Here is a 57,671-nt window from a genome sequence, read left to right as displayed (position 1 = left end):
GCTCATGACGATGCGTGACGACGTGGAGCAGGTGGTGCACCAGCAGATCGCCGAGATCCTGCCCTCGGCCCGGATTTCCGGCCACCTTCACCTGAAGGACCTCGGCGCCGACTCGGTGGACCGCGTGGAGATCCTCCTCGGCGTGCTCGACCGGCTCGGCCTGCGGGCGCCGTTGTCCGACTTCCGCGACGTCCCCAACGTGGACGCGCTGGTCGACGTCCTGGCGGAGCGTGTGTCGTGAACGCGGGCATCGAGGCGCTGAACGTCTACTGCGGGGTCGCGCAGATCCCGGTGCGGACCCTGTTCGAGGGCAGGGGCCTGGACGTGGACCGCATGGGCAACCTGATGATGCGCAACCGCTCGGTCGGCCTGCCGTTCGAGGACCCGGTGACCAACGCGGTGAACGCGGCCAGGCCCGTCGTCGACCGGCTGGACCCGGCGGAGCGGGACCGCATCGAACTGCTGATCACCTCGACCGAGTCGGGCCTGGACTACAGCAAGTCCGTGGCGTCCTACGTGCACGAGTACCTCGGGCTGCCGTCCACCTGCCGGGTGGTGGAGGTCAAGCAGGCGTGCTACGCGGCGACGGCCGCCGTGCAGATGGCGGTGGCCTACGTCGCGTCCGGCATATCGCCGGGCGCCAAGGCGCTGGTGATCGCCACCGACGTGGCGCTGGTCGACGAGCGGGGCCAGTACGCCGAGCCCGCCACGGGCGCGGGGGCCGCCGCCGTCCTGGTGAGCGACGACCCCCGGGTGCTCGCGGTCGACCTCGGCGCCTTCGGCAACCACAGCTACGAGACGATGGACTCGGCCCGGCCCACGCCGACCTTCGACATCGCCGACTCCGACCGCTCGCTGTTCGCCTACCTGGACTGCCTGAGCAACTGCTTCGAGGACTACCGCACCCGGGTCGAGGGCGTCGACTTCGCGACCACCTTCGACTACCTGGCCATGCACACCCCGTTCGCGGGCATGGTCAAGGCCGCGCACCGCAAGCTCATGCGCGAGTTCGCCGGCACGGCCCCGGCGCAGGCCGAGGAGGACTTCACCCGGCGGGTGCTGCCCTCGCTGACCTATCCGAGCGCCGTGGGCAACCTGTGCTCGGGGTCGGTGTACCTGGCCCTGTGCAGCCTCATCGACCACGCGCCGCTGGACGGCGGGGCCCGCGTCGGCCTGTACTCCTACGGCTCCGGCTGCTCCTCGGAGTTCTTCAGCGGCCTGGTCGACCAGGGGTCGAAGCGGGAGCTGGCCGAGATGCGCGTCGGCGACCACCTCGCCGGCCGCTGCGAGCTGGCGTTCGAGGAGTACGCCGCCCTGCTGCCGGAGAACCTGAAGTGCCTGGTCCCCGAGCAGGACAGGCGGATCGACGTCGAGGCGTACGAGGGCATCCTCGACCGGGCGCGGATCGACCGGGACCTTCTGGTCAACACCGGGACCAAGGACTACCACCGAACCTACGAATGGTTGTCATATGAATGAGGACGTCATCTTCGAGGCCGTCAAGCGCAACGTGCTGGAGGTGCTCCCCGACCTGGACCCCTCGCAGGTCGTCATGGGGGGCACGCTGACCGACCTCGGCGCCAACAGCGTCGACCGCGCCGACGTGGTCACCATGACCATGGAGGACCTGGGGCTGACCATCCCCATCGCCGAGTTCCAGGAAGTGCACGACATCGCCTCACTGGTGGCGCTGTTGAAGCGGCACTCGTGAGAGTCGTCGTCACGGGCATGGGTGTGATCTGCTCGATCGCCCAGACCGTGCCCGCGTTCACCCGCGCGCTGCGCGAGGGCCGCTGCGGGATCGAGCCCGTGCCCGACATCGGCGACGGCGGGCCCCGCCTGGCGGCGCTGGTGAAGGACTTCTGCTTCGCCGACGCGGTGAGCGCCCAGCACGCTCTGCCCGAGGAGATGCGCCAGGGCGCGATGCGCGCCGCCAACCGCTCGCCGGAGGCGGCGCAGATGGACCTGGTCGCGGCGATGCAGGCGTTCGCCGACGCGGGGCTGCACCTCAGCTCACCGCCCGCCGACCGGCTCGGCCTGGTCGTCGCGGGAAACAACCTCAGCTCCGGCTACGTCCAGGACCTTTTCCCCAAGTACGAGAACAACCCCGAGTACCTGCCGGCGAGGTTCGCCCTGCACTTCATGGACACCGACCGCGTCGGCACGCTGAGCCAGGTGCTCGGCATCAAGGGCGAGGGGTACACCGTGGGCGGCGCCTCGGCCAGCGGCAACGTGGGCATCGTCAACGGCAGCCGTCTCGTGGAGACCGGCGCCGTGGACGTCTGCCTGGTCGTCGGCGCCACCACCGACCTGTCGCCGATGGAGAAGCGGGGCCTGGCGACGCTCGGCGCCGTGGCGGCCGCGGGCACCGACGAGCCCGAACTGGCCCGGTGCCGCCCCTTCGACGTGCGGCACGAAGGCTTCGTACCCGGCCAGGGCTCGGCCTGCGTCGTGCTGGAGAGCGAGCGATCCGCGCGGGCGAGGGGCGCGGACGTGCTCGCCGAACTGGCCGGGTACGACCTCAAACTGGACGCCAACAGCCTGCCCGACCCGCACGAGGACGGCGAGGCCAAGGTGATGGCGGGTGCCATGGCCAAGGCCGGCGTGCGGCCCGACCAGATCGACTACGTCAACGCGCACGCCACCGCGACGCCGCTGGGGGACGAGATCGAGGTGCGGGCCCTGCTCCGGGTCTTCGGCGATGACTTCGGCCGGCCGTGGGTGAACGCCACCAAGGGGCTCATCGGCCACTGCATGTGCGCGGCGGGCGTGGTGGAGGCGGTCGCCTCGGTGATCCAGATCCGCGACGGATTCGTCCATCCCAACCTGAACCTGCGGCGGCCGATCGACGACGGCTGCCGTTTCGTCCACGGGGCAGCCGTGCCCGCGGACATCGAGTACGCCCTGTCCAACAGCTTCGGCTTCGGCGGCTTCAACACGAGCATCGTGCTCAAGCGGTCGCCGCATGCGTCCGGGGCTCACGGGTAGGGCGGAAGACCAACGGAAGGAGAGAGATGACCGACAGCAAGGGTACCTACCAGATCACTGGCTGGGACGAGAAGCCATACTCGGAGGAGAAGGGGCAGGCCACGCTCGCCAAGGCCCGCGTCACCAACACCTTCGAAGGTGACATCAAGGGCGAGGGCGTCGCCGAGTACCTCCTCGTCTACCCCAAGGGCGAGGGCGACGCCAGCTTCGTCGGCCTCCAGGAGGTCAACGGCGTCGTCAACGGCCGCAAGGGCTCGTTCGTGCTGGACATCAAAGGCTCGTTCGCGAACGGCCAGGCCAAGGGCGACTGGACGGTGGTCGACGGCTCGGGCAAGGGCGAGCTGGAGGGCCTCAAGGGCACGGGCGGCTTCGTCTCCACCTCGGGCGGCGCGGTCGACCTGCACCTCGGCTGGACCATCCTCTGACCTGATCACACGGGTATGCGGGTACGCGGGGCCGTGCGGCCCCGCGTACCCGCATGTAGGGGTCCGTTCGCCTGGTTGCTCAGTGTTGAGCAGACCCCTCGGCGGCACCGGGTGACGATGGCACCACGACCGTACGAAGGGAATCCTTGACCATGGCTGAGCGCACAGAGGTCATCATCGTCGGTGGCGGACAGAGCGGGCTCGTCGCCGGGTACTTCCTGAAGAAAGCCGGCATCCCGTTCCTCGTCCTCGACGAGGAAGCCCGCGTCGGCGAGGCCTGGCGACGGCGCTGGGACTCGCTGGAGCTGTTCACCATCGCCGAGTACTGCGAGCTGCCCGGCATGCGCTTCCCCGGCAACAAGAACCACTTCCCGGGCAAGGACGAGATGGCCGACTACATCCAGGCCTACGCTCGCGAGTTCGACCTCCCGATCCGGCTCGACACCAAGGTCACCTCCCTGGAGGGGCTCGACGGCGGCGGCTACCGCGTGCGCACCTCCAAGGGCGACTACGAGGCCTCCCAGGTGATCATCGCCACCGGCGCCTACCGGCTGACCAAGACCCCGGAGATGGCCGCGGGGCTCAGCGACGACGTCTTCCAGATCCACACGGGCGACTACCACAACCCGTCCGAGGTCCCCGGCCAGACCGTCGTCGTGGTCGGCGCCGCCAACTCCGGCGCGCAGATCGCCCCCGAGCTCACCCGCACGCACCGCGTGCTGCTGTCCCAGGGCTCGCACCTGCCCGCGTTCGGCCGCAAGTTCCTCGGCAAGGGCCTGCACTGGTGGGGCGACAAGTTCGGCCTGATCTCCAAGCCGCTCGTCGGCGAGCGCGACCGGCTGCACAAGAAGACCATCCTGGTCGGCCCGAGCCTGAAGAAGATCTCCCGCAAGTACGGCGTCGAGCTGGTCGGCCGCACGATCGCCTGCGAGGGCCGCACCGTCCGCTTCGAGGACGGCCGCTCGGTCGAGACCGACGCCGTCGTGTGGGCCACCGGGTTCCGCTACGACTACTCGTGGGTGCACCTCCCCGTGCTCGACGACGACGGCGCGCCCGTGCAGGAGCGCGGCGTCACCTCGTCCCCGGGCCTGTACGTCCTCGGCATGCAGTGCCAGTACTCCTACGGTTCGGCGCTGGTCTGGTGGGTAAAGGACGACGCGTCCTATCTGGTCGACCGGATCGAGGAGTTCCGCCGCCGCGGCCCCGCACGGCACGCAGCGACGGCGGGGGCACCCGTCCGAGAGGGGTGAACCCGCTATGTCCACGTCCCGGCAAGTGGCACTGCTGCGCGGCATCAACGTCGGCAAGAACAAGCAGGTCCCCATGGCCCCTCTCCGCGAGCTGATCGAGTCGCTCGGCTTCGAGGACGTCAAGACCCACCTGCGCAGCGGCAACGTCGCCTACACCGCGAACACGACCCCCGCCGCGGCGGCCAAGAAGATCGAGGCCGCCCTGGAGAAGGAGATGGGCGTCAAGGCCGCGGTCCTGACCCGGAGCCACGACGACCTGGCCGCCATCGTGAAATCCGATCCCCTTGGCGACGTCGCCAAGAACCCGTCCCTCTACCTGGTGACGTTCCTCTCGGAGAAGCCCAAGACCGGGCCCCTGAAGAACCTGGACCCCGACGAGTTCGCCCCCGAGGCCTTCAAGCACGAGGGCCGGGAGATCTACACCTGGTCCCCCGACGGAGTCCGCAACGCCAAGCTCACCTACCAGTACTGGGAAAAGCTCCTGGGCGTGACCGCCACCGCCCGCAACTGGCGCACCGTGACCAAACTCCTCGACATGACCTCCACCTGACCCCACCCCGCGATCGAACGACCCGTCGAACCGGCGTCGCCGCCTGAGCCGGCGTCCGCCTCCGAAACGGCGCTTTCGGCGTGGTTTGCTCCTTATGCGGAGTACGAAGGCTTTCTAAGATCGGTGCGACGACGTCGTTCCCTTTTGGGAGGCCGCGTGGAGTTCCGGCTGCTCGGTCCGATCGAAGTGTGGCACGAGGGGCGCCGGCTTGCCCTCGGCGGTCCCAAACCGCGTGCGCTGCTGGCGGCGCTGCTGCTGGAGCCCAACCGCGTGGTCCCGGCCGACAGGCTGATCGACCTGCTCTGGGACGACCGGCCACCCGGGTCGGCCCGCGCGCTGGTGCAGACCTACGTGCACGGGCTGCGCCGAGCGCTGGCCGGGGCAGGTGACCTGATCGAGACGCGGCCGCCGGGCTATCTGGCACGCGTGCCGGGGGAGTGGATCGACCGGACGCGCTTCGACGCTCTCGTCGAGGCGGCGCGCCAGGCCGGGGCGGAGGACGCGGCCCGCGCGTACGGGGAGGCGGTCGCGCTCTGGCGCGGGAACGCGCTCGGCGGGATCGGCGACCTGCTGCGCGCCGAGGCGGTCGCGCTGGACACCCGGCGGATCGACGTGATCGAGGAGCGCGTCGCCGCCGAGCTGTCCCTCGGCCGGTACGGCGGGACGGTGGGCGAGCTGACCGACCTGGTCGAGGCCCACCCGCTGCGGGAACGCGCCCGCGCGCAGCTCATGACGGCCCTCTACGCACTCGGCCGGCAGAGCGAGGCGCTGGCCGTCTACCAGGACGGCAGGCGGCTGCTCGCCGACGAGCTGGGCCTGGACCCGGGCGCCGAGCTGCGTGAACTGCACGACACCATCCTGCGCGGCGACCCGCCGCCCGGCGAGGCCGAACCCCGCCCCGTGACGTCCGGCGTGACCCCCGCGCAGTCGCCACCCGGCGTGACCCCCGCGCAGTTGCCGCCCGGCGTGCCCGACTTCACCGGCAGAGACGGACCGGCCGCCGAGCTCATCGGCCGGCTGGCCGCGGGCGCGCCGCACGTGTCGGTCATCTGCGGCAAGGGCGGCGTCGGTAAGTCGGCGCTGGCCGTGCACGTCGCGCACGCGGCGCAGGCGCACTACCCCGACGGCCAGCTCTACGCCGACATGCGCGGCTGCAGCGACCTGCCCGCGGGACCCGAGGAGGTGCTGCCGCGGTTCCTGCGCGCGCTCGGCGTGCCGCCCGCCTCGCTGCCCGAGTCGTTCGAGGAACGGCGCGACCTGTACCGCAGCGTCCTGTCGCGGCGGCGGGTGCTCGTCGTGCTCGACGACGCGCGATCCGAACGCCACGTACGCCCCCTGCTGCCCGCCGGACGCGGCTGCGGCGTGCTCGTCACCTCGCGGCGGCGGCTGGCCGGGCTCGACGGAGCCCACCTGTGCGACCTCGACGTGCTGGCCGAACCGGCCGCCGTCGACCTGCTCGCGGCCATCGCCGGCCGCGCCCGCGTGGCGGCCGAACCCAAGGCGGCGCTGGAGATCGTCCGATTATGCGGAGGGCTCCCGCTCGCCGTCCGCACGGCGGGGGGCCGGCTCAGCACGCGGCGGCACTGGAGCCTCGGCACCCTGGTGGAGCGGCTCGGCGACGAACGCTGGCGGCTGGACGAGCTGGCGGCCGGCGACCTGGAGGTGCGCTCCAGCGTCGCCTTCAGCTACGGGCTGCTCGACGAGGAGGCCAAGACCGCCTTCCGGAGGCTCGGCCTGATGGGGCTGCCCGACTTCCCCTCCTGGGTGGCCGCGCCGCTGCTGGACCTGCCGCTGCGCGAGGCCGAGGACGTGGTGGAACGCCTGGTGGACGCCAACCTGCTCGACTTCGTCGCCACCGACGCCGTCGGCCAGACCCGCTACCGTCTGCACGATCTGCTGCGGGTCTTCGCCAAGGAGCGGGCACTGCGGGAGGACGACGCCGACGCGGCCCGGACCGCGGTGGAACGGCTGATCGGCGCCTGGGTGCACCTGGTCGCGCAGGCGGCCGCGGGGAGACCACCCGGTGAGATCGCGCTGAGCGTCACCTACTCCAGCGCGCGGCCCCTGGACGGTCGCCTGGACAGGCGGCTCGCCGACAACCCTGCCGGCTGGCTGGAGTCCGAGACGCCGGCGTTGATCGCGGCCGTGGAGCGGGCCACCGCGATGGACCTGGACGTGGCCGCGTGCGACCTGACCATCGCGCTGTCGTTCTCGGTGTTCTTCGTCGGCACCCGGCTGAGCGAGTGGAGCCGCAGCCAGGAGGCCGCGCTGGCGTCGGCACGCCGGGCCGGCAACCGGGTCGGCGAGGCGATGCTGCTGGCGGCCCGCGGCCACATCTACTACGAGATGGACAAGTTCCCGGAGGCGCACGAGTGCTTCGCGCAGGCCCACACGCTGTACGAGGCCGCCGGCGACGTCCGCGGCCGGGGCGTCGTGCTGACCGGGATCGGCAACGCGCGCCGCGAGCAGAGCCTGCTGCGCGGGGCTGCCGACGCCCTGGACGAGGCACTGGCGATCTTCCGGGGACTCGGCGACGCCGCCGCCACCGCGCACGCCGCGCGCCTGGCCGCCACCGTCCACCTGGAACTCGGCGACTTCGGCCGGTTGCCCGAGCTGCTGACCGAGGCGCTGCGCACCTACCGGGCCATCGGCAGCGTGCGCGGCGAGGCGCTCACGCTGCGCACCATCGGCCTGGCGCACCGGGCCGCCGGCGACCTGACCCGCGCGGAGGCGCTCTGCGAACGCGCGCTCGCCCTGTTCCAGAAGATCGGCGACCCTTTCATGGGCGCGTACGCCGTACAGGCGCTGGCCAAGACGCGCCTGCGGCAGGGGCGCGGCGAACCGATGCTGGCGCCGCTGCGGGAGGCCATGGAGGTGTGCCGGGTTCACTTCGACCGGTGGGGCCAGGCGTTCGTCCGCCGCACGATCGGCGAACTGCACCTGGCCGCCGGCCATCTGGACCAGGCCGCGGCCGACCTGGCGGAGGCGGCCGCGCAGGCCGAGGCACTGGACAGCCCCCTGCTGGCCGCCCGTGCCCGGCGCGACCTGGCCAGGACCCTCGACCGGCTGGGACGGCCGGCCGAGGCCCGTGACATACGCGAACGGGCCCTGGCCGTCTTCGCCGCTCACGGCGCCAGGGAGCACGCCGAGGAGGCCGGGCTGCCGCTGCCGGAGCTGCCGGAACTGCCCTCCTGAGGTTCAGCCGAACTCGGCGGCGCCGTACAAGGCCGCCGGGGCTCCGCTGCTGAAGGCCCAGTAGCGGTCACCGTACGACCAATGCCACCACTCGGTCGGGTAGTTGACGAAGCCGGCCGCCGTCATGGCGTCGGCCAGAGTCCGCCGGTTCGCGGCGACGTCCGGGGGCAACCCGGGCCAGTCGAGGTAGCAGGGCCCCTCCCCGCCCACCGGCGTCTCGTTCACCTCCGTGCCCATCGGCAGCTCCGCGCCGGACACGGTGCAGAGCGTGACGTCGACCGCCGCGCCCGCGACGTGCGGGGCCACCTCGGGCGGCGAGATGTAGCGCGCCGTCTCCGCGCGCAGCCGATCCTCCTCCCAGCCGGAGCGTACGGCGCGGAGTTCGGCGAGCGACTCCTCGAAGTAGCGGTGCTGCAGGGACGTCGGCCGGAAGCCCTCGACCACGAGGAGCCGTATACCGCCGGGCAGCAGATCCTGCGCGGCCAGCAGGCGCTCGGCCGCGCCGCTCCGCAGGTGGGCGTACGCGCCTCGCGGGTCGGCCAGCCGGGCGTCCACTCGTACGGCGCCCGTGGCGCGCAGGTCGACGAGCGGCTCGCCGGATTCCCGTACGGGCAGGTCGCTGATCCGGCGGTCGGACAGCAGGACGGGTGGTGGTGACATCTGGTGTTCCTCTCTGGCAATGCCTGACGGCCGGCCCCAGCCCTGGGGCCGGCCGTCCGGCGAAGCTCACAGATCGATGGCGGTGAGGACGAGGGCGTTGGTCTGCCAGGTGAACAGGGGGTTGGTGCCGTTGTTCCAGAAGGCGACGACGTCGCCGTTGGGTCGGACTTGGATGAGGTCGTCGCGGCCGTCGTTGTTGACGTCGCCGGTTTTGAGCTGGGCTTTGTCGGTGATGGCGGTGAGGATGAGTGCGTTGGTCTGCCAGGTGAACAGGGGGTTGGTGCCGTTGTTCCAGAAGACGACGACGTCGCCGTTGGGGCGGACCTGGATGAGGTCGTCGCGGCCGTCGTTGTTGATGTCGCCGGGCTTGAGCTGGAGTTTGTCGCCGATGGCGGTGAGGATGAGTGCGTTGGTCTGCCAGGTGAACAGCGGGTTGGTGCGGTTGTTCCAGAAGGCGACGACGTCGCCGTTGGGGCGGACCTGGATGATGTCGTCGTATCCGTCGCCGTTGATGTCGCCGACGGTGATCTGCTGTTTGTCGGTGATGCCGGTGAGGACCAGGGCGTTGTTCTGCCAGGTGAAGTTGGGGTTGGCGCCGCTGTTCCAGAACACGACGACGTCGCCGTTGGGGCGGACCTGCAGCAGGTCGTCGCGTCCGTCGCCGTTGAAGTCGCCGGCGCGGATCTGTGAGACGTCGGTGATGCCGGTCAGTACCTTGCGGTTGTGGGACCAGGAGTAGATGGGGTTGGCGCCGATGTTGATGAAGGCCACGACGTCGCCGTTGTCGCGCATCTGGATCACGTCGTCCAGGCCGTCGCCGTCGATGTCACCCATCTGGATGCGATGACCGTCCGTGCCGCCTGTGGGCGGGGCCGAACCGCCGCCGACCGGCTCGGAGTAGCCGACGATGGAGCCGGACGACCTGCTGTAGCTGTTGGCCTTGACCCGGTCCCCGCTGTTGCCCTCGATCGTGCGCACCGTGCTCCCGTCGGCCGAGGTGACGATGCCGACGTGGTCGATGGTCCCGTCGCCTTCCCAGTCGAACACCAGGGAGTCGCCCGCCTGCGGGGTGTACCCGCTGGAGCGGGTGTGCCAGGTGTTGTTCCCGGTCCCGTAGTCCTTGAACGAGCTGGCCCATCCGGTCAGCACGCCACCCGAGGTCTCCGGGGTGGCGGCGTACGGCACGCCGGCGGTCTTCCACACGTACTTGGAGAAGTCGGCGCACCAGTCGGAGTCGCGGAACTGGACGCCGTCGCCGGAGCCGCAGCCGCTGGACGACTTCCACGTGCGGAACACGCCGGTGTAGTAGTTGCAGTTGCTGCCCGCGGGCTTCTCCACGTTGCGGGCGGAGTCGGCCAGCTGGGCCTGCGCGACCGAGACGATCTGCTGGCGCAGCGTGGCCGCGTTCGCCGGGGCGGCGGTGCCGGCGGTGACGGCGGTGACGGCGACGGTCATGGCGAAGGCGGCGAGGGCGGCTGTCAGACGGTTCACAAGGACTCCTCAGAGGGTGATGGCGGTGAGGACGAGGGCGTTGGTCTGCCAGGTGAACAGGGGGTTGGTGCCGTTGTTCCAGAAGGCGACGACGTCGCCGTTGGGTCGGACCTGGATGAGGTCGTCGCGGCCGTCGTTGTTGACGTCGCCGGTTTTGAGCTGGGCTTTGTCGGTGATGGCGGTGAGGATGAGTGCGTTGGTCTGCCAGGTGAACAGGGGGTTGGTGCCGTTGTTCCAGAAGACGACGACGTCGCCGTTGGGGCGGACCTGGATGAGGTCGTCGCGGCCGTCGTTGTTGATGTCGCCGGGCTTGAGCTGGAGTTTGTCGCCGATGGCGGTGAGGATGAGTGCGTTGGTCTGCCAGGTGAACAGCGGGTTGGTGCGGTTGTTCCAGAAGGCGACGACGTCGCCGTTGGGGCGGACCTGGATGATGTCGTCGTATCCGTCGCCGTTGATGTCGCCGACGGTGATCTGCTGTTTGTCGGTGATGCCGGTGAGGACGAGAGCGTTGTTCTGCCAGGTGAAGTTGGGGTTGGCGCCGGAGTTCCAGAACACGACCACGTCGCCGTTGGGGCGGATCTGCAGTAGGTCGTCGCGTCCGTCGCCGTTGAAGTCCCCGGCGCGGATCTGTGAGACGTCGGTGATGCCGGTCAGTACCTTGCGGTTGTGGGACCAGGAGTAGATGGGGTTGGCGCCGATGTTGATGAAGGCCACGACGTCGCCGTTGTCGCGCATCTGGATCACGTCGTCCAGGCCGTCGCCGTCGATGTCACCCATCTGGATGCGATGACCGTCCCTGGCGGCCCACAGCGCGTCCACGATGATCTGCGCGTCCGCCGCCTGCGGCTGGTAGCGCTCCGGATAAGCCGACACCTGGACCGCCTGGCAGACCGCGCCGATCGACGCCGTGAGCCACGCGTTGCCCGGATACTTCGACAACATCTTGCTGAGGAAGGCGTTGGTCGCCCAGATCGGGTCCAGGCGCTGAGCCGCCGTGCCCCAGGAAGCGCGCTGCTGGAACAGCCCCAGGCTGTCGTGGTCGAGCTCCTCGGCCACGTTGTCCAGGCTGGCCTCCACGATCGCGGTCGTGACCGCGATGACGGCGGCCCGCGGGTCGAGGCCACGGTCACGCGTCGCCTTGACGATCATGCGCGCGCACGAGACGCGGTACCCGGACATGTAGCCGCGCATCTTGGCGGTCAGCCGGGAGTTGAGCTGAGTGGCCAGCGACCCGTCCGCTGACGTGGCCCCGGCCGGATCACACGCCGCCAGCGCACGAGCCACAGCCACATCGGCGGCATGCCGCAAGGGAGAGGGACTGGGCTGAGCATGCGCCGTCCCAGCCATCACAGCCAGCACTAGCACACCGGCCAAGCCCCCCGGCAGGGCCCGGCGCAAGAACAGAAAACACGGTCTCATCGAGGTCTCCATCGTGTCGGGATGACACGCGAAGCCTCCGCCCAGCCGCTATAGATCCCCTTCAAAGCCCCTTCAGACCGCCCTATAAGGTCCCCACCCCACCCAGCCGAGCAACCCCCACCACCGACCCCGACGCCGACCAATACCGCGACAAACCCACCCACCGAACCAGCACCACTGTCTGAACCACCACCACTGTCTGAACCAGCGGCGTTGCCTGAACCACCGGCGTCGTCTGAACCAGCGCGTTTGTCTGAACCGCTGGCCGCCCCCGAAATGGTGCCTTCGGCGCAGCCTTTCCTAGGCGACCCTCGCCGACCTGGTACTCACCGTCGCGCAGCAATAGGGGAGAACCTCCTGCAACCCGACTTCGGCTTGCCAAAGCCACGGGGCGGGCAGTGGCGAGCTGGAAACAGGTTGACGAGCGGTTGCAGGTAGGTGCGCTCCAGATCGTGCAAGCCGGCTGAGGCGAAGACGGTCAAACAGATCGGCGCCGACCTCGGCACGTTCACCAAGCGCATCGTGAACCCTATGGTGCTCTTCACCGACTTCACGAGCTTGGAGCCGACCGCGATGAGGCAGAGTCCATGAGGACGGGTCAGACGTCGAGTGTGCCGTTCTTGATGCTACTCATGAATGCCGACCACTCGGCAGGTGTGGATACCAGTACTGGGCCGTCGGGGTTCTTGCTGTCGCGCACGGCTACAACACTGGGCAGGTTGCTGGCGACTTCGACGCATTTAAAGGGTGTGCTAATCGGTGGAGATGGGGCGTGCTAGTCGGCGGAGAGTTGTTGGCGGAGTTCTCGTTTGAGGGTCTTGCCGATTGGGCCGCGGGGGAGGGAGTCGAGCACGGTGATTTTGGTGGGGCGTTCGCGGTCGTCCAGGTGGTCGGCTGTGGCGGCGGTCAGGTCCTTTTCGGGGACGGGGGAGCGTAGGACCACGGCGGCGGTTACGCCGTGGGGGGTGGGGAAGGCGGCTGCTTCCAGGACTTCGGGGTGCCATAGGAGGGCGTGTTCGACTCTTAGGGAGGAGATGGGGGGGCCGTCTGGGGTGGGGATGACGTCGGAGGCGCGGTCGAAGAAGTGGAGGCGGCCCTCTTCGTCGACGTGGCCTAGGTCGCCCATGCGGGTCCAGCCGTCCTGGAAGACCCGTGCGGTGGCTTCGGGGTCGCGGTAGTACGAACGTTGGGGGGCGTCGGAGCGTAGGCGGATCTCGCCTACTTCGCCTGCGGGGAGGGTTTCTCCGCCGGGGCCGGTGATCACCAGGGCGGTGCCGGCGCTGGGGCGGCCCAGGTGGTCCTCCAGGGGCTCGGCCGGGTCGATCGGGCGGCTGACGAAGGCGGGGGCCGATTCCGTGGAGCCGTAGCCGAGGACGATCCTGGTGCCGGGGAGTGCCTTCATCAGGCTGCTCACGGTGGACATCGGGACCGGCGCGGAGCCGAGCATGAGCACCTTGAGGCCGGTCAGGTCGTGGCGTTCGTGCAGGGCGAGCGCGACGATGCGGGTGGCGGTGGAGGGAGCGACGATGGCCATCGAGACCCGCAGCTTCTCGATCATGCGGGCGACGGTCTCGGCGTCGTGGCGGCTCAGCACGTGGACGGTGGTGGGGGCCGTCATCGCGGTCATGATGGCGCTGTGCCCGGCGTTGGTGCCGATGGGTACGGCCGCCAGGACGCCGTCCACGCCGGTGAACAGGCGTCCCCGGCCCTCGTGGCCGAAGTTCAGGTTGCCGTGGCCGACGGCCACCGGCTTGGGGGAGCCCGTGGTGCCGGAGGTGTAGATGATCTCGGCGAGGTCGTCGTCCTCGGACGCGCCGCCGGTGCCCGAGGTGTCCAGCGTCTCCAGGGACGCGGGCGTCGCGGCCCATCCGGCGAAGGAGGGCGGCGTGACGGCGTCGCCGTGCAGCACGCCGGCGACCTCGCACCGCTCCAGGCGGGCGCGCAGCTCGGCGTCCGGCAGGCTCGGGGAAAGGCCGACGACCGTGCCTCCCGCCATGCGCACGGCGAGGCCCGCGATGGCGTGGCCGATCCAGTCGGCGTCGTCGTGGAGCAGTGCGATCCGCGCCGCGGGCAGGTGCCCGGCCGCGGCCTCCGACGCGCGGACCCACTGGCCGGACGTCAGCGAGCGGTCCCCGTCCACGGTGAGCGCCACCAGGTCGTCGTCCCGGGCTCTTACCACTTCAGGCAGGGTCGTCATGCCGCCGATGCTAGGAACCGGAGGTACCTTCCGGATGCTCACTGTTGAGCAGACTCCGCGGGGCCCAAGTTGTTGGCTGGACGTTGTGTAGCCCCGCGTACGCCGGGCAGACGGGCACATCAAGTGCTCGGATCACAACGAAAGACGGCTCGACAAGAGGTTCGGAAATCGTTGAGGAGGCGATGGCCGGTGAGCCAATCCGATATGAGAACAGGTCCACAGGAACTGTCCTCCCGCAACCAGCTCATCGCGACGATCGGCGCCATCCTGGCACTCGCCCTAGCGTCGATCGACGTGTCCGTGGTGGGTGCCGCCATGCCGCGCATCGCCGACGACCTGAACGGACTCGGGCTGTACGCCTGGGTGGGTGTCTCCTACGCGGTCGCCGCCGCGGTGGTCGTGCCGATCGCCGGCAAGCTCGGCGACATGTTCGGCCGCAAACCGGTGCTGCTCGTGGGCCTCGGCGGCTTCATGATCGCGTCCTGGCTGTGCGGCGCCGCCCAGACGATGCCGCAGCTGGTCGGCTTCCGCGGCCTCGCCGGTCTGTTCGGCGGAATCCTGATGGCCAACATCTTCACGATGCTCGCCGACATCTACACCCCAGAGCGCCGCACCCAGATGCAGGGTTTGTTCTTCGGTGTCGCCGGTCTGAGCATGGTGATCGGGCCGCCCCTCGGCGGGCTCATCACCGACGCGTGGAGCTGGCGCTGGGTCTTCTACGTCAACGTGCCGCTGGGCCTGCTGGCCATCCTCGCGGTCGCCGTCGGGGTGCCGTTCGTGCGCACCGGCGCGAGCTGGCGTGACATCGACTTCGCCGGCGTCGTCACGCTGGTGGCGGGCGTGGTGCCGATCCTGATCGGTCTCACCCTCACCGGCGACGGGCACGCCTGGACGTCCCCCGAGGTGCTGTCGCTGATCATCGGTGGCGCGCTGCTGCTGGTGGTGTTCTTCCTGGTGGAGACGCGCCGGGCGAGCAACCCGCTCGTGCCGTTCCCGCTGTTCCGCACCAACGCGTTCGCGGTCATGGTCGTGGTGGCGTTCTTCTCCGCCTTCGCCATGATGGGCGTCACGTTCTACGTGCCGCTGCTCTACCAGGGTGTGCTCGGCGTCTCCGCTGCCCACTCCGGCACCCTGCTCATCCCGATGACGCTCGGCCTGATGCTGGTCGGCCCGGTGGCGGGCAAGGCGCTGACGGCGATGGCGCACTACCGGTTCCTGGCGGTCTTCGCGATGGCGTCCATCGTGGCGGGCCTGTACATGTTGTCCACGGTCGGCACCCACACCGGCCAGGTGATCCCCATCATCGCGATGGTGCTCATCGGCATCGGCATCGGTGTCGCCTTCCCGATGGCGACGGCGGTCGTGCAGAGCGCGATCCCGATGAGCCAGATGGGCGTGGGCACCAGCCAGATCCAGTTCTGGCGGATGTTCGCCGGGCCGGTGTCGCTGGCGATCCTGGGCTCCATCCTCACCTCGCAGATCGGGGTGAAGGGGCAGTCCGGCGTCCTCGGTGGCGGCGGCGTGCCCCCGGAGCAGCTGGCCGCCGCGCTGCACGACCTGTTCCTCACCTCGGCGATCGCGGTGGCGATCGGCCTGGTGGCGACCTTCTTCCTGAAGGTGGTCCCGCTGCGCGACATGTCGATGGCGAGGAAGCCGGCCGGTGGCGCCAAGGGCAAGACGGTCACAGCCTGACCTTGTGAGGGGAGACGCGGCGGGACGACCCGGTCGTCCCGCCGCGTTTCGCGTGCGCGGGGGTGCGCGTGCGGTGCGCCGTCGTGCTCAGTGTTGAGCAGACCGCGCGCCGTGCCCGGCACAAGCTGGTGTCATGGACGCTGCCGACACCGACGCCGCGAGGTTCCCCGACACCTATCCCATGCCCAGGACGTGCCCGCTCGACCCGCCCACCGAGTACCGGCTGCTGCGCGCCGAGCGTCCCATCACCCGTATCAGGCTCGAGTTCGACGACAGCGTCGTTTGGCTGGTGACGCGGTACGCGGACGCGCAGACGATCCTGGGCGACCCCCGGTTCAGCTCCGACTTCTCCACCCCTGGGTTCCCCGCGCGGCTCACCGCGCAGCCTCCGGGACCGGGCACGTTCATCCGGATGGACCCGCCCGACCACTCCCGGCTGCGCCGCCTGCTGCTGCCCGAGCTCACCCGCCGCCGCGTCGAGGCGATGCGCCCGGCCATCCAGGAGATCGCGGAGAAGCTGGTCGGCGACATGGCCGCCGCGACCCCGCCGGTCGACCTGGTGCAGACCCTCGCCCTGCCGCTGCCCTCGATGGTGATCACCGAGCTGCTGGGTGTGCCGTACGAGGACCGCGAGTACTTCCACGACACGACCAAGGTCATCGGGGACCAGAGCGTCGACCCCAAGCGGCGCATCCAGGTGCGCAACGACCTCAAGGAGTACCTGGACAAGCTCGTGGCGATGAAGGAGGCCGAGCCCGCCGACGACGTGCTGAGCCGCATGTGCGCGCGCCGGGAGGAGGCCGGGGTGAGCCGCGAGGAGGTCGTGGGCATCGCGACCCTGCTCATGGTCGCCGGCTACGAGACCATCGCCAACCAGATCGGCTCGGGGACCGTCGCCCTGCTGGAGAACCCCGACCGGGTGGCGGAGCTGCGCGCCGACCCCGCGAAGCTGCCCGACGCCGTCGAGGAGATCATCCGGCACCAGACCGTCATCGACTACGGCCTGCGCCGCGCCGCCACCGAGGACGTCGAGGTGGGCGGGCAGCTCATCAAGGCGGGCGAGGGCGTCGTGGTGGTGGTCGCCTCCGCCAACCGCGACGAGGACGTCTTCGAGTGCCCCGACCGGCTGGACTTCGACCGGGAACGGCACGACCACTTCTCCTTCGGGTACGGCGTCCACCAGTGCATGGGCCAGATCCTCGCCCGCGTCCAGCTGGAGATCGCCTGGGCCGAGCTGTTCGGCCGCATCCCCGGCCTGCGGCTCGCGGTGCCGGTGGAGCAGGTGCCGTTCCGCTTCGACATGTTCGTGTACGGCGTGCACGAGCTGCCCGTGACCTGGTGATGTCCGCGATGGACGACGACCGGGACCCCATGGCCAGGCTGCGCGCCCTGTTCGACGACGGCGCCGCGACCCCGCTGCCCGGTGACGACGACTGCGGCGTCACGGGCGCACGGGGCCTCGTCGAGGGCTGCCCGGTGGTCGCCTTCGCCACCGACCCCGCCCGGATGGGCGGCGCCATGGGCCCGGAGGGCTGCACCCGCATCGTCGACACCATCGACCTCGCCGTACGGGAGAAGGTGCCGGTCGTCGGGATCTGGCACTCCGGCGGCGCCCGGCTCGGCGACGGCGTCGCCGCGCTGCACGGGGTCGGGCGGATGTTCGCCGCCATGGTGCACGCCTCCGGCGTGGTGCCGCAGATATCCCTGGTGCTCGGCCCGGCCGCCGGGGGCGCCGCCTACGGGCCGGCGCTCACCGACATCGTGATCATGAGCGAGGGTGGCCGCATCTTCGTCACCGGCCCCGACGTGGTCAGGCAGGTCACCGGCGAGGACGTCGACATGAAGAGCCTCGGCGGCCCCGACACCCACAGCCGCCGCAGCGGCGTGGCCCATGTCGTCGCCCCCGACGACGCCCAGGCCGTCGCCGAGACCCGGCGCGTCACCGCGCTGCTCGGCGACCCCGGCACCATCCGGCCGGAGCAGGCCATGGACGAGACCGACCTCAGCGAGCTGCTGCCGAGGAGGGCCCGCCGCGCCTACGACGTCAAGCCGCTGGTGCACGCGCTCACCGACGGCCCGGGTGTCGAGCTGCACCCCCGGTGGGCCCCCAACATGGTCACCGTCCTGGCGCGCCTGGCGACCCGGACGGTCGGCGTGCTCGCCAACAACCCGCTGCGCAAGGGCGGCTGCCTCGACGCCGCGAGCGCGGAGAAGGCCGCCCGCTTCGTGCGCATGTGCGACTCGCTGGGCATCCCCCTGGTCGTCATCGTGGACGTGCCCGGCTACCTGCCCGGCGTCAGGCAGGAGTGGGACGGCGTGGTGCGGCGCGGCGCCAAGCTGCTGCACGCGTTCGCCGAGGCCGTGGTGCCCCGCGTCACCCTGGTCACCCGCAAGTCCTACGGCGGCGCCTACGTCGCCATGAACTCCCGGGCGCTCGGCGCGTCGGCCGTGTTCGCGTGGCCGTCCGCCGAGGTCGCCGTCATGGGCGCCGCCGCGGCGGTGGACATCCTGCACCGCAGGAAGCTGAGATCCGAGACCGACGGGCGGCGCGAGGCGCTGCGCCGCAGGCTGATCGTCGAGCACGAGCGCGACGTCGGCGGCGTCGGCAGGGCCGTCGAGATCGGTGTGGTCGACGCGGTGATCGACCCCAAGGAGACGCGCCGCAGGATCGCCGGGGCCCTGCTGAACGCCCTGCCCTCGCGCGGCCACCACACCAACATCCCCTTGTGAGAGCCCTGCTCAGTATTGAGCAGGCGCCCGTCACGGTCCTGATTAGCGTGACGAATAGCCGATAAAAGACGGAGTCCAGCGATGACAAATCCGAGTCCGGTCATACCGCCCGCGCAGCAGCAGACCTCGGTCCCCGCCGCGGACCTGCTGAACTCAGGGAACGCAGGAGTGATCGTCGAGCGTACGGCCCAGCTGAAGAACGGCTTCCACGCCGAGGGGCGCAAGTTCGCCCGCATGATGGCCGAGGTCGTCACCGCCAAGCAGGTGGGGGTCGCCAGCGCGTACGTCTACGAGGAGACGTTCGGCACCAAGGACAAACTGCACTGGCTCATCCACCTCAGCTCCCTGGACGCCTACGAGGCGATGGTCCACATGGGCACCTCCGACGAGGAGTACCGGGACAACGTCGCCAAGCAGCAGGCCGAGGAAGGCGCCGGCTGGGACAAGATGTTCGTCGACGGGAGCATGCAGGAGACCGTGCTGATGCCGCAGTTCTGGGGCATGTACGGCACCAAGGTCGACGGCGAGCGGGAGCGGGCGACCGCCCAGTACACCCAGACCGGTCCCATCACCTCGCTCCCCGGAGCCCGCGAGCAGGTGCCGCTGCCCGCCGAGCAGGTCCTGCACTCGGGCACCTGCGGCCTGCTGCTGCACCGCACCGCCCAGCTCGACTACGACTTCAGGTCCGAGGGCCGCACGTTCGCCCGCGAGGCCGCCGAGTCCATCAACGAGAACCTCCCGGGTGAGGCGACGGTGTTCGTCTACGAGGAGGCGTTCGGCAGCGCCGACCGGATCCACTGGCTGATCCACCTGAAGTCGCTGGCCACCTACTACAAGGTGCTCTCGCTGCACGTGAAGGACGAGCGCGTCCGCGACTTGTACTTCCAGGAGCGGATCGCCCCCGAGCGCGGCGGCGGCACCTGGGCCAGGATGTTCGTCCCCGGCAGCATGGCCGACGTCGCCCTGACCCCGCACCACTGGGGGATGTACGCCACATGACCGGGAAATGCCTGCATCAGATCTTCGCTGAGCACGCCAGGTCGCAGCCCGGCCGGATCGCCGTGTCCGCCCCCGACGGCGAGATCTCCTACGGAGAGCTCGACGAGCGCGCCGAACGGCTCGTGCCGCGGCTGCGCGCGCGGGGAGTGGGTCCGGGCGTCCTGGTGGGGCTGTGCGCCGACCGGAGCGTCGAGATGATCGTCGGGCTGCTCGGCATCCTGAAGGCCGGGGGCGCCTACGTCCCCATCGACCCCACCTATCCGGCCAAGCGGATCGAGTACCTGCTCGACGACAGCGGCGTCTCGACGGTCGTCGCGGTGTCGCGGGTCGCCGACGCGCTGAGCGGCCGCCCGGTCCAGGTCCTGTGGATCGACCGGGACGACCCGGCGCCCGGCGCCGGCCTCGGCGGGCCCGAGGTGGGCGACCGCGACCTCGCGTACGTCATCTACACCTCGGGGTCGACCGGCGCGCCGAAGGGCGTGCTGGTGGAGCACCGCAACGCCGTGCGGCTTTTCGAGCGGACCGGGCAGTGGTTCGGGTTCGACGAGAACGACGTCGTCACGCTGTTCCACTCGGTGAGCTTCGACTTCTCCGTCTGGGAGATCTGGAGCGCCCTGCTGTACGGGGGCCGCCTGGTCGTCGTGCCGGCGCAGGTCGCGAGGTCCCCCGAGGCGTTCCGCGAGCTGCTGCTCGACGAGGGCGTCACCGTGCTCGCCCAGACCCCGTCGGCGTTCCGGCACCTCGCCGCCGCCGACGCCCGCAGGGACGAGCCGTCGCCGTTCCGCCTGCGCCGTGTCGTGTTCGGCGGCGAGCGGCTCGACGTCGAGGTGCTGAAGCCCTGGATCGACCGCTACGGCGACGAGAAGCCCGAACTGATCAACATGTACGGCATCACCGAGACCACCGTCCACGTGACCTACCGCCGGATCCTCGGCGACGACCTGGAGCACCCCGAGACCAGCCCGATCGGCGTGCCGATCCCCGACCTCGGCCTCCACCTGCTCGACGCGGACGGACGCCGCGTGCCGGACGGCGTGGCCGCGGAGCTGTACGTCTCCGGGGAGGGCCTCGCGCGCGGCTACCTGGGCCGTCCCCGGCTCACCGCCGAGCGCTTCGCCGAGAGCGCGGACGGCACCCGGCTCTACCGCACGGGCGACCTGGCGGTACGCCTGCCCGGCGGCGAGCACGCCTACATCGGGCGCGCCGACGACCAGATCAAGGTCCGCGGCTTCCGGGTGGAGCCCCGCGAGATCGAGGTGTGCCTGCTCGGGGAGCCGGGGGTCGCGGGCGCGGTGGTCGCGGCCCGGGACTACGGCGAAGGAGACGTGCGCCTGCTGGCGTTCGTGGTGCCCGCCCCGGGCACCGAGCCGGACGCGGACCTGACCCGCCGGCTCACCGCGCGGGCGGCGGAGGAGCTCCCCGTCCACGCGCGTCCGTCCCAATATCACATCGTTGCGGAGATACCCATGACCGTACAGGGAAAGGCGGACCGTGGCGCCCTGGTCGACCAGGCGAAGCGGCCCGCCGCCGAATCCACCCAGAGCGTTCCGCCCATCAGGGTCGTGCAGCGCATCGCCGCGAACGTGCTGGACCGCGAGGAGGTGCCGCCGGACGCGGACCTGTTCGACCTCGGAGCCACCTCGCTCGCGCTGACCCGCATCATCGCCCAGGTGAACGAGCACTACGGGCTCGCGCTCACCGGCGGCGAACTGGAGGAGGCGTCGGTGCAGAGCCTGGCCTCCTGCGTCGGGGAACGACTGAACGCCTAGGAAGGAACATCATGCAGGAAACCCGTACGCAGGCCGGATTCGGGATGAGTCAGGAGGAACTGCGGAGCTTCCACACCCGCGGCTACTTCGGACCGTTCAAGGTGTACGAGATCGACGAGATGCGGGCCACGTGGCGGCGCGAGCGGCTGCGGCTGATGGACCGCAGCAACGCCGTGTACCAGGAGGAGGCCGCGACCTCCGGCAACACCAACATCTCCAACTACGACCGGCACCTGGACTCCTCGTTCCTGGCCGACCACATCAGCCGGCCGCAGATCGTGGACAGGGTCAGGAGCGTGCTCGGCCCCGACGTGCTGTGCTGGCGCACCGAGTTCTTCCCCAAGTACCCCGGCGACGAGGGCACCGACTGGCACCAGGCGGACACCTTCGCCAACGCGTCGGGGCAGCCGCAGATCGTCTGGCCCGAGGCCGAGGAGTTCGGCGGCACCATCACCGTCTGGACGGCGTTCACCGAGGCCAACGAGGAGACCGGCTGCCTGCAGTTCATCCCCGGCACGCACCAGACGATGTTCTACGACGAGACCAAGAAGATGCACTACGACCCGGACAAGATCAACGCCGAGGAGAAGGACGGCGTCCGGCGGGGCTTCTTCGGCTACGACTACCGCGAGCTGCAGGTCGACCCCGACTGGAAGCCGGACGAGTCGAAGGCCGTCTCGATGGTCATGCGGCCCGGTGAGGCCATCCTGTTCTGGTCCACGCTCATGCACGCCTCCCTGCCGCACGCCGGGCGCACCGACGAGATGCGGCTCGGCTTCGCGTCCCGGTACGTGCCGACCAAGGTGGAGGTGTACCCGGGCACCGACGAGATCGAGGAGTACGGCGGCAAGGTCAGCCTGGACCGCTACGGTGCCGTCCTGGTCGCGGGGCACAACGACAACCCGCGCAACCGCATGGCGTCGGCGACGACGACCGGGCACCCGTTCACGACGCGGTGACGCCCGTGACCACCGAGACGACGGAACTGAGACGCCTGGCGGAGGCCGTGCTGTCCGCGCGGCCCCTCGCGGGTGTCCTCGAACATCCGGTGCGCGTGGCCGGCCCGGCCGAATCCTCCTCCCTGCTCAACAGGTTGGCGGGGCAGCTGGGCGCACCGGACTTCCACCTCACCGAGGACCGCGACGGCCTGGGGGTGTTCGAGCGGGTGCTCAGCGAGCACCTCGCCCTCCGGCCGGGCGGCCTGAACCCGGACGTGCCGCTGGAGGTGATCGAGCACACGGCGGGCGACGTCGCGGCACAGGGCTTCGAGGGGTTGTGCGTCCGCGAGGAGGTGCCGGACGCGGGCGGCGGCCCCCCGCTGGTCGTCTACGCGGCGGGCAGGCGCGAGGACCCCGCCGTGGTGGTGATCATGCCCTGCGGCATGCCCGCGCGGCTCGCCGAGCAGTGGATGCGTTACCTGGCCCGTGACCACTACGTGCTCACCTGGGAGACCCGGGGCCTGTTCGGCGACGCCGCGGCGGCCCCCGCGGAGATCGAGGCGCAGGCCGGCGACGTGACGGCCGTCATGGACCACTTCGGGGTGGGCCAGGCCCACCTGATGTGCCTGTGCGGCGGCGCGGTCATCGGGCTGGCCGCCGCCCACCGCGACGTGCGGGAGGGCGGCGACGGCGAATCGGCCCGGGTCGGCTCCCTGAGCCTGTGGCACGGGGACTTCGCCGGTACCCAGGCGGCGCAGAAGACCTCCCACCAGCAGAACCTGGTGGGACTCATGGAGATGGCCGCCGCCGGGCCCGAAAAGGCCGCCGCGATCCATCCCGTGCTGTGCCAGACCATGTTGTCGGCGATCCCGCCGGACCTGGCGCATCTGGTCGTCTATCCGTACGCCACACCCGAGATGTTGTTCAGGTACTGCCGCCTGAACGGCACGATCATGGAGACGGACGTTATGCCGTGGCTGGCGGACATTCGCCGGCCGGTGCTCGTGGTCACCAGCACCGACGACCAGACGGCGCACCCCGACGGCTCGAAGGTCGTAGCGAAGGCCCTGCCCGACGCGATCTTGCACGTCCGGCCGCACGGTGATCATATTTCGCTCTTCAAGGGCGAACCCGATTTGATGTCCCTGCTAGGAGACTTTATCGACTCCCTTCCCACCCTCTGCCGTACAAGCGGCCACTAACATCTTTGACCATTCCCGTTTTTTCTCAGATGTATGGGTATGTGGTTCTGAGCACACGGAACCTAGGTCGAAGGTGCGGGCATGACTTCTGTAGAGGTGTCGCAGTTCAAGGACGAACTAAGAACGCTCGCTGCGAGCGACTCACTCGGCGCATCTTCGATCAGATATGCGAAAAGAACACATATCTACAACTGTGGTGAACACGACGGGAACATCTATCTTGTCGAGAGCGGGCAGGTCAAGACTCTGACCTACGCCCGCTGCGGCAAGGAGTGCCTATTATCGATCTACACGTCGGGTGACATCTTCGGCGAGTCCTCGCTGCTCGGCGCGGTGCGCGCCGAGACCGCGACGGTGATGCGCACCTCCTGGATCAGGAGGATCCCCGCGGACGGCTTCCGCTCCGCGCTGGCGGACCGCAAACTGCTCAACGGCTTCATCGACCACATGGCCGAGCGCCTCACCGAGCAGCAGCAGGTCATCACGTCGATGGTGACGATGGACAGCGAGCAGCGCCTCGCCGAGGTCCTGCTCCGGCTCTCCAGGAAGCTCGGCAAGCAGCGCTCCGGCCATCTGCTGGCCATCGAGGAGCGCATCACCCAGGAGGAGCTCTCGGGCATGGTGGGCACCACCCGCTCCCGCGTCGGCTACTTCCTGAAGAGGTTCAAGGACGCGGGCCTGGTGCTCCCGGTGTCGGAGGCCTTCTTGCTGGTCAACGAGAAGAGGCTCGCCGAGTACGTCAACGGCGTCCCATGGTTCTGACCCCTGACCGCCCGGTCCCCCCGGACACGAGAAACGCCCCGCAGTCCCGGACTGCGGGGCGTCGCCGCGTGTAGGAGCAGGTCAGAAGCGCAGGAGCTCGAAGGGGATCGCCGGACGGCCACCGAACCGCTCACCCGTGCTGCGGACGAACCCTTCCAGCGGCCCGCGCGCCGCGCCGGGCGGGAGCCCGAGCCCTGTCAGATAGGCCTCGTGGGCCTCGACGGAGGCCACCGCCACGTCCAGCGAGTCGGTGACGTCCACCGCGTGCGTCGGCCTGGTGGAGCCCGCGATGGCCGCGTACTTGACGCCGCCCCACGGCTCGGCCTCGACGTCGGGGAAGATCCACCGGTTGCCCGCGTCCAGCACCGCGTCCAGCGCGGCACGGCCGGTGTTGCGGTGGTCCGGCGAGTTCCACTTGCCGGTGTAGGTGAAGTCGTGGTGGGTGAAGGTGATCAGCAGCTCAGGGCGGTGCCGCCGGATCGCCGCCACCAGGTCGCGCCGCAGCGCCAGCGAGGGCTCGATGGTCCCGTCGGCGTAGTCCAGGAACTCCACCGACTCCACCCCGCAGATGGCCGCGCTGGCCCGCTGCTCCTCCTCGCGCACCTTGACGGCCTCCGCGGGAGCCATTCCGTCGATGCCGGCCTCGCCTCGGGTGAGGAGCAGATAGCCGACGTGCTTGCCGCTCGCGGTCCACGCCGCGACGGCCCCGGCGCATCCGAACTCCATGTCGTCGGGATGCGCCACAATGGCCAGCGCCGTTGTCCAGTCGTCGGGAACAGGTTGCAGGTTTTCGGTCATGAAGGCTCCCCTGACCGCACGAAACATTGGCAAACCTGGAAATAGGCGCGGCCGGCATGAGGCTGCTATGGCTCTGTGTTCCCGTCCGCTATCCGGCTCGCACCCGGGATTCTCTAGCCCGGGTGTCGGGAATATCCGTCGCTCCCGCCGAACCCCAGGAAAACCCTCGATTCCTCGCTCCCGCGGCTTTATGCCGGCGCCGCCGGAGGCGCTAATTGATGGAATGTCAATAGTCAATTCCCGCGCTGTGCCCCGCGCCGGACGGCACCGCCGTCCGGGCAGGTCCCTCGCCGTACCTCCTGGGGCGCGGAGGCCCGCTGGGCCCGCCGTCCCTCAAGGGCGTGCGCGAGATCGCGGCGGGTGGTGACGCCCAGCTTCGTGTAGATCTTCTGGAGGTGGTTGTCGACGGTGCGCACCGACAGGACCAGGGTCCGCGCGATGTCCTTGCTCGGGGTGCCGCCGGCGGCCAGCAGGGCGATGTCGCGCTCGCGGGCCGTGAGAGGGACGGTCTCGTGGCCGGTGGCCAGCAGGGGAGTGCCCGCGCCCTCGCAGCGGGCCAGGAGCTCCGCGGCGCGTGCCGCCGCCGCGGCGGCCTGGCGGGGGGAGCCGTCGCGGCGCCAGGCCGCGGCGGCGGTGGTGGCGGCCTCGGCGGCGAGGAGGTCCGCGCCGATGTCCCCGAGCGTGCCCGCGACCTCGGCGAGCCGTTCCGGGTCGTTCGCCGCCAGGGCCGCGGCCAGCCGTGCCCTGGCCGCCGTCAGGCCCCCCTCGCCCGCCGCGGCCAGCTCCGCGAGACGCCCGGCCACCTGCCGGGCCCCGCCGAGGCGGGCCACGTCGGTGAGCAGCAGTGCCTCGCCGTCGGGCCGCCCCGCCTCCCGTGCGGCCGCCGCGGCGCCGGTGAGGATGCCGCGCGCCTCGGCCAGACGGCCCCGGGCCGCCGCCAGCCAGGCCTCCCCGAGGAGGTCCTCGCCCGCGAACAGCGGCGTGGCCGGGTACGCGCCGAGTTCGTCCAGTGCCGCCTGCGCGGCCTCGGTGTCGCCGAGCACCGCCGCGGACGCGCACAACCCGGACAGGACCAGCCGCATCGGACGGACATGGCCGCGGGTCCGCGCCAGCGCCGCCGCCTCGGCGTACCAGCGCCGCGCCCCGGCCACCCGCCCGGCCAGCCACTCCACCCGCGCACGCACCACCGCGGCCCACATCGCGGTGCCCGTGCCGATGCGTTCCCCGAGGTCCGCCAGGGGACCCGCGCCGAGGCTCGCGGTGCCGCGCGCCGCGATGGCGCGGGCCTCGGCCAGCCGGCCGTCCTCGGCCGCCGCGAGGGCGAGCGGGATAAGGGGGGTGACGGCCGCGGCGGCCGGGTGCCGCGCGCGCGTCCGGCGGGCCCGTTCCGCCGTCTCGCCGGGGGACGCGGTCTCGGTCGCGGACACCGTCTCGGCCAGGGTCCACGCCTCACGGGTGCGGCCGGTCAGCGCCAGGCCGGTCGCCTTCGCCGTCGCCGCCCACAGCCACCCGGTCACGTCGCCGTCGCGCGGCGCCTCCGGCGGGAGGGCGTCCAGCAGCGCCACCGCCTCGGCGGGCCGGCCGGACATGGTGAGGATGGAGGCCCGGTCGGCGAGCAGGAGGTCGCGCCCGGCTCCCTGCGGGGCGCCGGTGAGGGCCTCGTCGTTGAGGCCCAGCGCCTCCTCCGTCCGGGTGCCCGCGCGGAACAGATTGCGGGCACGCAGCCTCAGCGCGATCCGCCGTTCCCCCTCCGTGGCCCCTCCGCACAGGCCCGCCAGCGCCGCCTCGGCCTCGTCGCGGCGGCCCGACTCCAGCAGCGCCTCGCCGTACAGGAGCCGGAACGCGTTGGTGTGCTCCGCGGCGGGCACCTCGGCCAGCAGGGCGAGGGCCTCGGCGTGGTCACCGGCGCGGCAGCACTCCTCCGCGGCCCGCAGGAGCAGGTCCGTGCCCGCCGTGCCGGTGGCCGCGAGCCGCCACGCCGCCACGCGCCGCGCGTCCCCGGCACGCCGGGCGCCGCACGCCTCGATCCGCTCCGCCTGGCGCAGCAGCGTCGCCCGGCGCCGGATCAGCGGTGTCCGTGCGCGCAGCACCGTGCCGTACAGCGGGTGGGCCAGGGTCAGGGATACCCGGCGGCCCTCGCCGGAGGCGCGGATCAGACCGGCCTGCTCCAGGTCGATGAGGGTCTGCGGGGCGGCGGCGAGATCCAGCGGCCCGAGCGTCCCGCACAGCGCCAGCGCCTCCAGCAGCGGGCGGGCCGCGTCGCCCGCCGCCGCGAGCCGGGCGCCGACCAGTTCGGACAGCCTCGGCGTGACCGGCCACGCCTCCCCGGCGTGCTCCCATGACGCTGGCATGGCTTGCCCCGTGCCACCGGCGTGCTCCCACGACGCGGGTGTGGCTTGCCCCCTGCCACCGGCGTGCTCCCACGACGCGGGCGCCACCTGACCCGCGGTGAGCTCCCACAACGTGCCATCGCTCGCGAGAGCCCCCGAGCGCAACGCGCCGAGCACCAGTTCGCGCAGGTAGAGCGCGTTGCCGCCGGACAGGCCGGACAGCTCGTGCAGCGTGCGCCGTCCCACGGGTCCGCCGAGCACGGCGCGCAGCAGGTCCTCCACCGCCTCCCCGCCGAGTTCGGCGAGGTCGGCCCGATGGACGCCGTCGTCCCAGCGGATCGTCTCCGTGGCGGGGCCTCCCGACCGGATCGCCCCGATGACGAAGATCAGGCCCACGTCCATGAGCTGCCGCATCAGCACCACGGACGCCTGGTCCAGCAGGTTCAGGTCGTCGACCAGAACCACCAGCCGGTCCCGGGTCCCGGCCAGCGCCCGGGACACCGAGACGAACCCCGTCACCGGGTTGGCCGGGTGCACGTCGGGCGGGAGCAGATGGGCCACCGCCCCGAACGGCACCGTGGACGCCGCCTCGCTCGTCGTCGCCCGCACCGTCTCGTAGCCCTCGGCCACCGCCGCGGCCAGGCACTCCTCCACCAGCCGGGACTTGCCCACCCCCGGCGGCCCGCAGACCACGAAGCCCCGGCTCCACCGGTCCGCGAGCACCTCGGCGAACCGCGCCATCTCGGCGTCGCGGCCGACGAGCGGCCAGCGGCCCGTCAACGGGTACGGACCGGGCTCACGGGTGGCGCCGCCGGCCTTCCGGCTCGTCGTCCCCCGGCCCGGTCCCCGGCCCGCCGGCGGGCCGGCGGGACGCGGGTACGCGACCTTGCTCATCACGTTCGCCTTTCCGTGGGCAACCTTCCCAAGATTGCGGAAGCCGGATTGGCGAACAGTTGTCGTTCGCTTGGCGCTCACTGATGACAGCGGGCCCCCCGAGAAACCTCGGGGGGCCCGCGGTCTATCTGGACTGCTCAGAGACCTTCCGGACCCTGGCCCGCCATCCAGGACAGCCCCCAGTAGGAGCGCACGGTCCTGAAGTCGGTGAAGAACAGCCGGGTGGAGCAACGGCTGGACACGTAGGTGCAGGTCGCCGGCTTCTTGCTGTCCCCGCCGATGATCACTCCGGCCGCGAGGACGCTGCTGAAGTCACCGGTGAGGGTGAACACCGGGCCGCCGCTGTCGCCGCCGCCGGCGGCGAGCTGGCCCTGCAACTGGTCGCCGATCGACACCGCCCGGGACGTGTGCGTCCCCCAGTCCAGCGTCGAGTCCGTCTTGGTGATCTTGATGTCACAGTGGACCCCGCTCCACGCCCCCGAGGCGCACACCAGCGAGCCCTTGCGCGCCTGGGACGTCCCCACGACCGGCTTGCCGAACTCCGACCCGTCCTGCACGCCGCCGTCCCACATCCAGCCGGTGACGAACTTGCCCGGGTCCACCGCGATGAGCGCGGTGTCCAGCTGCGGGTTGACCGCCTCGACATGCCCGATGACCACCGTCCCCGTGGTGGAGTTCCCGGTACGCACCTCGTCCCCCACCGAGAAGCAGTGCGCCGCCGTGATGAGCTTCGCCGGGTACACCCAGTCCTCCCTGGCCGGCGACATCAGCCCGCCGAACGAGGCGCTGCACGCGTTGATCTGGATTCCCCCCTCGAACGGCGAGTTACCCCCCCACCGCCCGTCATAAGGAGTCACCGACTCCACCTCGGCCCCGACCACCATCCGCTCACCCGCGACCTTGGCCATCCCCGCCTGGCTGGTCACCCCCAGCTCCAGCCCGCTGCCGTCCGCCATCGGCGTCACCCGATGAACATCCCCACCGGCACTCAGCCCCCGAGTCCGGATGATCTCCTCCGCCCGCTCCCGCAACTCGGCCGCCGAGTACTCCGCCGGATGCACCTGGACCCGGATCCCCCCCGGCGCCTTGGCCGCCAGCGTCCCGACCCCCTTGGGCGCGCCCCCCTTGGCGTAGAGATGAACGACACCCCCCGGCACGTCCAGCTCCACCCCCGCGAACCCACCTCCGCTGGCGGCCTCCAGCTCATCGGCCAGCACGAGCATCGGCGCCTGCCGCCGAGCCAGCTCCGCGTCTCCCGCCGCCCCGCCGTTCCCGGGATCCGCGCTCGCCTGCGTCAGCGGGAACACCAGAACACCGGCCACGACCAGCGCTCCCGTGACGACCCTCACGCCCCGCCCCCGCAGGGAAGTACGACTGAACATCTTTCTCGCCCCGTCTGATCCTGCGACACCCGTTCGGTGTCGGCGACATCGAGAATCATCGCCACCGGCGCACGGCCGCCGGATGAGCAGTCGGTACTCATCTCTCGTCACGCCGCTACGCATGCGGCCGTCCGCCGGGCACAGGACCGGCACCCGCCCAGGGTCACGGGCGGGTGCCGGTTCGGGTCGATCCGGGGCTATGCCCGGGTCCACCTCTGGTTGGCCGAGCCGTTGCAGGTGGCGACGGTGACGCCGGATCCGTTGCCGGTGCCGGCGGCGTTCAGGCACAGGTTGTTGGCGGGGGTGGTGACGGTGCCGTTGGAGTTGAAGGTCCAGCGCTGGTTGGCGTTGGTGTGGCAGTCGTAGAGCTGGACTCTGGTGCCGGAGCCGGCGTTGGTGGGGGAGTCCAGGCACTTGCCGAGCGTCTGCAGCTGGCTGGCGGAGGTGTAGGTGAACCTCTGGTTCGGGTTGGTGTGGCAGTCGTAGACCTGCAGCTGGGTGCCGTTGGCGGTGGCGCTGTTGGGCGAGTCGACACACCGGCCCGCCGCCTCGTTACGCAGGCGGAACGTGGTGCCGCCGGAGGTGGGGGTCACGGTGGGCGTCGGGGTCGCGGTCGGGGTGCCGCCTTCGAGGCTGGCGGGGACCGAGCGCAGGGCGCTGTACCAGGCGGCGGCCATCTTGTTGTAGCCGCCCGCGTTGGGGTGGATGCCGTCGGCGAGGTCGGAGCTGGTGAGCTTGCTGTACATGTCGACCAGGTAGATGTGGCGTCCGGCGTTGGCGCGGCTCTGGACCAGGCCCGGGATCTGGGAGTTGAAGCCGCGGACCTCGTTGTCCCTGCCGTTCATCGGGATGATCGTCGCGACGAACACGTAGGTGTCCGGCGCGGTGCTGAAGATCCGGTCCAGCAGGGTGGCGAGCCGGCCGGGAGCGCCACTGGCGTTGTACATGTCGTTGGTGCCGATGTGCAGCAGCACGGTGCGCGGGGTGTAGGTCCGCAGCCAGTTCACGATCTGCGCGTCGATCTGGTCGATCCGCCAGCCCGAGTGCCCCTCGTGGTCGTGGTCGCCCAGGCTGCTCGGCCCGTTGAACCCCGACCCGACGAAGTCGACCCGGTAGCCGCCCGACACCAGGCTCTGCCACAGGTTGATCCGGTACCCGCCCGGCACGTTGAAGCCGTCGGTGATCGAGTCACCGAGCGGCATCACCCGCACTCCGCCGTTGGATTCGGCACCGGCCGCGCCGGGGGCGAACACCATCGCCACGACCAGCGCCAATCCCGCTGCCAGGCCACTGAACAGGCGCGTCAATCTCGCCATGGAGTTACCCGTTCCCTTCTCCGCGCCCGGAGCGCGGCGATCGATGTGCTGCGCATGATCAGAAATCGAGTCGACGGCAGCAGGAGGCGGAGCGATTGTTCGCGCTAACATCTGCAGCGACCTCGAACATCGCTCGTTCACGGTTGATGATGGCTATACGTGAGGCGGAGCAAAACCGACATGGCCGGGTCACGTCAAGACACGCCCGCGCCTCCGTCGGGACCTCCGCGCCGACGCCACCTCTCAACTGCGACGGCGTCACCGGGCCTACGCCGTGCGGCTGCCGGGCCGTGAAAAGTTCACGGCAACCAACCGGGCGAAATCCAGAAACGTTTCAGTCCGGCTGATGTGAGCGGTCTCAACCGCCATCACGGCCGTAAGTGGCCGCTAATTTCGACACTCGACGAGTAAATCCGCCCAGGCCCCGGGCCATCGGCGTCCATCCCGGCCGCCGAAATGATTTGGCGGCCTCCTGACAGTTTTCGCCGGGCTCAGCGGGAGCCCCTCAGCCAGAGGGCCGCCTGCATGTGGCTGTTCACGCCGAGCTTGCGATAGATGGTCTCCAGGTGCTTGTCCACCGTCCTGATCGAGACGCGGAGCCGTCGCGCGGCGAGCCGGCGGGAGAGTCCGGCGGCGACGAGTTCCAGTACCTGTTCCTCGCGGGGCGTCAGGCGGGGCGCGGTGGCCGTGGGGCGTGCCAGGCGGGCGCGGCTGTCCAGGGCGATCAGCACGGGGTGGAGCCTCTCCACGAACTCGCGTTCCTGCGCGGTGAAGCTTCCGTCCGGCCTGCCGAGGGCGAACGCGCGCATGGTGCCGGTGGGGGAGAGCAGGGGCAGGGCCAGGTGGTCGTAGAAACCGGTGACGGAGCGGATGTCGGAGCCGACCGCCGACGAGCGCCAGCTTCGCATCGTGGTCACGTCGGTGACGGCCAGGGGGCGGCGGTCGGTGGTGTGCACGTAGTGCTGGATCAGGGGGTGGCGTTCCATGTTGCGCCGGGTGACCTCGGTCATCGTCGCGCTGGTGAGGCGGGTCTCGGGCCAGCCGAGGCCCTTGACGCCGTCCTTGCCCACCTCGGAGAAGGTGGCCGTGGGGCATTCGAGCACCTGCTGGAGCGAGTCGGCGATCCAGCCGTAGTCGATCTCGGCGGGGTTCATGGTCACCAGCTCGACGGCCAGATCGATCACCTGGTCGTACCTGTTCTTGGAGAGCATGTTTCCCCTTCCGCCTACGTACTTCCGCGTATATCGCGGCTCGTGGCCCCATGCCAACAATTTGACCGGGATCCATGGCGGAGGTGTGACGTGGTGCCGTTCGCGGGGCGCATGGTGGAGTGCGACGCGATCCGGGCCGCGCTCCGGGAGGGCGCGGGTGTCCTGGTCGTGGGGGAGGCGGGTTCCGGCAGGAGCCGGTTGCTGGCCGAGGCGGTGACGGCGTTCGACCGGTGTGCCGCGGTCGTGCGCCGGGTGGCGGGCGCGGGGCACGACGTACCGTTCGGGGCGCTGGCGCACCTGCTGCCCGCCTCGTCCGGCCCCGTCAACCCGATCAGGTGGGCCGCCGAGGCCGTCCGCGCCCCGCTGCGCGAGGGCTCCGTCCTGGTGCTGGCCGTGGACGACGCGCATCTGCTCGACGCCCGGTCGGCTGCGACGCTCGGATACCTGGTGGTCCACCACGGCGCCCGTGTGGCGCTGACCGCACTCTCCGGTGCGGCACTGCCACCGGCGGTCCTTTCGTTGTGGAAGGACGGGTGGCTGTCCCGGCTGGACCTGCCGCCGCTCTCGGTGCGCGACACCGCGCGGCTGCTGGCCGCCGCGCTGGACGGCGAGGTGGAGGCGGCGGCCGTCCAGGCGCTCCGCCACGCCACCGGCGGCAACGTGCGGCTGCTGATCGAACTCGCCCGCGCCCAGTCGTTCACCCGGGCCGACGGCCGGTGGCGCTGGCGCGGCGACCTGGTGGTGACCGCACGGCTGCGGCAGATGGTCGAGACCGGGATCGGGGAACTCGACGACACCGAACGCGAGGCACTGGAACTGGTCGCCGTCGGCGAGCCCCTGGCACTGGACGCGCTGACCCGCCTGACCTCCGCCGCCGCCGTCGAACGCCTGGAACGACGAGCCCTGCTCACCGTCGAGGTCCGCGGCCCCGGCGTGGGCGTCCGGCTGGCGCACCCCCTGCACGGCCAGGTCATCCGGTCGTGGTCCGCCCCGCTTGCCACCCGCAACCGCCTGCGCCGCGTCACCGAACTACGCCGCCCCGAGGAAACAGGCGGCACGGTTCTCAGCGCCAGGGAGTTCGAGGTCGCCCGCCTGGCCTCCTGGAACCTCACCAACCGCGAGATCGCCGACTGGCTGGTCCTCTCCCACCGCACCGTCGGCAACCACCTCTACAACGTCTACACCAAACTGGGCGTCAACCACCGCCTCGACCTGGCCCCCCTCCTGACCTGAGGATTCACGCCCCCACATGAACGGCCGCCGCCCAGTGAGACGGCCGCCCGGGAAAGGTCGCACGCGTCTTGAGCACCGCCCGCCGCAGCGCCCGCGCCGCGCTGCCCGACGGATCCGCCGGCGCGCTGTACAGCCCCCCGGTGAGCGTGACGGCACTCAGGTCGTTGAGAGACCACAACGTGCCCACCACCTGCGCGTACCCCGCGAGCAGGAACGCCCCCGCGATGTGGACGGCCTCGTCGGGCAGGTCGGGAGCGGTCCGCGTGGTCCGGCAGGCCAGCAGGACGGCCAGCCGCCCGTTCCGCAGATCCAGCCGAATCAGGTCGGCGACGGTCAGTGGCCCGTCGGCCAGCAGGAGACGGCTGTCCGACGGCCGCCGGGCGTCGCTCACGCCGTGGCAGGCGAAGTGCGCGTAACCGTACCTCGGCAGCTTCTTCAGGACGGCCCCCCGCGTCGCCTTCGCCCCCGTCAGGAACTTCGTCCCGGGAAGCAGGTTCCGCAGGATCCGTACCTCGAGCACCGCCCCCGGCAGGTCCCGCGCCCCCGGCGTCCGCGGCAGAGACACGGCCAGCGGCGCGACGGGAACCTCGGGCCGTTCCGTCCTGGTGTGCCCGAGGGCCCGCACCGTCGGTGTGTACGACGAGACGACCAGATCGAGCGCCGACGGCCCCTGCTCGGGTCCCGCCGCGTGAAACGGCAGATAGGTGAGCACGCCGGTTGGGCACCACCAGACCCGCGGCGTCCCGGCGAGGTCGAGCGTGCCGAGCACGGGCCCCACGACCGTCTCCCACAGCCAGCGGAGCGTCCCGCGGATGGCGTCCTCCCGGACGTCGCCCCCGGTGGCGGCGTCACCCGGCGCGGGGCCGGCGACGGCGGTGGTGTCCGTCGCGGTGAGGAACTCGGTGGCGCGCCGTACGGCCTCGGTCAGGGTGACACCCGGCAGGGGGACGACGCGCACGCCGTCGCGGGTGAGGACCAGCGCGTCCGACCGATGTTCCGCCGCGTTGAGCAGCACGACGGGCCCTTCGGCCGCGTGCCCCTTGATCTCGTCGAACGTGGGACGGCCGAACAGCCCCTCCAGTCCGGGCACGGCACGGGCTCTCTCGACGAGCGCGGTCCAGCGGGCCGAAAGGTCACGCCGCCGGTCACCACCCGACGGCGCGCTCAGGTCGTCGGTCACCGGATCGTTGAGCAGAGCACGCACCCGCCTGACCTCACGGGCCAGCTCCGCCGAACGTCCGTCCAGCTCACGCAGCCCGTCCCGCGTCGCGAACTCCTCACCGAGGATCACCCCCCGCCCCTCCTCCAGCAACACCACCGCCAGCTCCGCGTCCCCCGCCGCCAGCGCCGCCGCCGCGGCCTCCGACGCCAGCCCCACCGTGTCCGACAACCCGTACTCCCGATCGGCTCGCGCCAGATGCCGCGGCGCCGCCAGCGGCAGCAACGCCAGCGCCGCCGCGTAGGCTTCCGCCGCGACGCCCCATTGCCCGGCCTCACCCGCCAGCCGCCCCTTCGCCCGGTACGCATGGATCCGCACCGACGGCGTCCCCGACGACGAGCCCCCCGCCGCGTCGAACGCCTTGTAGGCACTCGCGAGCGCGTCCGGACGCGCGGCCACCCGATGGCTCCTCGCATAGGCGCGTCCCCGGTCGAGCAGCCGGTCGGCCCACCGGGAATCGGCCGGCGGGGTCGCCGCGATCGCCTCGTCGTAGGTACGGGTCGCCTCCCGCAGCACCCCCTCCGCACCGGTACGGTCGTACTCGGCGAGCAGCGCGGACGCCAGATTCACCAGATGCCGCGCCCGATCAGGCTCACCCGGCCGAGCCTGCGCGACCCCGGCCCGCGCCAGCGCGACACTCTCCCGCAGCCTCCCCGCGTCGCCCGTCCGCTCCCCCTCCCGCTGGAGCACCAGCCCGAGCAGCGACGCCGCGTCCGCCTGAGCCGGACCCCCCGGCAGGGCCGCGTCGTACGCCTGTCGCGCCTCGGCCATCGCCTCCGCGAGGTCCCCCGCCACCCTCGTCCGTTCGTAACGGGTGAGCAGCGCACCCCCCAGGTTCAACCGCCGCGTCGACTCCCGCCGATGCCCCCGCGCGGTGGCCCCCACCGCCACCCGCGCCGCCTCGATCGCCTCGTCCAGCTCCCCGCTGTCCCCATGCCGCAGATACAGGCGCCGCAGCGCCGCACTGAGCCCCGACGCGCACCGCCCCACCGCCGCGTCCCCCGCGTCCAGCCGCCGGAGCGCCGCCCGATGCGCCGCCACACACTCACCCAGCGCCCCCACATCCCCCGTGTGCTCATACAGATGCCGCAACGCGATCCCGAGATTGAGCATCCGCCCCGCCCAGTACGGATGCTCCTCCGCGAGCTGCTCCGCCCCCGCCCGGCTCAACTCGACCGTCTCCCGCAGATCCTCCTCCGCCCCCGTCAGCAAGAACCGCTCCCGCAGCACCAGCCCCACATTCGACAACAACCCAGGAACCTCCGGATCATCACCCGCCAGCCCCTCGACCGCCGCCCGTCCCACCGCAAGCGCCTCCGTCAACACCCCCACATCCCCTTCCACCACCCCCTTCTCCCGCAGCGCGTCACTGAGATTCATCCGCACCACAGCCCTGACCCGCCCCGAACTCCCCTCCACCGCCCGCGAGAACACCCCGATGGCCTCCTCCAGCGCCCCCCGATCCCCCGCCGCTGATAAACCCGCTGCAACGCGTTCCCCAAATTAGACAACCGCCGCGAATACCACTCATGCCCCTCCGGCGTAACCACCACCGCCTCCCGCCCCGCCACGACCGCCTCCTCCAACACCCCCAAGTCCTCCCCCACCTCGAACATCCACCGCGCCGCCACACTCAAATGCGTCAAATACTGCCCATACTCCACATCCCCCACCCCCGTGACCACCGCCTCCCGCAACAACCCAAGCGCCTCCTCCAACTCCCCCCGCTCCCCCGACCGCCGATACCGCGCCATCAGCCTCTCCGCCAACGCATTGAACGTGCTCGCCGAACTCACGCCGCGCTCCTCTGTCGCTCCGGGATACCGGGATACCTCAAGTCGAATTTTGGGCCCATCCAACCGGGGGCACTGAGGTCGAGGTTGAGTCCGGCGACGCAGACGGTCTCGCCGTAGGTCTCTGCGGAGGCTCTCCCTGCGCGGCGATCTGACCACCCTCGCTGGCAACCACGTATGCGCATATGTCGTGAGGGGACGGGCGGCTCCGCGCTTCTTGTCGTTCGTGGCGACTCACTGTTACTCTCCAGTTACGGGATCCTGATCTCGGGGCGGTTCTCGGCTCGGTTGTCGCTGACCATGCCAAGGAGCGCCAATGCTTCCTCCCGCGAATTCGGCCCAAAGCGCGTCCACAGGGCTGCTGCTCATCACCGGCCAGCGACGGCGCAACCTGCTCTTGTCCGTGACCATCGGTCTGGCGATCTTGGCGGGTGTCGCCCTGGTGGGCGTGATCGTGACCGTGTGGGCGAAGGACGTGCGGGTCGGCCTCGCGGTGTCGGGCGCACTGATCGCCGTGATCGTCGTCAGCTGCGCGGTCTTCAAGAGCTGGGTCCTGGCGCGGCTTCCGCTCGTCCACGACTCGGTGCACCTGGACGGCCTGCGAACCCTCGTCGCCGACGTGTCCGCCCGGCTCGGCATGTCGCCGCCCAAAGTATTGATCATGAAGGATTCTGTGAACGCCTTCGCGATCGGCTCGGGTCGTGGCGCTGTGGTGGTGTTCTCCGAGAGCCTCCTGCAGCTGTTCGGCGAGGACCCGGAGGCGGTCGAGGCGGTGGTGGCGCATGAGCTGGCCCACGTCGCCAACCGTGACTCCTGGCTGGGCACCGCTCTCAAGGGCGCGATGATGTGGACCCGGTGGCTCTACGTGCTGCTGACCTTCTACGCGAGGGCCCTGCGGTTCGTGTGCGACGCGTTCCTGGCCGCCACCAGGAACAGCACGGGTGTCATCGTCTCGCCGATCCGCATGTCCTGCTGGATCTGCAGTTCGTGGATCGCGCCGTTGATCTTCCGGCTCGGTCGTGTCGTCCTCGTGGCCGGACACGTGCTGGCCATGGGGCTGTGCCGGCAGCGGGAGTTCGCCGCGGACGCGACCGCCGCCTATGTCACCGGTAAGCCGGAGGCCCTGAGCCGCGCGCTCTCACGACTTGATGAGGAGGAAACCGAGCTTCGCCGAGGGCGGCATCTGGTGCAGGAACTGTGCGTGGCACCGCCTCACGTCACCGGGGTGCTGGCGGAGCTGTTCTCGACCCATCCCAGTACCGAGCGCCGGATCGCCAGGCTCTCCGCCTACGCCGAGGGCACAGGTGAGTTCCGCACCGGGCTGGCGCTCTTCGTCGCGTTGCTCGTCACGGCCGTCCTGTTGATCGGCGGTGCGGGTGTGATCACGTTGAGTTCCACCGCCGTGTCCTCCTATCCCCTCGGCGCCGAGCGCATCCAGCCGGCTCCTTCGCCGGACGGGAACGCTCCATTCCTCTCCTCGGCCGCTCCCACCTCACGGGAGGATGGAGTTCCCTCATCGGCGCCGTCGGTGTCCTCCTCCGAGCCGGCCGATTCGACGCCCGAGCCGTCCGCGCGAGATGACGGTGCCGATCCCCCGGTGCCCGAGCCATCGGTGACCCCGTCGGCTCGCCGCTCCCTCTCCCCGCCGATGCGGGCCGCACGGCCGTCGAAGGTCAGCGTCCGAGCGATGAGCGGTCGCGTGATCCGGGTGTCCTGGAAGGACAACTCCGGCAACGAGACCGCCTTCACCGTCAACAACGGCGAGAGCAGCCGGACCGTGGATGCCGGTGCCACCTCCTACGACTGGAGGAACCTGAAGCCGGGAACCTACATGTGTTTTCGGGTCCGGGCGTGGAACAAGGCCGGGACTTCGAGGTACTCACCGGTCACGGACCCGTACTACAGATGCACGACCACTCCCCGCCCGGCCCCGAAGACCAGCGCGCCGGCGTTGCTAGGCCCGGTGGACTTCGACGCCTACTGTGTCTCGGCGGGTGCCGACGAGGCCGTGCTCGTGGCCGACGACGCCTACGGCTGGCGCTGCCGCATCGGTGGCGAGGAGAGGACGTTCTCCGTGACCGAGGCATGCAGGTCCCAGTACGGTACGCGAAAGGCCATCGACAAGATCATCGACTTTCACGACTCGTCGTCATGGCAGTGCTGGCGGGTGTCCGGGCGTCTCGGCACCGCCGACCTCGACGGCTTCTGCCGTTCGCAGGGCGCCGAAGCGGCGATCTCGGTGGCGGACAACGCCTATGGCTGGCGTTGCCGCCTCCCGGACGGCGAGGAGGGCGGCATCTGGGTCGCCGACGTCTGCAAGTGGCAGTACTCCCGGCCCTCCGTGCTTGAACGCATGGCCGACTACTACAACCCGGAATCATGGGAGTGCTGGACGTGAGGCCGGAAATCGAGTTGGCCGGGCAAGGGGGTCACGGAAAACTGGGTGGATGGATGAGCGACGGATGGTGCGGGTCTCCAAGTACCTGTCCAAGCATCTGCGGCATCAGCCGGAGCTGATCGGGATCGCGCTGGACGAGGGTGGCTGGGTGGACGTGGACGTCCTTCTTCAGGCCGCCGGGGCGGGTGGGTTCCCCATCACGTTGGACGAACTCGAGCAGGTGGTGGCCGCCAACGACAAGCGGCGATATGTCCTTGAGGACGGGCGGATCCGCGCCAGCCAGGGCCATTCGGTGCCGGTCCACCTCGACCTTCCGGTGGTTGAGCCCCCGGCGGTCCTCTACCACGGGACGGTGGGGCGGAACGTGGCGGCGATCCGGGTGGAAGGGTTGCGGCCGATGAACCGGCACCATGTGCATCTGTCACCGGACCGGGACACCGCGAGCCGGGTCGGCGGGCGCAGAGGGGTGCCGGTGGTGCTGGTCGTGGACGCCGCCGCGATGCGCGCCGCCGGGCATGAGTTCATGGTCAGCGCCAACGGCGTGTGGCTGGTGGACCACGTCCCGCCGGGGTTCCTGCGTTTTCCCGGGTGATCGGGACGAGGGCCTCAGCGGGTGTGTCCAGGAAAGTTTCGGAATACGGTCACATGATGTTCGAATCCCGATGCGCCGTAGAACGCCAGCTCGCAACGGTATCTGTGGTCCGGAAGTGAAGCGGTGCGCAGCAGGCGATCGGAGTGTGAAAAGGGAAAGTTGCGAAACTGTTGACGACATGTGTTCGTAACACCTACCGTTGCAGCGATCGAGTTCAGGGCCCGGATGGAGGCCGTGGGACGAGCTTGGCTCGTCGGCGGATCCCGGGCGGTCGCGGGAGAACGGGGTCGGATGAGGGCTGCGCTGCTGGAACGGTTCGGGGCGCCTCTCGTGGTGCGGGGGCTGGATCTTGACGAGCCGGGGCCGGAAGAGGTGCTGGTCAGGGTTGAGGCCGCGGGGGTCTGTCACAGCGATCAGCACTACATCTCGGGGGATCTGCGGTGTCCGTTGCCTGTGGTGCCGGGGCATGAGGGCGCGGGGGTCGTGGAGGCGGTGGGGCCGGGGGTGACCCGGTTCGCGGTGGGGGATCGGGTCTGTCTCATGTGGCGGCCCCGGTGCGGGCAGTGCCGGTACTGCCTGGTGGGGCGGCCCGCGTTGTGCGAGGCGGCGGGGATCATGGTGGGGTCCGGCGGGTTGCTGGACGGGACCACCCGGCTGCACGCGGACGGGGCCCGGGTTCATCATCTGCTCGGGGTGTCGTGCTTCGCGGAGTACTGCGTGGTGTCGGAGCGGGCCGTGGTGCCGGTGCCCGAGGGGGTGCCGGCGGAGATCGCGGCGATCGCGGGGTGCGCGGTCATCACCGGGGTCGGCGCGGTGCTCAACGCCATCGGGCGGTGCGCCGGCGAGGCCGTCGTGATCTTCGGGGCCGGTGGGGTCGGGTTGTCCACCGTGCTCGGGGCGGTGCTCGCGGGGGCCAGCCCGATCGTCGTGGTGGACGTGGTGGTGGAGCGGCTCGCCATGGCCGAGCGGCTCGGGGCGACGCACACCGTCGACGCGTCGCGGCAGGACGTCGCGGCGGCGATCCAGGACATCCGGCCCGGCGGCGTCGAGTGGGCCGTCGAGGCGATCGGGCGGCCCGCGACGCTGGAGACGGCGTTCGAGGTGCTGCGGCCGGGCGGCACGGTGGTGGCGGTCGGGCTCGGGAAGGTCGGGCAGACGTTCAACGTGCCGCTGAACCTCCTGGTGCAGCGGGAGAAGCGGGTGGTCGGGAGCCTGTACGGGTCGGCCAACCCGCTCATCGACCTGCCGCGGCTGTTCGGGCTGTACCTCTCGGGACGGCTGCCGCTCGACACGCTCATCGGGCAGCGCTACCCGCTGGCCCGCATCAACGAAGCATTCGCCGACCTGACCAGCGGCTCCGTGGGACGGGGCGTGGTCCTGCCGTGGGAGACCCCATGACCGTGGCATCAGACACCCAGCCGGCCGAGTCCCGGTACGCCGTCTATCCCAGCCTGCGGGGGAAGGTCGCCTTCGTCACCGGCGGGTCGACCGGCCTCGGGGCGGAGTTCGTCGCCTCGCTGGCGGCGCAGGGCGTGCGGGTCGGGTTCGCCGACATCGACGACGAGGGCGCCGGGCGGCTGCTGGACAAGCTGGCCGGGACCGGGTGCCCCGAGCCGCTGTACGTGCGCGCCGACGTGTGCGACGTCGACCAGCTGCGCGCGGCGGTCGCGGCGGTGGAGGACGGGCTCGGGCCCGTCTCCGTCCTGGTCAACAACGCGGCCAACGACGTGCGGCAGGACATCGAGACCGTGGACGTCCCGGAATGGGACCACGGTATCGCGGTGAACCTGCGCCACCACTTCTTCGCGACGCGGGCCGTGATGGCGGGCATGCGGTCGCTCGGCGGCGGCTCCGTCATCAACCTCGGCTCGATCAGCGCGCACGTCGACTTCGTCGGCCTGCCGATGTACATCGCCTCCAAGGCCGCCATCGAGGGCCTGACCAGGACGATGGCGCGCGAGCTCGGCCAGGACCGCATCCGGGTCAACTGCGTCGTGCCGGGCTGGGTCTTCACCGAGCGGCAGCTGACCCACTGGGTGACGCCGGAGGTGCGGGAGAAACTGGCACAGGTGCAGTCGCTGCCCGACAACGTCATGCCCGCCGACGTGGCGCGGCTGGTGCTGTGGCTGGCGGCCGACGACAGCGCCATGTGCACCGGGCAGAAGTGGATCGTGGACGGCGGATGGATGTGAACGGGGGACCGATGGCAGAGCGAGAAGAGCCCGACCAGTACGAGCGGCAGGAGGGCCACGCCGCGAACCCGCGGCGCAGCGCGCACTGGTTCGCGGCCGAGGGCCGATCGGGCATGCTGTACCGCTCCTGGATGCGCAACCAGGGATACGGGCCGGACGTCTTCGACGGCCGCCCGGTCATCGGCATCGCGAGCACGTGGTCGGAGCTGGCCCCGTGCAACGCGCACCTGGACCGCGTGGCCGAGGCCGTCAAGCGCGGCGTGTGGATGGCGGGCGGGTTCCCGCTGGTCTTCCCGGTGATGGCGACCGGCGAGACCCTGCTGCGCCCCACCGCGATGCTGTACCGCAACATGCTCGCCATGCAGGCCGAGGAGCTGATCCGCGCCAACCCGCTGGACGGCGTGGTGCTGCTGTCCGGCTGCGACAAGACGACGCCTGGCCTGCTCATGGGCGCGGCCAGCGTCGACCTGCCCGCCGTGATGGTGACCGGCGGTCCCATGCTGAACGGCAAGTACCGCGGCCAGGACGTCGGCTCGGGCACCCACGTGTGGAAGTTCGAGGCCGAGATCAAGGCCGGCCGCATGTCGGCGCAGGAGGGCCACGTCGCCGAGGGCTGCATGGCACGGTCGAACGGCCATTGCATGACGATGGGCACGGCCTCCACGATGGCGTGCATGGCCGAGGCGCTCGGCATGCAGCTGCCGGGCTCGGCGGCGTGGCCCGCCGTGGACTCGCGCCGCTTCGAGGTCGCGCAGGAGGCGGGTCAGCGCATCGTGGCCATGGTCGAGGAGGACCTGCGGCCGAGCGCGATCCTCACCCGCGAGGCCTTCGAGAACGCGATCCGCACCAACGCCGCCATCGGCGGCTCCACCAACGCCATCATCCACCTGACCGCGCTCGCGGGCCGGCTCGGCGTGGACCTGGCGCTGGACGACTTCGACGCCCTCGTCAGGGACGTGCCGACCATCGTCGACCTGATGCCCTCGGGCCGGTTCCTGATGGAGGACTTCTGCTACGCGGGCGGCCTCCCGGTCGTGCTGCGCGAGCTGGACGAGGCGGGCCTGCTGAACTCCGGCGCCCTGACGGTGACCGGCCGCGGCGTCGGCGAGAACGTCGCGGACGCGGTCTGCTGGAACACCGAGGTGATCCGCCCGCTGGCCGAGCCGTTGCAGCCCGCGGGCACCGGCACCGCCGTCCTGCGCGGCAACCTGGCGCCCTCCGGCGCGGTGATCAAGCAGTCGGCGGCGTCGCCCGAGCTGATGACGCACGTCGGCCGGGCCCTGGTGTTCGACTCGCCCGAGGAGTACCACGCGGTCTGCGACGACGACGACCTCGACGTGACCCCCGGCGACGTGCTGGTCATCCGGGGCGCGGGGCCGAAGGGCTACCCCGGCATGCCCGAGGTGGCGAACGTCCCGCTGCCCGCCAAGCTGCTGCGCGCCGGGGTGACCGACATGGTGCGGATCAGCGACGGCCGGATGAGCGGCACCGGTTTCGGCACGGTGGTGCTGCACGTCGCGCCCGAGGCGGCCGTCGGCGGCCCGCTGGCGCTGGTGCGCACCGGGGACCGCGTCGAGCTGGACGTGCCGGCGCGCAGGCTGACGCTGCTGGTGCCGGACGACGAGCTGGAGCGCAGGCGCGCCGAGTGGGTGCCGCCGAAGGCCGAGGACGAGAGCGGCTACCGGTGGCTGTACCGGGAGCACGTCCTGCAGGCGGACGGCGGCGCGGACTTCGGGTTCCTGCGCGGCGGCCGCGGGAGCGAGGTGCCGCGCGACTCGCACTGACCTCGACACCCACCGAACGGGGCGCGCACCGTCAAAGAGGGCAGACAGGGCAAACAACCAAGCGTTGGGTCCAGATGACCGCTGCCCTCTACGATGGTGACTAGACAGTGAAAGCCCAGTTTCGGTGATGGAGCAACGATTGGTGTCTGACTCGATCGAACGGCGGGTCACCGTCGCCGACATCGCCGCCGAGGCCGGGGTTTCCCGCGCGACCGTGTCGAAGGTGCTCAACGGGCGTTCCGACGTGGCGCCCGCCACCCGGGTCCAGATCGAGGCCATGCTCGTCGCGCGGGGATACGTCCCCACGAAGCGCACCAAGCGGCCCGTGCTCACCGAACGCCGCGGCGGCCTGATGGAGATGCTGTTCAACGACCCCAGCACTCCATGGGCCGCCGAGATGATCCGCGGCGCCGAGGAGGCCGCGCGCGGCTCGCGCATCGGCATCGTGGTGTCCGTGCTGGACAGCGGCCCCGGCCGCGGCCAGCAGTGGCTGGAGGACATCGCCGACCGGTCGCCGCGCGGCATCATCCTCGCGCTGTCGGAGCTGACGGCGTCCGACCACAAGCGCATCGCCAAGCTCGGCGTCCCGGCCGTCCTGGTCGACCCCGTCGGCGACTCCGACGGCGACATCCCCTCGATCGGCGCGGGCAACTGGGGCGGCGGCATGGCCGCCACCCAGCACCTCATCGACCTCGGCCACCAGCGCATCGGCATGATCACCGGGCCGATGCGGTTCCTGTGCAGCCAGGCGCGGCTGGCCGGGTACCGCGCGACGCTGGAGCGGGCCGGGATCACCGCCGACGACGCGCTCGTCGAGCACGGCGACTTCCACTACTCCTCCGGCTTCAAGCTGGCACTGGCCCTGCTGGACCGCCCGGAGCCCCCCACGGCGATCTTCGCGGCCAACGACGAGCAGGCGCTCGGCGTGTACGCCGCCGTCCAGCAGCGGGGCATGCGCGTGCCCGACGACCTCAGCGTGGTGGGCTTCGACGACGTGCCGATGTCCCAGTGGGTGACGCCGCCGCTGACCACCGTGCGCCAGCCCATCGCCGAGCTGGCCGCCCTCGCCGTCCGCACGCTGCTCGCGCACCAGGACGGCACCGAGATGCCCGAGGGCCGGGTCGAACTGTCCACCAAGCTGGTGGTGCGCGGCAGCACGGCCCCCTTGTCCAGACGCCGGGCACGCTGAACAAGGTCGCCTAGTTTCGGTTCCGCCGAGGTCGTGTTTCGGTGGTGTGACCTGTGACGTCGCCCGAATTGCCCCGGGACGCTACCATGGCGTGCGGCTACTGTTTCCGAAATTGCCTCGAAACTCAGCTGGCGAGGATCTCCCGGGCGAAAGAGAGACCGACGTGATCGAGACCCACGACATCGTTCGCCCGGAGGGCGAGCTCGTCGCCGGTTTGCAGGCCATCGGCAGCGCCACCGCGAGCAGCGAGCTCAACCGTCTCGGGGTCCGCAGCGCGCACATCCGCGGCCCGGTCGCGCACACGCCCGGCGTCTGCGTCGCCGGTCCGGCGCTCACCCTGCAGTTCATGCCGAAACGCGAGGACCTGTACCCGGTCGACGAGTACGCCGACCCGGAGAAGCAGCTGCACCGCCACGTGCTGTACCACACCCGGCCCGGCGACATCGTGGTCGTGGACGCGCGCGGCGACATGGGCAGCGGCGTGTTCGGCGAGATGATGATGTTGTACTTCAAGAGCCGCGGCGGCGCCGGCGTCGTCGTGGACGGCTGCGTGCGCGACATCGGCAAGGTGCGCGATCTCGGCCTCGGCCTGTGGGTGCGCGGCGCCACCCCGAACTTCCACTCCCAGACCGGAATCTTCCCCACCGCGGTCAACGTGCCCGTGGCCTGCGGCGACACCGTCGTGATGCCCGGCGACATCATCGTGGCCGACGACGACGGCGCGGTGGTCGTCCCGATCAAGCTGGCCCCCGCCCTGCTGGCCGCGGCGAGCACCCACGCTGATTGGGAGGAGTTCTCCAGGTTCCGGCTGTCCCAGGGGGGCGACCTGCGCGCGTACTATCCGCTCTCGGAGGAGGCGCGGCCCGAGTACGAGCTGTGGCGCCGCGCCCGGCACGAGGCCGGCGCGTGACCGGGCGGTCCCCGGCGCGGCCGAGAGGAGCGGCGCGGTGAAGATCGTGGAGCTGGTGCCGTGGCTGGTGCGGTCCGGCGGCTCCTTCTGGGGCGAGTTCCTGTTCCTTCAGGTGCGCACCGACGAGGGCGTGGACGGCTGGGGCGAGGTCACCACCACGACCCGCGCCGCCAACCGCGGCGTCGCCGCCATGCTGCGGCAGGCCAACGAGCTCCTGGCGGGGGACGACCCCGCGAGGATCGAGGACATCTGGCACAAGCTGTTCCGGGCGTTCACCTACATGGGCAGCCGCGGCGCCGGGACCAACGTGGTCAGCGCCGTCGACATCGCGCTGTGGGACATCCGCGGCAAGGTGCTCGGCGTCCCGGTGCACGATCTGCTCGGCGGCCCCGTCCGTGACGACCTTCTCCTTTACACCCACCCCGACCAGTCCAGGTTCGGCACCCGGGCGGGCGTCGCCGACGAGATCGCCAAGATCGTGGACTCCGGCCACACCGCCATAAAATTCGACCCGTTCCCGCACGAACCGGGCCAGCCCGAGGCCAACGACCGCTACCTGGACGGCCGCCTGAGCCGGGCGCTGGAGCGCGAGGCGATCGAGCTGACCGCGCTGATCCGCGAGCTGGCCGGGCCGGACGTCGAACTGCTCGTGGACGCGCACGGCCGCTTCGACGTGCCCACCGCCGTCCGCCTCGGGCAGGCCCTGGACGAGGCCGGCGGCATCCACTGGTACGAGGAACCGGTGCCCCCGGAGAGCCGCCACGCCCTCCAGCAGGTGCGCGACCGCGTCCGGGTGCCCATCTCGGTGGGGGAGCGGCTGCACACCCGCTGGGACTTCGCCCCGGTGCTGGAGAACCGGCTCGCCGACTTCGTGATGCCGGACGTCACCTGGACCGGCGGCATCAGCGAGCTGAAGAAGATCGCCACGATGGCCGAGGCGTACTACGTCCCGGTCTCCCCGCACGACGCGAGCGGCCCGGTGAACCTCGTCGCCGGCGGGCATGTGATGCTGACGGTGCCGAACTTCTACCGCATCGAGTCGAGCGGCCACGACCTCGGTGCGTACAACCGTTTCCTGCGTACGCCCCTGGACAACCGTGACGGCCGCCTGAGGCTGCCTCCCGGCCCCGGCCTCGGGCTGGACTTCGACATGGACTACCTCCGGGCTCACGCGCAGGACGGTTTCGGCGGCTGAGCGTCTCGGAAGTGGTGAAGGAGTCAGGTGAACATCGTCAGGTATCGAACGCGACAATCCGCCGAGCCCAGGATCGGCCTGCACGACGACGGCACCGTCGCCGAGCTGACCGGTGTCGCGTCCCTCGCGGAGTTGTGGACGCTGCCGCTGGACGCGCTGCGCGCCCGGCTGATCGGCGGGCCGCTCGGTGAGCGGGTGCCGCTGGAGGACGTCGAGTTGCTGCCCCCGGTGGACGGCCGCACCGAGGTGTGGGGCGCGGGCGTCACGTACGAGACGTCCCGTGAGGCAAGGGTCGAGGAGAGCGAGCGCTCGGCGACCATCTACGAGCAGGTCTACGACGCCGAGCGGCCCGAGCTGTTCTTCAAGTCGGTCGGCTGGCGGGCCGTGGGCACCGGGGGAGACCTCGCCATCCGCCCGGACTCGGCGGTGGACGTGCCCGAGCCCGAGCTGGCCCTGGTGGTGAACAACCTCGGCGAGATCGTCGGCTACTCGGTGTGCAACGACATGTCCTCGCGCAGCATCGAGGGCGAGAACCCTCTCTACCTGCCGCAGGCCAAGATGTTCTACGGCGCCTGCGGCCTCGGCCCTTGGGTCACGCCCGTGTGGGAGGTCGAGGACCCCTACGACCTGCCGATCGAGATGACGATCATCCGCGACGGCGCGCAGGTGTGGCACGGCGAGGCGAGCACCGGCCGGCTGCGCAGGCGGCTCGACGGCCTGGTGGCGTACCTGATGCTCGGTGACGTCCACCCCGACGGCGTCGTGCTGTCCACCGGCACGTGCCTGGTGCCGCCGGCGCCGTTCACGCTCGCCGCCGGCGACGTGGTCGAGATCGGCATCGCCGGTGTGGGTGTGCTGCGCAACCCCATCGTCCGCGGCAAGCCCGGCGACTCCCCCGAGTCCATCCCTTCTCTGGAGACGACACTGCGATGACCACTTCGACCCCCGAACCGCTGCGCTGGGCCATCGTCGGCACCGGCGGCATCGCCAAGGCCTTCGCCGAGGACCTCCGGCTGTCCGACGCCGGCGAGCTGGTGGCCGTCGGCTCGCGCACCGCCGCCCGCGCCGAGGAGTTCGCCGCCCAGGTGGGCGCGCCCCGCGCGTACGGCGACCAGGCCGAGATGCTCGCCTCCGCCGACGTCGACGCGGTGTACGTCGCGACGCCGCACACCGCGCACAAGGACGCCGCCCTCGCCGCCATCGAGGCGGGCAAGGCCGTGCTGGTGGAGAAGCCGTTCACCATCAACCGCGCCGAGGCCGAGGAACTGGTCAAGGCCGCCCGGGCCCGGGGCGTGTTCCTGATGGAGGCCATGTGGACGCGTTTCCTGCCGCACATGATCCGCCTGCGTGAGCTGCTCGCCCAGGACCGCCTCGGCGACATCCGCCTGGTCACCGCCGAGCACGGCGTCTGGTTCCGCCACGACCCCGCGCACCGCATGTTCGACCCGCACCTCGGCGGCGGCGCCCTCCTGGACCTCGGCGTCTACCCGGTGTCCTTCCTGTCCATGGTCCTCGGCACCCCCGCCTCGGTACTCGCCTCCACCCAGTTCGGCGACACCGGCGTCGACGGCCACACCGCCATGATCATGAACTACGAGGCCGGCCGCCAGGGCGTGGCCACCAGCACCATGGAGACCTTCCTCGCCAACCGCGCCTCCATAGCCGGCACCGACGCCCGCATCGACATCGACCCCTGGTGGTACCGCCCCACCACCTTCACCCTGACCGCCCGCACCGGCGCCACAGAACGCTACGAGTTCCCCGTCCAGGGCAACGGCCTCCGCTTCCAGTCCGAAGAGGTGGCCCGCTGCGTACGGGAAGGCTTGCTGGAAAGCCCGACCCTGACCCTGGACGAGTCCTGCGAAATCATGGGAACGATGGACGAGGTCCGCTCCCAGGTAGGCCTCCGCTACCCGAACGAGTGACATAAGGGGGCGGCCCCGCAGCCGGGGCCGCCCCGTCCTGCGCGCCGGGAGCCGACCGGCTGGCGTCCCGGGCCAAGCCCTCGGCCGTCGGCCTGGCCCGAACCCCGTCGGCCTGGCCCGAAGCCTCGTCGGCCGTCGGCCCGGTCCGAACCCCGTCGGCCGTCCTCCGGCCTAAAACTTGTCGGCTGGCGCCCTTCGAAATGGTGCCTTCGGCGCAGTCTTTTTCAGGCGACCCTGACTCGGCCCACCACCCACCGCCGCGCTCCAGATCGGGTCTGGAACCCGCAATCCATGCCGCTCGCAGTGGTTGGTTGATATTCGACCGCCTGCGTCCGTGTCTGCGTCCGTGTCTGCGTCCGTGTCTGCGTCCGTGTCTGCGTCCGTGTCTGCGTCCGTGTCTGCGTCCGTGTCTGCGTCCGTGTCTGCGTCCGTGCCCGTGTCCGCGTTCGCGGGGTGGCGTCCATGTGCGCTGACAGGGCGCTGTGACGCCCGCGCTCGTGGGGGACGTCAACGTGCGGTGATGGATGCCCCGGGAATCGGGTGGGTGGTGGTCGACATGGTGGGAATTGACAACGGGTGGGCCAGTTCGCCTCGGCCGGAGTGGGTTTGTTGTGGTTGGTCCCTCGGTTGTTCCTGGTAGTTGAGCCGTGGCGGGTTTCTCGCCGTAGGACGGCGCCGGGTTCGCCGTACCACGTCCCGCCGTACCGGCGCCGGGAGACGCACCTAGAGGCGAGGCATGGATGGGCGCGCAGGGCGGGGCGCACCCGAAGGTGGCGCGCCGTGGGGGTGGCGCCGTGGGGGTGGCGCCGTGGGGGTGGCGCCGTGGGGGTGGCGCCGTGGGGTGGCGCCGTGGGGTGGCGTTCAGGTGCGCTGATGTGCGTGGTGGGGCCGTTCGCGGGGTGGTGTCAACGTGCGGTGATGGATGTCCTGGGGATTGGGTGGGTGGTGGTCGACATGGTGGGAATTGACAACGGGTGGGCCAGTTCGCCTCGGCCGGAGTGGGGTTTTTATGGGGGCCACGAAGAAAGGGTGGCCCCGCCTGTGCGTGGGGCCGCCCTTTCTTCTTGGTGCTTACGTCGTGGTGACGGTGGCTTCCATTACGCGGTCGAAGCCGATGTGGCGGCGGGGGCCGGTCATGGTGATGGGGAGGGTTTGGCGGATGTCGGTGCTGGAGGCGCCTATGCGTAGTTCTACGGCGCCGGGGTCGACCTGGCGGTGCCAGGACGGGCCGGTGTAGGAGGTTTGGTCGGCGTGCAGGGTCAGGGTCAGCTCGCGGGTCTCGCCGGGGGAGAGGTCTACGCGGTGGGCGGCGAGCAGGGACTGGACGGGACGGGCCACCTCGGCGACGGGGTCGTGCAGGTAGACCTGCACCACTTCGGACGACTCGCGGTCGGTCTCGTTGCGCAGGGTCACCCGTACGTCGAGGGTGCCGTCGGTGGGCCAGGTCGTGTCGCCGGTGACGCCGGACCAGGTGACGGGGGCGTAGGACAGGCCGTGGCCGAAGGCGAACAGGGCGGTGGGGTCGACGTTGCTGACCTCGCTGCGCTGGGCGAGGGGGGCGCCCAGGTAGGTGGCGGGCTGGTTGCCGCCGTCCCTGGGGAAGCTCACCGGGAGGCGGCCGGTGGCGTCGGAGCGGCCGGACAGGACGTCGGCCAGGGCGGCGGCACCCTCCTCGCCGGGGAAGAAGCCGCAGACCACGGCGGACAGGCGGTCGATCTGGCGGCCGAGTTCGTAGGGGCGGCCGACCAGCAGCACCAGGACCACGGGGGTGCCGGTGGCCAGGACGGCTTCGAGCAGTTCCTCCTGGCGCCCGGGGAGGCGGAGGGTGCCCGCGTCGCAGCCCTCGCCGGAGGTGCCGCGGCCGAACAGGCCCGCCTGGTCGCCCAGCACCGCCAGGCAGACGTCGGCGTCGGCCGCCGCCGCCACGGCCGCGGCGATGCCCTCGTCGTCGCCGCCGAGCACCGGGACGCCCTGCTCGTAGCGCACGTCGTAACCCGCGGCGTCGGCGCGCAGCGCGTCCACCAGGGTGGGCACCTCGATGCCCATACCGGTGTCCGGGTGGTGCACGCCGACGTGCATCGGGAACGAGTAGCAGCCCAGCATGGCCTGCGGGGTGTCGGCGCGCGGGCCGACCACGGCCAGCTTCAGGTTCGCGGCCAGCGGCAGCGTCCCGGCGGGGTTGTGCAGCAGGACGATCGAGCGGCGGGCCAGCTCGCCGGCCAGGGACCGCACGTCGGCGTCGTCGAGGACGACCTCGCCGTCCTCGTCCAGTACCGAGGACTCCGGCGTCCAGTCCGCGTCGAGCAGGCCGAGCGCGCACTTCTGCAGCAGCACCCGCCGCAGCGCGCGGTCGACCAGCGCTATGTCCACCTCGCCGCGCTCGACCGCGTCGACCAGCGGCGGGCCGAAGCAGTTCACCGTGGGCAGTTCGACGTCGATCCCGGCGGTGAGCGCCAGCCGGGCCGCGTCCGCGGGGGACGCCGCGACGTTGTGCAGGGTCTGCAGGAACGCGACGGAGAAGTAGTCGGCCACCACGGTGCCGGTGAAGCCGTAGGTGTCGCGGAGCAGGTCGGTGAGCAGCGTGACGTCGGCGGCGACCGGGGTGCCGTCGATGTCGGCGTAGGAGTTCATCACCGAGCCGGCGCCCGCGCGCAGCGCCATCTCGAACGGCGGCAGCAGCACGTCGGCGACCTCGCGGCGCCCGGCCGACACCGGGGCGAGGTTGCGGCCGCCCTTGGACGCCGAGTAGCCCACGAAGTGCTTCAGCGTGGCGATCACCCCGGCGGACTGCACGCCGCGCACGTAGGCGCTGCCGATGGTGCCCACCAGCACGGGGTCCTCGCCGATGGTCTCCTCGACCCGGCCCCAGCGCAGGTCACGGGCGACGTCCAGCACCGGGGCCAGGCCCTGGTGGATGCCGAGGCGGCGCATGGTGGCGCCGATCTGCGCGCCCATCCGCTCGACCAGCCCGGGGTCGAAGGTCGCGCCCCAGCACAGCGGCGAGGGGTACACACCCGCCTGCCACGCGGCGAGGCCGGTGAGGATCTCCTCGTGCACGACTGCGGGGATGCCGAACCGCCCGGCCGCCATGATGGACCGTTGCGCGGCGGCGAGGGTGGCCGCGCCCTTGGCGACGCCGACGGGTGTGGTGCCGAACGGCCGGGTCAGCTGCCCCATGCCCTCCTTGACCAGCTCGTCCCACGCGACGGGCAGCGAGGTGAACTCGTGCTGGTGCGGGGCCATCTCACCGTCGGCGTTGTCGATGCCCACCCAGACGCCGTAGAGCTGGGCGACCTTCTCGGCCACGCTCATCCGCGCCATCAGCGCCTCGACCCGCTCCTCGGGTGACCGGCCGGCGTCCTTCCACACCTCCGGCGCGGTGTCCGTGCTCACGGTGGTCATGTGTCACTCCGTTTCGTGTGGCTCGGTGCGGCCAGTCATTCCAGCCACCCGCCCGGCGGGGGTGCCAGCCGGTCGAGTTCTTCCCACAGCTCGCCGGGGACGGGGGTGGTGGCGAGTTCCAGGGTCGCGGCGATCCGCTTGGGCTCGGAGACGCCGACGATGGTCGACGTCACCCGGGGGTCGCGCAGCGAGAACTGCAGCGCCGCGGCGGCGAGCGGCACGTCGTGGGCCGCGCACGCGGTCTGCATGCGGCGGACCGCCTCGCGCACCGGCTCGTCGGTGTCGCGGTAGGCGTATCTGGGCTGGACGTCGGGGCCTTTGACGAGCATGCCGCCGCCGTACGGGGCGCCGTTGACGAAGGCGACCCCGGCGGCCGCCGCGTCGTCGAGCAGCGGGCCGGCGGCGCGGTCGACCAGGGTCCAGCGGTTGTGGTTGATCACAGCCTCGAAGACGCCGGTGCCGACGTACCGGCGCATGAGGTCCACCGGGCCGCCCGCGATGCCGAGGTGGCCGACCACGCCCTCGTCGCGCAGCATGACCAGCGCCTCCACGGCGCCGCCCGGGGCCATCGCCTCCTCGAAGGTGATGTGGAACTCCGGGTCGTGCAGGTACATCACCGGCACGCGGTCCACGCCGAGGCGCTCCAGGCTCTCCTCCACCGAGCGGCGCACCCGTTCGCCGGAGAAGTCCCCGGTGTCGGGGTCGGCGTCCGCCTTGGTGGCCAGCACGAAACCGTCGGGCAGGCCGCGGCGGCGCACCACGGCGCCGACGCGGCGCTCGGCGGTGCCGTTGCCGTAATTGTTGGAGGTGTCGAGGAAGTTGAACGGGCCGTCGAGCACGGCGTCCACCGTGGCCTCGGCCCTGGCGTCGTCCACCTCGTAGCCGTACAGGCGGGGCATGCTGGCCAGCGGGCTGGTGCCGATGCAGATGGGCGTCACGGCGAGCCCGGTCCGGCCGAACGGTCGCCGGGCGGACGGGTCTGTCGTCGGGTCGTCGGCCATGTCAGATCACGAACCTGTTCGAGGGCCGGCCGCGGCGGCCGGGCTCGGCCAGGAAGACGGTGCCGGCGGCGGGCTGGTCACGGAGCTGGTCGGGGGTGAGGTCCTCGGTGGAGGTGGAGATGTACAGCCGGTCCAGGTCCGGCCCGCCGAACGCGCACGACGTCACCTGCGTGACGGGCAGGCGCACCGTCTGGTCGATCTGGCCCTCGGTGTCGAAGCGGACCACGCACCCGCCGCCCCAGAACGCCACCCACACGCCGCCGTCGGCGTCGACGGTCAGGCCGTCGGGGATGCCGGTCAGGCCGGAGGTGTCGGCGAACGTGCGGCGGCCGGACAGGGCGCCGGTCGTCACGTCGTAGTCGAAGACGTCGATGCGGCGGGTCGGGCTGTCCGCGTAGTAGCACAGGGTGCCGTCGGGGGACCAGTCCAGGCCGTTGCTGATGGTGACGTCGGTGAGCACGGTGTGCAGCGAGCGGTCCGTGTCCAGGAGGTACAGCGCCCCCGCGCCGGGGGTGGCGTCGTAGGCCATGCTCCCGGCGAGGTAGCGGCCCGCGGGGTCGACGTTGCCGTCGTTCATGCGGATCTCGGGCAGGTCCGCCAGCGGCGCGGCGAGACGCTCGGTGAGCACGCCGCCCGAGGTCAGCGCCATGCCGTCGCCGTCCGCGATCAGCAGCGTCGCCGGGTCGGTGGTGGGGTGCACGGCGGTGATCGGGGCGGGCAGGTCGAACCAGCTGACCCCCGCGGCGGGGGTGGCGTCGAAGACCCGCCCCCGGGGGATGTCGACGAACCGCAGGAGGCCCGCGGCGTCGTCCCACACCACGCCTTCGAGGTGGACGCCGGAGACCTCCAGCCACGTCTCGGCGGTCAGGTCGCTCCCCATCACGGCGCCAGGGGGGTGATCGCGGCGGCGGCGAGCCGGTGGCCCTCGACCAGGCGGGCCAGCACCGCGTCGGTCGCCGGGTCCGGGCGGGTCTGCTCCGTGTGCGCGGCCCGCCAGGCGTGCAGGCGGCGCGCGCCCTCCGACCAGGTGATCGTGGGACGGAACGCGGGGACGAACCGCTTGATCTTGCTGTTGTCGAACACCGCGCTGTGCGCCAGGTCGCCGACGATCAGGTCCGACCAGAACCAGTCCGGCGCGATCTTCGGCAGGAACTCCGACGACAGGTGCAGCAGGCGGGGCTTCCCGCCGGAGGTGCGGGCGATGATGTCGTAGATCTCGTCCCAGGTCAGCGCCTCGTCGGAGGTGATGTGGAAGTCCTCGCCCACGGCCTGCCAGTTGCCGATCAGGCCGACCAGGCCGACGGCGAAGTCCCGCGCGTGCGTGAGGGTCCACAGGCTGGTGCCGTCGCCGGGCACGACCAGGTCGTCGCCGCGCGCGACGCGGTCCCAGGCGGTCCAGTCGCCGGGCAGCGGCGGGTTGGCGTCGTCGTAGGTGTGCGACGGGCGCACCACGGTGACCGGGAAGTCGCGCTCCTCGTACGCGCGGTGCAGCACGTCCTCGGCGGCGATCTTGTCCCGGGCGTAGGCCAGGAAGGGGTTGCGCCTGGTGGTCGACTCGGTGACCGGCCACTGCCGCACCGGCTTGTGGTAGATCGAGGCGGAGCTGATGTGGACGTACTGGCCGATGTTGCCGTCCAGCAGGTCGACCACGGCCTCGGCGTCCTTGGCGCCGTAGCTGAGGAAGTTGACCACGCTGTCGAACGCCGTGCCGGCGAGGGCCTGTCGCACGGACTCAGGGTCCTGGACGTCGGCGGTGATCGTGGTGACGCCGTCCGGGAGGGGGCGGCGGCCCGAGGTGCGGCCGCGGTTCAGGACGTGCACGTCCTGGCCCTGGCGCACGGACTCGGCCACGCAGGACGAGCTGATCGTGCCGGTGCCGCCGATATAGAGAACCTTCATGGGTGGACTCCAGCCGTTCTGGGAATACGAGGTCAGGTGCGTGACTTACCGGCGTACCAGTCCTCGAAGCCGTTCTCCACGATGCTGATCAGCAGGTCGTCGTTGCGGATGCCGATGGCCTCCAGCTGCTTGGCGATCTGGTCGAACATCGCCCACTTGGTGGTGACGTCGTACATGTGGACCATCTGGATCTGCACGCTGACAAGGCTCTGGCGGTCGACGCCGTTGTACGTGGGGTCGAAGACGATCTCGCCGGGGGCGTGGGTACGGAAGATCTGGAACTTGTCGGCCGGGTCCATCCCGAGCGCGTCCACCAGCGCTTGATGGATCCCTTCGCTGATCTGCTCGCCCAGCCGTTCGGCGAGGGAACGCTCAAGGTCGATCTGCACCAGTGGCACCGGTGGCTCCTTCGGAAAGTGAGGACGGAAACTTTCGGAAACTATCCGAAACTTCGTTGGTACGTTGACAACGTAGAACGGCCGGTCTCGGACGTCAAGGTACCGAGTGTCGCTATCAGGGGTGACAGCCGTGTTTCAGCTTGTCAGACGGCCTGTGGCCTATGAAAGCGGATGCTCGATAGTTTCGACGAACTTTCGGTCGCCGATCTACTACGGTAGGGCTCGGCGAATCGGTACCGATGTGGTGAAAGCGAGGCCGCTGTGAAGATCGCGGTGACAGGGGCGGGCGGAAAGGCCGGGCGGGCCGTGCTCCAGGACCTGCTCGCCCACGGGCACGAGGTGCGGGCCGTCGACGTGACGGGCGCGCCGGGCGACCGCGGCGAGCTGTGGCACGAGCTCGGAACGCCCCTGCTGCGGGCCGATCTGACCGACTTCGGGGACACGGTCGACGCCCTGACCGGCATGGACGGCGTCGTGCACCTGGCGGCGATCCCCGCCCCCGGCTACTTCACCGACGCCCGCACCCTCAACGTCAACAACGCCATCAACGGCAACGTCTTCCTGGCCGCCGCCAAGATGGGCCTCAGCCGCGTCGTCTTCGCGTCCAGCGAGACCGCGCTGGGCTTCCCGTTCGCCCCCGACGCCCCGCCGCGCTACCTGCCCGTGGACGAGGCCCACTACCCGATCGCGCTGTCGACCTACGCCCTGTCGAAGGTGGTCGGCGAGACGATGGCCGAACACATCTCAGGCTGGTCGGGCATCCCGATCGTCTCCCTGCGCCTGTCCAACATCCACACCACCGCCGACTACCCCAACCTGCCCGGCTACTGGAACGACCCCCTGACCAGGGTCTTCGACCTGTGGGGCTACATCGACGACCGCGACGTCGCCCAAGCCTGCCGCCGCGCCCTACTGGCCGACGTGACCGGCGCCCGCTCCTACGTGATCGCCGCCCACGACACCCTGATGAACCGCCCCACCGCCGACCTGGTCAAGGAAGTCTTCCCCGACGTCCCGCTGAACCGCCCGCTGGAAGGCCACGAGAGCGTCCTAGACATCACCAAGGCCCGCGAGGAACTGGGCTTCGCCCCCGAACACTCCTGGCGCGAAATGCTCTGACCTGCAAGTTCCCCACCCCTTCTCCGTCCCGTCGCGTCCCCCGCGTCCGCGGGGGCCCCGTGGGGGCAGCGCTCACGCGCGCTGATGGCGCCTACGGCGCCCACGTCCGCGAGGGGGCCGTGGGTGTGGCGCCCACGTGCGCTGATGGTGACTACGGCGCCCGCGTTCGCGGGGTTGCGTCATCGTGCGCTGCGGCGCCCGCGCTCGCGGGGTTGCGTCAGCGTGTGGTGATGGTGGGCTGCGGCGCCCGCGTTCGCGGGTTGCGTCAGCGTGCGGTGATGGTGGGCTGCGGCGCCCGCGTTCGCGGGTTGCGTCAGCGTGTGGTGATGTGGTGGGCTGCGGCGCCCGCGTTCGCGGGTTGCGTCAGCGTGTGGTGATGGTGGGCTGCGGCGCTCGCGTTCGCGGGTTGCGTCATCGTGCGGTGATGGATGCCCTGGGGATCGGGTGGGCTGTGGTGGACATGGTGGGAATCAACAACGGGTGGGCACATTTACCTCAGCCGGGGCGGGTTTGTCGTGGTTGATCCCTAAGTTGTCCCTGGTGGGTGACCCGTGGCTGGTTTTCCGCCGTACGGCGGCGCCGGGTTCGCCGTACCACGTCCCGCCGTACCGGCGCCGTTTGGAGACGCGCCAGGAGGTGTAAGCGCTGCGCTGGGGGAGCGCTGCACTGGGGTGCGCTGCACTGGGGTGCGCTGCACTGGGGTGCGCTGCACTGGGGTGCGCTGCACTGGGGTGCGCTGCACTGGGGTGCGCTGCACTGGGGTGCGCTGCACTGGGGTGCGCTGCACCGGGGTGCGCTGCACCGGGGTGCGCTGCACCGGGGTGCGCTGCACCGGGGTGCGCTGCACCGGGGGGGTGCGCTGCACGGGGGGCGCCGTGGGGGGGTGTTCACGTGCGGTGATGGTGCGCTGCGGCGCCCGCGTTCGTGGGGTTGCGTCAGCGTGTGGTGGTGGATGCCCTGGGGATCGGGTGGGTGGTGGTGGACATGGTGGGAATCAACAACGGGTGGGTCGATTCACCTGAGCCGGGGCGGGTTTGTCGTGGTTGATCCCTAAGTTTTCCCTGGTGGGTGACCCGTGGCTGGTTTTCCGCCGTACGGCGGCGCCGGGTTCGCCGTACCACGTCCCGCCGTACCGGCGCTGTTGGAGACGAACCAGGAGGCGCGGTGTGGGCGGGCGCCGCCCGGGGTGATGTGCGGGGGCGGGGTGATGTGCGGGGGGGGTGA

Annotated in this window: 45 protein-coding genes (1 of these 45 running past the window's edge); 29 read left to right on the top strand and 16 right to left on the bottom strand. The window is 71.0% G+C overall.

Annotated elements, in window-relative coordinates:
• The 9 genes from ACFP1K_RS16740 to ACFP1K_RS16700 all read left to right on the top strand — a co-directional run.
• Nucleotides 1–18, top strand: the 3' portion of a protein-coding gene (locus tag ACFP1K_RS16740) for an LnmK family bifunctional acyltransferase/decarboxylase (protein ID WP_380753682.1). 936 nt of this gene lie to the left of the window's left edge; only the last 18 of its 954 coding nucleotides appear in the window; its start codon lies off the left edge, out of view; the stop codon is at nucleotides 16–18.
• A complete protein-coding gene (locus ACFP1K_RS16735) occupies nucleotides 5–241 on the top strand; it encodes an acyl carrier protein (protein WP_380753679.1) in 237 nt (78 codons plus the stop codon). The genes ACFP1K_RS16740 and ACFP1K_RS16735 overlap by 14 nt, the downstream gene beginning before the upstream one ends.
• Nucleotides 238–1,479, top strand: a complete 1,242-nt coding sequence (locus ACFP1K_RS16730; protein WP_380753676.1) for a hydroxymethylglutaryl-CoA synthase family protein — start codon at nucleotides 238–240, stop codon at nucleotides 1,477–1,479. The genes ACFP1K_RS16735 and ACFP1K_RS16730 overlap by 4 nt, the downstream gene beginning before the upstream one ends.
• Nucleotides 1,472–1,711 carry a phosphopantetheine-binding protein gene (locus ACFP1K_RS16725; RefSeq protein WP_380753673.1) on the top strand — a complete coding sequence of 80 codons (240 nt, stop codon included), beginning with the start codon at nucleotides 1,472–1,474 and terminating at the stop codon, nucleotides 1,709–1,711. Before ACFP1K_RS16730 ends, ACFP1K_RS16725 begins: the two co-directional genes overlap by 8 nt.
• Nucleotides 1,708–2,988 (top strand): beta-ketoacyl synthase N-terminal-like domain-containing protein, encoded by a 1,281-nt coding sequence (locus tag ACFP1K_RS16720; protein WP_380753670.1) that lies wholly within the window; start codon nucleotides 1,708–1,710, stop codon nucleotides 2,986–2,988. The genes ACFP1K_RS16725 and ACFP1K_RS16720 overlap by 4 nt, the downstream gene beginning before the upstream one ends.
• A gap of 26 nt (nucleotides 2,989–3,014) precedes the next feature.
• Nucleotides 3,015–3,413 (top strand): DUF3224 domain-containing protein, encoded by a 399-nt coding sequence (locus ACFP1K_RS16715; RefSeq protein ID WP_380753667.1) that lies wholly within the window; start codon nucleotides 3,015–3,017, stop codon nucleotides 3,411–3,413.
• A 152-nt stretch (nucleotides 3,414–3,565) separates the two neighbouring features.
• Nucleotides 3,566–4,663, top strand: a complete 1,098-nt coding sequence (locus ACFP1K_RS16710; protein ID WP_380753664.1) for a flavin-containing monooxygenase — start codon at nucleotides 3,566–3,568, stop codon at nucleotides 4,661–4,663.
• 7 nt (nucleotides 4,664–4,670) lie between these two features.
• The gene (locus ACFP1K_RS16705; protein ID WP_380753661.1) at nucleotides 4,671–5,213 is read left to right on the top strand and encodes a DUF1697 domain-containing protein; all 543 of its coding nucleotides are present in this window, start codon (nucleotides 4,671–4,673) and stop codon (nucleotides 5,211–5,213) included.
• 156 nt (nucleotides 5,214–5,369) lie between these two features.
• Nucleotides 5,370–8,408 (top strand): AfsR/SARP family transcriptional regulator, encoded by a 3,039-nt coding sequence (locus tag ACFP1K_RS16700; protein WP_380753658.1) that lies wholly within the window; start codon nucleotides 5,370–5,372, stop codon nucleotides 8,406–8,408.
• A gap of 3 nt (nucleotides 8,409–8,411) precedes the next feature.
• Here ACFP1K_RS16700 and ACFP1K_RS16695 read toward each other — a convergent pair whose 3' ends face one another.
• The 5 genes from ACFP1K_RS16695 to ACFP1K_RS16675 form a co-directional block, all read right to left on the bottom strand.
• The gene (locus ACFP1K_RS16695; RefSeq protein ID WP_380753655.1) at nucleotides 8,412–9,068 is read right to left on the bottom strand and encodes a M15 family metallopeptidase; all 657 of its coding nucleotides are present in this window, start codon (nucleotides 9,066–9,068) and stop codon (nucleotides 8,412–8,414) included.
• A 66-nt stretch (nucleotides 9,069–9,134) separates the two neighbouring features.
• The gene (locus tag ACFP1K_RS16690; protein WP_380753652.1) at nucleotides 9,135–10,559 is read right to left on the bottom strand and encodes an FG-GAP-like repeat-containing protein; all 1,425 of its coding nucleotides are present in this window, start codon (nucleotides 10,557–10,559) and stop codon (nucleotides 9,135–9,137) included.
• 9 nt (nucleotides 10,560–10,568) lie between these two features.
• A complete protein-coding gene (locus ACFP1K_RS16685; protein ID WP_380753649.1) occupies nucleotides 10,569–11,849 on the bottom strand; it encodes an FG-GAP repeat domain-containing protein in 1,281 nt (426 codons plus the stop codon).
• A gap of 727 nt (nucleotides 11,850–12,576) precedes the next feature.
• Nucleotides 12,577–12,735, bottom strand: coding sequence for a DUF397 domain-containing protein (locus tag ACFP1K_RS16680; RefSeq protein WP_380753737.1), 159 nt, complete (start codon nucleotides 12,733–12,735; stop codon nucleotides 12,577–12,579).
• Nucleotides 12,736–12,753: 18 nt separating this feature from the next.
• Entirely contained in the window at nucleotides 12,754–14,175 is a 1,422-nt protein-coding gene (locus tag ACFP1K_RS16675; protein ID WP_380753646.1) for a class I adenylate-forming enzyme family protein, read from the bottom strand.
• A gap of 204 nt (nucleotides 14,176–14,379) precedes the next feature.
• On the opposite strand from ACFP1K_RS16675, the gene ACFP1K_RS16670 reads away from it, so the two are divergent.
• The 8 genes from ACFP1K_RS16670 (at nucleotide 14,380) to ACFP1K_RS16635 (ending at nucleotide 24,267) form a co-directional block, all read left to right on the top strand.
• Nucleotides 14,380–15,867 carry an MFS transporter gene (locus ACFP1K_RS16670; protein ID WP_380753643.1) on the top strand — a complete coding sequence of 496 codons (1,488 nt, stop codon included), beginning with the start codon at nucleotides 14,380–14,382 and terminating at the stop codon, nucleotides 15,865–15,867.
• A gap of 133 nt (nucleotides 15,868–16,000) precedes the next feature.
• Complete coding sequence (locus tag ACFP1K_RS16665; RefSeq protein ID WP_380753640.1) at nucleotides 16,001–17,209, top strand: cytochrome P450; 1,209 nt, start codon at nucleotides 16,001–16,003, stop codon at nucleotides 17,207–17,209.
• A gap of 8 nt (nucleotides 17,210–17,217) precedes the next feature.
• Nucleotides 17,218–18,597, top strand: a complete 1,380-nt coding sequence (locus tag ACFP1K_RS16660; RefSeq protein WP_449329153.1) for an acyl-CoA carboxylase subunit beta — start codon at nucleotides 17,218–17,220, stop codon at nucleotides 18,595–18,597.
• 81 nt (nucleotides 18,598–18,678) lie between these two features.
• Nucleotides 18,679–19,596: a DUF6039 family protein gene (locus tag ACFP1K_RS16655; protein ID WP_380753634.1), complete on the top strand. Its 918-nt coding sequence runs from the start codon at nucleotides 18,679–18,681 to the stop codon at nucleotides 19,594–19,596.
• The gene (locus ACFP1K_RS16650) at nucleotides 19,593–21,365 is read left to right on the top strand and encodes an amino acid adenylation domain-containing protein (protein ID WP_380753631.1); all 1,773 of its coding nucleotides are present in this window, start codon (nucleotides 19,593–19,595) and stop codon (nucleotides 21,363–21,365) included. Before ACFP1K_RS16655 ends, ACFP1K_RS16650 begins: the two co-directional genes overlap by 4 nt.
• Nucleotides 21,366–21,376: 11 nt before the next feature.
• A complete protein-coding gene (locus tag ACFP1K_RS16645) occupies nucleotides 21,377–22,324 on the top strand; it encodes a chlorinating enzyme (protein WP_380753628.1) in 948 nt (315 codons plus the stop codon).
• A 5-nt stretch (nucleotides 22,325–22,329) separates the two neighbouring features.
• Nucleotides 22,330–23,505: an alpha/beta fold hydrolase gene (locus ACFP1K_RS16640; protein WP_380753626.1), complete on the top strand. Its 1,176-nt coding sequence runs from the start codon at nucleotides 22,330–22,332 to the stop codon at nucleotides 23,503–23,505.
• Nucleotides 23,506–23,586: 81 nt separating this feature from the next.
• On the top strand, nucleotides 23,587–24,267 hold the full coding sequence (locus ACFP1K_RS16635) for a Crp/Fnr family transcriptional regulator (RefSeq protein ID WP_380753623.1): 681 nt from the start codon (nucleotides 23,587–23,589) through the stop codon (nucleotides 24,265–24,267).
• A gap of 81 nt (nucleotides 24,268–24,348) precedes the next feature.
• Here the strand turns inward: ACFP1K_RS16635 and ACFP1K_RS16630 are convergent, their stop codons facing one another.
• The 5 genes from ACFP1K_RS16630 to ACFP1K_RS16610 all read right to left on the bottom strand — a co-directional run bounded on the left by ACFP1K_RS16630 (nucleotide 24,349) and on the right by ACFP1K_RS16610 (nucleotide 32,198).
• Nucleotides 24,349–25,065 (bottom strand): PIG-L deacetylase family protein, encoded by a 717-nt coding sequence (locus tag ACFP1K_RS16630; protein WP_380753620.1) that lies wholly within the window; start codon nucleotides 25,063–25,065, stop codon nucleotides 24,349–24,351.
• Nucleotides 25,066–25,298: 233 nt separating this feature from the next.
• On the bottom strand, nucleotides 25,299–28,289 hold the full coding sequence (locus ACFP1K_RS16625) for a helix-turn-helix transcriptional regulator (protein ID WP_380753618.1): 2,991 nt from the start codon (nucleotides 28,287–28,289) through the stop codon (nucleotides 25,299–25,301).
• Between the two features lie 137 nt (nucleotides 28,290–28,426).
• Nucleotides 28,427–29,638, bottom strand: coding sequence for a hypothetical protein (locus tag ACFP1K_RS16620; RefSeq protein ID WP_380753615.1), 1,212 nt, complete (start codon nucleotides 29,636–29,638; stop codon nucleotides 28,427–28,429).
• A gap of 230 nt (nucleotides 29,639–29,868) precedes the next feature.
• On the bottom strand, nucleotides 29,869–30,987 hold the full coding sequence (locus ACFP1K_RS16615; protein ID WP_380753613.1) for a ricin-type beta-trefoil lectin domain protein: 1,119 nt from the start codon (nucleotides 30,985–30,987) through the stop codon (nucleotides 29,869–29,871).
• Nucleotides 30,988–31,478: 491 nt separating this feature from the next.
• Nucleotides 31,479–32,198 carry a response regulator transcription factor gene (locus ACFP1K_RS16610; protein WP_380753610.1) on the bottom strand — a complete coding sequence of 240 codons (720 nt, stop codon included), beginning with the start codon at nucleotides 32,196–32,198 and terminating at the stop codon, nucleotides 31,479–31,481.
• A gap of 93 nt (nucleotides 32,199–32,291) precedes the next feature.
• Here ACFP1K_RS16610 and ACFP1K_RS16605 point away from each other — a divergent pair, with 93 nt between their 5' ends.
• On the top strand, nucleotides 32,292–33,431 hold the full coding sequence (locus ACFP1K_RS16605; RefSeq protein ID WP_380753608.1) for a helix-turn-helix transcriptional regulator: 1,140 nt from the start codon (nucleotides 32,292–32,294) through the stop codon (nucleotides 33,429–33,431).
• 4 nt (nucleotides 33,432–33,435) lie between these two features.
• On the opposite strand, the gene ACFP1K_RS16600 is transcribed toward ACFP1K_RS16605, so the two are convergent.
• Nucleotides 33,436–36,030: a CHAT domain-containing protein gene (locus tag ACFP1K_RS16600; RefSeq protein ID WP_380753605.1), complete on the bottom strand. Its 2,595-nt coding sequence runs from the start codon at nucleotides 36,028–36,030 to the stop codon at nucleotides 33,436–33,438.
• A 729-nt stretch (nucleotides 36,031–36,759) separates the two neighbouring features.
• Between ACFP1K_RS16600 and ACFP1K_RS16595 the strand changes: the two genes are divergently transcribed.
• From ACFP1K_RS16595 to ACFP1K_RS16550, 10 genes are all read left to right on the top strand, one after another.
• Nucleotides 36,760–38,841 carry a M48 family metalloprotease gene (locus ACFP1K_RS16595; protein WP_380753603.1) on the top strand — a complete coding sequence of 694 codons (2,082 nt, stop codon included), beginning with the start codon at nucleotides 36,760–36,762 and terminating at the stop codon, nucleotides 38,839–38,841.
• 49 nt (nucleotides 38,842–38,890) lie between these two features.
• Nucleotides 38,891–39,433 (top strand): RNA 2'-phosphotransferase, encoded by a 543-nt coding sequence (locus ACFP1K_RS16590; protein WP_380753600.1) that lies wholly within the window; start codon nucleotides 38,891–38,893, stop codon nucleotides 39,431–39,433.
• Nucleotides 39,434–39,724: 291 nt separating this feature from the next.
• Complete coding sequence (locus tag ACFP1K_RS16585; RefSeq protein WP_380753598.1) at nucleotides 39,725–40,831, top strand: alcohol dehydrogenase catalytic domain-containing protein; 1,107 nt, start codon at nucleotides 39,725–39,727, stop codon at nucleotides 40,829–40,831.
• On the top strand, nucleotides 40,828–41,625 hold the full coding sequence (locus tag ACFP1K_RS16580) for an SDR family NAD(P)-dependent oxidoreductase (RefSeq protein WP_380753595.1): 798 nt from the start codon (nucleotides 40,828–40,830) through the stop codon (nucleotides 41,623–41,625). Before ACFP1K_RS16585 ends, ACFP1K_RS16580 begins: the two co-directional genes overlap by 4 nt.
• Nucleotides 41,626–41,636: 11 nt before the next feature.
• Nucleotides 41,637–43,409 (top strand): IlvD/Edd family dehydratase, encoded by a 1,773-nt coding sequence (locus ACFP1K_RS16575; protein ID WP_380753592.1) that lies wholly within the window; start codon nucleotides 41,637–41,639, stop codon nucleotides 43,407–43,409.
• A 142-nt stretch (nucleotides 43,410–43,551) separates the two neighbouring features.
• Nucleotides 43,552–44,598: a LacI family DNA-binding transcriptional regulator gene (locus ACFP1K_RS16570; RefSeq protein ID WP_380753589.1), complete on the top strand. Its 1,047-nt coding sequence runs from the start codon at nucleotides 43,552–43,554 to the stop codon at nucleotides 44,596–44,598.
• A 163-nt stretch (nucleotides 44,599–44,761) separates the two neighbouring features.
• Complete coding sequence (locus ACFP1K_RS16565; RefSeq protein ID WP_380753586.1) at nucleotides 44,762–45,508, top strand: RraA family protein; 747 nt, start codon at nucleotides 44,762–44,764, stop codon at nucleotides 45,506–45,508.
• Nucleotides 45,509–45,545: 37 nt separating this feature from the next.
• Entirely contained in the window at nucleotides 45,546–46,703 is a 1,158-nt protein-coding gene (locus ACFP1K_RS16560) for a mandelate racemase/muconate lactonizing enzyme family protein (RefSeq protein WP_380753584.1), read from the top strand.
• A 27-nt stretch (nucleotides 46,704–46,730) separates the two neighbouring features.
• Complete coding sequence (locus ACFP1K_RS16555) at nucleotides 46,731–47,636, top strand: fumarylacetoacetate hydrolase family protein (RefSeq protein ID WP_380753581.1); 906 nt, start codon at nucleotides 46,731–46,733, stop codon at nucleotides 47,634–47,636.
• Nucleotides 47,633–48,628, top strand: a complete 996-nt coding sequence (locus tag ACFP1K_RS16550; RefSeq protein ID WP_380753578.1) for a Gfo/Idh/MocA family protein — start codon at nucleotides 47,633–47,635, stop codon at nucleotides 48,626–48,628. Before ACFP1K_RS16555 ends, ACFP1K_RS16550 begins: the two co-directional genes overlap by 4 nt.
• 1,071 nt (nucleotides 48,629–49,699) lie before the next feature.
• On the opposite strand, the gene ACFP1K_RS16545 is transcribed toward ACFP1K_RS16550, so the two are convergent.
• Genes ACFP1K_RS16545 through ACFP1K_RS16525 form a run of 5 tightly spaced genes read right to left on the bottom strand, consistent with a single transcriptional unit; the run spans nucleotide 49,700 to nucleotide 55,328 of the window.
• Nucleotides 49,700–52,030: a glycoside hydrolase family 3 N-terminal domain-containing protein gene (locus tag ACFP1K_RS16545; RefSeq protein WP_380753575.1), complete on the bottom strand. Its 2,331-nt coding sequence runs from the start codon at nucleotides 52,028–52,030 to the stop codon at nucleotides 49,700–49,702.
• A 35-nt stretch (nucleotides 52,031–52,065) separates the two neighbouring features.
• Nucleotides 52,066–53,031 (bottom strand): aldo/keto reductase, encoded by a 966-nt coding sequence (locus ACFP1K_RS16540; RefSeq protein ID WP_380753572.1) that lies wholly within the window; start codon nucleotides 53,029–53,031, stop codon nucleotides 52,066–52,068.
• Nucleotide 53,032: 1 nt separating this feature from the next.
• Nucleotides 53,033–53,911 (bottom strand): SMP-30/gluconolactonase/LRE family protein, encoded by an 879-nt coding sequence (locus tag ACFP1K_RS16535; RefSeq protein ID WP_380753569.1) that lies wholly within the window; start codon nucleotides 53,909–53,911, stop codon nucleotides 53,033–53,035.
• Complete coding sequence (locus ACFP1K_RS16530; protein ID WP_380753566.1) at nucleotides 53,911–54,930, bottom strand: NAD-dependent epimerase/dehydratase family protein; 1,020 nt, start codon at nucleotides 54,928–54,930, stop codon at nucleotides 53,911–53,913. Before ACFP1K_RS16530 ends, ACFP1K_RS16535 begins: the two co-directional genes overlap by 1 nt.
• Before the next feature lie 32 nt (nucleotides 54,931–54,962).
• A complete protein-coding gene (locus ACFP1K_RS16525) occupies nucleotides 54,963–55,328 on the bottom strand; it encodes a tautomerase family protein (protein WP_380753563.1) in 366 nt (121 codons plus the stop codon).
• Nucleotides 55,329–55,589: 261 nt separating this feature from the next.
• Here ACFP1K_RS16525 and ACFP1K_RS16520 point away from each other — a divergent pair, with 261 nt between their 5' ends.
• Complete coding sequence (locus tag ACFP1K_RS16520; protein ID WP_380753560.1) at nucleotides 55,590–56,447, top strand: NAD-dependent epimerase/dehydratase family protein; 858 nt, start codon at nucleotides 55,590–55,592, stop codon at nucleotides 56,445–56,447.
• Nucleotides 56,448–57,671: the final 1,224 nt, after the last annotated feature.

The organism is Sphaerisporangium aureirubrum (assembly GCF_042658925.1).
Classification (GTDB): domain Bacteria; phylum Actinomycetota; class Actinomycetes; order Streptosporangiales; family Streptosporangiaceae; genus Sphaerisporangium; species Sphaerisporangium aureirubrum.
Note: the sequence above shows the minus strand (reverse complement) of the source record. Positions and strands in the feature narration are given on the sequence as shown.

Coding starts and splice junctions, on each gene's coding strand:
- ACFP1K_RS16705 (WP_380753661.1), top strand. CDS start 4,671: ATGTCCACGTCCCGGCAAGTGGCACTGCTGCGCGGCATCAACGTCGGC.
- ACFP1K_RS16655 (WP_380753634.1), top strand. CDS start 18,679: ATGACAAATCCGAGTCCGGTCATACCGCCCGCGCAGCAGCAGACCTCG.
- ACFP1K_RS16735 (WP_380753679.1), top strand. CDS start 5: ATGACGATGCGTGACGACGTGGAGCAGGTGGTGCACCAGCAGATCGCC.
- ACFP1K_RS16535 (WP_380753569.1), bottom strand. CDS start 53,911: ATGGGGAGCGACCTGACCGCCGAGACGTGGCTGGAGGTCTCCGGCGTC.
- ACFP1K_RS16635 (WP_380753623.1), top strand. CDS start 23,587: ATGACTTCTGTAGAGGTGTCGCAGTTCAAGGACGAACTAAGAACGCTC.
- ACFP1K_RS16710 (WP_380753664.1), top strand. CDS start 3,566: ATGGCTGAGCGCACAGAGGTCATCATCGTCGGTGGCGGACAGAGCGGG.
- ACFP1K_RS16580 (WP_380753595.1), top strand. CDS start 40,828: ATGACCGTGGCATCAGACACCCAGCCGGCCGAGTCCCGGTACGCCGTC.
- ACFP1K_RS16725 (WP_380753673.1), top strand. CDS start 1,472: ATGAATGAGGACGTCATCTTCGAGGCCGTCAAGCGCAACGTGCTGGAG.
- ACFP1K_RS16550 (WP_380753578.1), top strand. CDS start 47,633: ATGACCACTTCGACCCCCGAACCGCTGCGCTGGGCCATCGTCGGCACC.
- ACFP1K_RS16660 (WP_449329153.1), top strand. CDS start 17,218: ATGGACGACGACCGGGACCCCATGGCCAGGCTGCGCGCCCTGTTCGAC.
- ACFP1K_RS16590 (WP_380753600.1), top strand. CDS start 38,891: ATGGATGAGCGACGGATGGTGCGGGTCTCCAAGTACCTGTCCAAGCAT.
- ACFP1K_RS16585 (WP_380753598.1), top strand. CDS start 39,725: ATGAGGGCTGCGCTGCTGGAACGGTTCGGGGCGCCTCTCGTGGTGCGG.
- ACFP1K_RS16610 (WP_380753610.1), bottom strand. CDS start 32,198: ATGCTCTCCAAGAACAGGTACGACCAGGTGATCGATCTGGCCGTCGAG.
- ACFP1K_RS16715 (WP_380753667.1), top strand. CDS start 3,015: ATGACCGACAGCAAGGGTACCTACCAGATCACTGGCTGGGACGAGAAG.
- ACFP1K_RS16630 (WP_380753620.1), bottom strand. CDS start 25,065: ATGACCGAAAACCTGCAACCTGTTCCCGACGACTGGACAACGGCGCTG.
- ACFP1K_RS16695 (WP_380753655.1), bottom strand. CDS start 9,068: ATGTCACCACCACCCGTCCTGCTGTCCGACCGCCGGATCAGCGACCTG.
- ACFP1K_RS16545 (WP_380753575.1), bottom strand. CDS start 52,030: ATGACCACCGTGAGCACGGACACCGCGCCGGAGGTGTGGAAGGACGCC.
- ACFP1K_RS16675 (WP_380753646.1), bottom strand. CDS start 14,175: ATGACGACCCTGCCTGAAGTGGTAAGAGCCCGGGACGACGACCTGGTG.
- ACFP1K_RS16625 (WP_380753618.1), bottom strand. CDS start 28,289: ATGAGCAAGGTCGCGTACCCGCGTCCCGCCGGCCCGCCGGCGGGCCGG.
- ACFP1K_RS16645 (WP_380753628.1), top strand. CDS start 21,377: ATGCAGGAAACCCGTACGCAGGCCGGATTCGGGATGAGTCAGGAGGAA.
- ACFP1K_RS16600 (WP_380753605.1), bottom strand. CDS start 36,030: ATGAATCTCAGTGACGCGCTGCGGGAGAAGGGGGTGGTGGAAGGGGAT.
- ACFP1K_RS16595 (WP_380753603.1), top strand. CDS start 36,760: ATGCTTCCTCCCGCGAATTCGGCCCAAAGCGCGTCCACAGGGCTGCTG.
- ACFP1K_RS16670 (WP_380753643.1), top strand. CDS start 14,380: ATGAGAACAGGTCCACAGGAACTGTCCTCCCGCAACCAGCTCATCGCG.
- ACFP1K_RS16665 (WP_380753640.1), top strand. CDS start 16,001: ATGGACGCTGCCGACACCGACGCCGCGAGGTTCCCCGACACCTATCCC.
- ACFP1K_RS16650 (WP_380753631.1), top strand. CDS start 19,593: ATGACCGGGAAATGCCTGCATCAGATCTTCGCTGAGCACGCCAGGTCG.
- ACFP1K_RS16530 (WP_380753566.1), bottom strand. CDS start 54,930: ATGAAGGTTCTCTATATCGGCGGCACCGGCACGATCAGCTCGTCCTGC.
- ACFP1K_RS16540 (WP_380753572.1), bottom strand. CDS start 53,031: ATGGCCGACGACCCGACGACAGACCCGTCCGCCCGGCGACCGTTCGGC.
- ACFP1K_RS16615 (WP_380753613.1), bottom strand. CDS start 30,987: ATGGCGAGATTGACGCGCCTGTTCAGTGGCCTGGCAGCGGGATTGGCG.
- ACFP1K_RS16575 (WP_380753592.1), top strand. CDS start 41,637: ATGGCAGAGCGAGAAGAGCCCGACCAGTACGAGCGGCAGGAGGGCCAC.